Source organism: Sphingomonas sp. GC_Shp_5 (assembly GCF_026540855.1).
GTDB lineage: Bacteria > Pseudomonadota > Alphaproteobacteria > Sphingomonadales > Sphingomonadaceae > Sphingomonas.
Window position 1 is genome coordinate 173014 of the sequence record NZ_JALNUP010000002.1, and the last position, 56240, is coordinate 229253.

General features: G+C 67.8%; 53 protein-coding genes and 1 pseudogene (2 of these 54 only partly in view). 32 read left to right on the forward strand and 22 right to left on the reverse strand.

Annotated features, from left to right (window positions below; all coding sequences use genetic code 11):
• Window positions 1-212, forward strand: partial view of an alanine racemase gene (locus OXR60_RS02850; protein ID WP_267393828.1) — the 3' portion only. Its footprint begins 802 nt before the window's first position; the window shows 212 of its 1014 coding nt (coding positions 803-1014); its start codon lies off the left edge, out of view; it ends in the stop codon at window positions 210-212.
• Window positions 213-361: 149 nt separating this feature from the next.
• Here the strand turns inward: OXR60_RS02850 and OXR60_RS02855 are convergent, their stop codons facing one another.
• Window positions 362-3592, reverse strand: coding sequence for a TonB-dependent receptor (locus OXR60_RS02855; RefSeq protein ID WP_267393830.1), 3231 nt, complete (start codon window positions 3590-3592; stop codon window positions 362-364).
• Window positions 3593-3765: 173 nt separating this feature from the next.
• The gene (locus OXR60_RS02860; RefSeq protein WP_267393832.1) at window positions 3766-4761 is read right to left on the reverse strand and encodes an alpha/beta fold hydrolase; all 996 of its coding nucleotides are present in this window, start codon (window positions 4759-4761) and stop codon (window positions 3766-3768) included.
• A gap of 89 nt (window positions 4762-4850) precedes the next feature.
• Between OXR60_RS02860 and phaR the strand changes: the two genes are divergently transcribed.
• Both phaR and OXR60_RS02870 read left to right on the forward strand, forming a co-directional pair.
• Window positions 4851-5429: a polyhydroxyalkanoate synthesis repressor PhaR gene (phaR, locus tag OXR60_RS02865; protein ID WP_267393834.1), complete on the forward strand. Its 579-nt coding sequence runs from the start codon at window positions 4851-4853 to the stop codon at window positions 5427-5429.
• 1 nt (window position 5430) lies between these two features.
• Complete coding sequence (locus OXR60_RS02870; RefSeq protein ID WP_267393836.1) at window positions 5431-5613, forward strand: hypothetical protein; 183 nt, start codon at window positions 5431-5433, stop codon at window positions 5611-5613.
• Between the two features lie 16 nt (window positions 5614-5629).
• On the opposite strand, the gene OXR60_RS02875 is transcribed toward OXR60_RS02870, so the two are convergent.
• From OXR60_RS02875 to OXR60_RS02885, 3 genes are read right to left on the reverse strand one after another with little or no spacing between them, the layout of a single operon-like run.
• Window positions 5630-6835: a hypothetical protein gene (locus tag OXR60_RS02875; protein WP_267393838.1), complete on the reverse strand. Its 1206-nt coding sequence runs from the start codon at window positions 6833-6835 to the stop codon at window positions 5630-5632.
• A gap of 6 nt (window positions 6836-6841) precedes the next feature.
• Complete coding sequence (locus tag OXR60_RS02880) at window positions 6842-8575, reverse strand: DUF6311 domain-containing protein (protein WP_267393840.1); 1734 nt, start codon at window positions 8573-8575, stop codon at window positions 6842-6844.
• Between the two features lie 25 nt (window positions 8576-8600).
• Window positions 8601-10133 carry a CpaF family protein gene (locus OXR60_RS02885; protein ID WP_267393842.1) on the reverse strand — a complete coding sequence of 511 codons (1533 nt, stop codon included), beginning with the start codon at window positions 10131-10133 and terminating at the stop codon, window positions 8601-8603.
• 168 nt (window positions 10134-10301) lie between these two features.
• Here OXR60_RS02885 and OXR60_RS02890 point away from each other — a divergent pair, with 168 nt between their 5' ends.
• Window positions 10302-11804 carry a serine protease gene (locus OXR60_RS02890; protein ID WP_267393844.1) on the forward strand — a complete coding sequence of 501 codons (1503 nt, stop codon included), beginning with the start codon at window positions 10302-10304 and terminating at the stop codon, window positions 11802-11804.
• 54 nt (window positions 11805-11858) lie between these two features.
• Window positions 11859-13451, forward strand: a complete 1593-nt coding sequence (locus OXR60_RS02895) for a hypothetical protein (protein WP_267393846.1) — start codon at window positions 11859-11861, stop codon at window positions 13449-13451.
• Window positions 13452-13623: 172 nt separating this feature from the next.
• On the opposite strand, the gene ada is transcribed toward OXR60_RS02895, so the two are convergent.
• Window positions 13624-14664, reverse strand: coding sequence for a bifunctional DNA-binding transcriptional regulator/O6-methylguanine-DNA methyltransferase Ada (gene ada, locus OXR60_RS02900; RefSeq protein ID WP_267393848.1), 1041 nt, complete (start codon window positions 14662-14664; stop codon window positions 13624-13626).
• A 69-nt stretch (window positions 14665-14733) separates the two neighbouring features.
• Window positions 14734-15408, reverse strand: a complete 675-nt coding sequence (locus OXR60_RS02905) for a dienelactone hydrolase family protein (protein ID WP_267393850.1) — start codon at window positions 15406-15408, stop codon at window positions 14734-14736.
• A gap of 225 nt (window positions 15409-15633) precedes the next feature.
• Here OXR60_RS02905 and OXR60_RS02910 point away from each other — a divergent pair, with 225 nt between their 5' ends.
• The 5 genes from OXR60_RS02910 (at window position 15634) to OXR60_RS02930 (ending at window position 20604) form a co-directional block, all read left to right on the forward strand.
• Entirely contained in the window at window positions 15634-16188 is a 555-nt protein-coding gene (locus OXR60_RS02910; RefSeq protein WP_267393852.1) for a F0F1 ATP synthase subunit delta, read from the forward strand.
• 3 nt (window positions 16189-16191) lie between these two features.
• Entirely contained in the window at window positions 16192-17721 is a 1530-nt protein-coding gene (gene atpA / locus OXR60_RS02915) for a F0F1 ATP synthase subunit alpha (RefSeq protein ID WP_267393853.1), read from the forward strand.
• Between the two features lie 101 nt (window positions 17722-17822).
• A complete protein-coding gene (locus OXR60_RS02920) occupies window positions 17823-18710 on the forward strand; it encodes a F0F1 ATP synthase subunit gamma (protein ID WP_267393855.1) in 888 nt (295 codons plus the stop codon).
• A gap of 24 nt (window positions 18711-18734) precedes the next feature.
• On the forward strand, window positions 18735-20213 hold the full coding sequence (atpD, locus tag OXR60_RS02925) for a F0F1 ATP synthase subunit beta (RefSeq protein WP_267393856.1): 1479 nt from the start codon (window positions 18735-18737) through the stop codon (window positions 20211-20213).
• A gap of 139 nt (window positions 20214-20352) precedes the next feature.
• Window positions 20353-20604, forward strand: a complete 252-nt coding sequence (locus tag OXR60_RS02930) for an ATP synthase F1 subunit epsilon (RefSeq protein ID WP_267393857.1) — start codon at window positions 20353-20355, stop codon at window positions 20602-20604.
• Between the two features lie 391 nt (window positions 20605-20995).
• On the opposite strand, the gene OXR60_RS02935 is transcribed toward OXR60_RS02930, so the two are convergent.
• Both OXR60_RS02935 and OXR60_RS02940 read right to left on the reverse strand, forming a co-directional pair.
• Window positions 20996-23167, reverse strand: a complete 2172-nt coding sequence (locus OXR60_RS02935) for a primosomal protein N' (protein WP_267393859.1) — start codon at window positions 23165-23167, stop codon at window positions 20996-20998.
• Between the two features lie 61 nt (window positions 23168-23228).
• On the reverse strand, window positions 23229-24656 hold the full coding sequence (locus OXR60_RS02940) for a GGDEF domain-containing protein (protein WP_267393861.1): 1428 nt from the start codon (window positions 24654-24656) through the stop codon (window positions 23229-23231).
• 101 nt (window positions 24657-24757) lie between these two features.
• Between OXR60_RS02940 and OXR60_RS02945 the strand changes: the two genes are divergently transcribed.
• On the forward strand, window positions 24758-25657 hold the full coding sequence (locus tag OXR60_RS02945; protein WP_267393862.1) for a tyrosine recombinase XerC: 900 nt from the start codon (window positions 24758-24760) through the stop codon (window positions 25655-25657).
• A 12-nt stretch (window positions 25658-25669) separates the two neighbouring features.
• Here the strand turns inward: OXR60_RS02945 and gshB are convergent, their stop codons facing one another.
• The 3 genes from gshB to rsmI form a co-directional block, all read right to left on the reverse strand.
• The gene (gene gshB / locus OXR60_RS02950) at window positions 25670-26629 is read right to left on the reverse strand and encodes a glutathione synthase (protein WP_267393863.1); all 960 of its coding nucleotides are present in this window, start codon (window positions 26627-26629) and stop codon (window positions 25670-25672) included.
• Between the two features lie 69 nt (window positions 26630-26698).
• Window positions 26699-27052, reverse strand: a complete 354-nt coding sequence (locus OXR60_RS02955; RefSeq protein WP_267393865.1) for a YraN family protein — start codon at window positions 27050-27052, stop codon at window positions 26699-26701.
• The gene (rsmI, locus tag OXR60_RS02960; protein ID WP_267393867.1) at window positions 27049-27933 is read right to left on the reverse strand and encodes a 16S rRNA (cytidine(1402)-2'-O)-methyltransferase; all 885 of its coding nucleotides are present in this window, start codon (window positions 27931-27933) and stop codon (window positions 27049-27051) included. Before rsmI ends, OXR60_RS02955 begins: the two co-directional genes overlap by 4 nt.
• A gap of 67 nt (window positions 27934-28000) precedes the next feature.
• On the opposite strand from rsmI, the gene OXR60_RS02965 reads away from it, so the two are divergent.
• Window positions 28001-29173 carry a penicillin-binding protein activator gene (locus tag OXR60_RS02965; RefSeq protein ID WP_267394082.1) on the forward strand — a complete coding sequence of 391 codons (1173 nt, stop codon included), beginning with the start codon at window positions 28001-28003 and terminating at the stop codon, window positions 29171-29173.
• Here OXR60_RS02965 and hemW read toward each other — a convergent pair.
• Window positions 29163-30326 (reverse strand): radical SAM family heme chaperone HemW, encoded by a 1164-nt coding sequence (hemW, locus tag OXR60_RS02970; protein WP_267394084.1) that lies wholly within the window; start codon window positions 30324-30326, stop codon window positions 29163-29165. The genes OXR60_RS02965 and hemW overlap by 11 nt on opposite strands.
• Window positions 30327-30350: 24 nt before the next feature.
• On the opposite strand from hemW, the gene OXR60_RS02975 reads away from it, so the two are divergent.
• A complete protein-coding gene (locus OXR60_RS02975) occupies window positions 30351-30902 on the forward strand; it encodes a CAP domain-containing protein (protein ID WP_267393869.1) in 552 nt (183 codons plus the stop codon).
• 21 nt (window positions 30903-30923) lie between these two features.
• Here OXR60_RS02975 and rdgB read toward each other — a convergent pair whose 3' ends face one another.
• Both rdgB and rph read right to left on the reverse strand, forming a co-directional pair.
• Window positions 30924-31562 (reverse strand): RdgB/HAM1 family non-canonical purine NTP pyrophosphatase, encoded by a 639-nt coding sequence (gene rdgB / locus OXR60_RS02980; protein ID WP_267393870.1) that lies wholly within the window; start codon window positions 31560-31562, stop codon window positions 30924-30926.
• Window positions 31559-32272 (reverse strand): ribonuclease PH, encoded by a 714-nt coding sequence (gene rph, locus OXR60_RS02985; protein WP_267393872.1) that lies wholly within the window; start codon window positions 32270-32272, stop codon window positions 31559-31561. Before rph ends, rdgB begins: the two co-directional genes overlap by 4 nt.
• An 84-nt stretch (window positions 32273-32356) precedes the next feature.
• On the opposite strand from rph, the gene OXR60_RS02990 reads away from it, so the two are divergent.
• From OXR60_RS02990 to grpE, 3 genes are read left to right on the forward strand one after another with little or no spacing between them, the layout of a single operon-like run.
• Window positions 32357-32872, forward strand: coding sequence for a DUF6438 domain-containing protein (locus OXR60_RS02990; protein ID WP_267393874.1), 516 nt, complete (start codon window positions 32357-32359; stop codon window positions 32870-32872).
• A gap of 39 nt (window positions 32873-32911) precedes the next feature.
• Entirely contained in the window at window positions 32912-33955 is a 1044-nt protein-coding gene (gene hrcA, locus OXR60_RS02995) for a heat-inducible transcriptional repressor HrcA (protein ID WP_267393876.1), read from the forward strand.
• Between the two features lie 12 nt (window positions 33956-33967).
• The gene (gene grpE, locus OXR60_RS03000; RefSeq protein WP_267393878.1) at window positions 33968-34522 is read left to right on the forward strand and encodes a nucleotide exchange factor GrpE; all 555 of its coding nucleotides are present in this window, start codon (window positions 33968-33970) and stop codon (window positions 34520-34522) included.
• Between the two features lie 81 nt (window positions 34523-34603).
• Here the strand turns inward: grpE and OXR60_RS03005 are convergent, their stop codons facing one another.
• Together OXR60_RS03005 and OXR60_RS03010 are read right to left on the reverse strand one after the other, a co-directional pair.
• Window positions 34604-34852: a BrnA antitoxin family protein gene (locus tag OXR60_RS03005; RefSeq protein ID WP_267393880.1), complete on the reverse strand. Its 249-nt coding sequence runs from the start codon at window positions 34850-34852 to the stop codon at window positions 34604-34606.
• The gene (locus tag OXR60_RS03010; protein WP_267393882.1) at window positions 34806-35090 is read right to left on the reverse strand and encodes a BrnT family toxin; all 285 of its coding nucleotides are present in this window, start codon (window positions 35088-35090) and stop codon (window positions 34806-34808) included. Before OXR60_RS03010 ends, OXR60_RS03005 begins: the two co-directional genes overlap by 47 nt.
• 71 nt (window positions 35091-35161) lie before the next feature.
• On the opposite strand from OXR60_RS03010, the gene OXR60_RS03015 reads away from it, so the two are divergent.
• Window positions 35162-36385, forward strand: coding sequence for a threonine synthase (locus OXR60_RS03015; protein WP_267393884.1), 1224 nt, complete (start codon window positions 35162-35164; stop codon window positions 36383-36385).
• A gap of 171 nt (window positions 36386-36556) precedes the next feature.
• On the opposite strand, the gene OXR60_RS03020 is transcribed toward OXR60_RS03015, so the two are convergent.
• The 3 genes from OXR60_RS03020 to OXR60_RS03030 form a co-directional block, all read right to left on the reverse strand.
• Entirely contained in the window at window positions 36557-36958 is a 402-nt protein-coding gene (locus OXR60_RS03020; protein WP_267393885.1) for a thioesterase family protein, read from the reverse strand.
• Between the two features lie 95 nt (window positions 36959-37053).
• Window positions 37054-37530 (reverse strand): vgr related protein, encoded by a 477-nt coding sequence (locus OXR60_RS03025; protein WP_267393886.1) that lies wholly within the window; start codon window positions 37528-37530, stop codon window positions 37054-37056.
• A gap of 5 nt (window positions 37531-37535) precedes the next feature.
• Window positions 37536-37979 carry a copper chaperone PCu(A)C gene (locus tag OXR60_RS03030; protein ID WP_267393888.1) on the reverse strand — a complete coding sequence of 148 codons (444 nt, stop codon included), beginning with the start codon at window positions 37977-37979 and terminating at the stop codon, window positions 37536-37538.
• A gap of 178 nt (window positions 37980-38157) precedes the next feature.
• Between OXR60_RS03030 and dnaK the strand changes: the two genes are divergently transcribed.
• The 3 genes from dnaK (at window position 38158) to OXR60_RS03045 (ending at window position 41801) form a co-directional block, all read left to right on the forward strand.
• A complete protein-coding gene (gene dnaK / locus OXR60_RS03035; RefSeq protein WP_267393890.1) occupies window positions 38158-40059 on the forward strand; it encodes a molecular chaperone DnaK in 1902 nt (633 codons plus the stop codon).
• A 121-nt stretch (window positions 40060-40180) separates the two neighbouring features.
• Entirely contained in the window at window positions 40181-41311 is a 1131-nt protein-coding gene (gene dnaJ, locus OXR60_RS03040; RefSeq protein ID WP_267393891.1) for a molecular chaperone DnaJ, read from the forward strand.
• A 34-nt stretch (window positions 41312-41345) separates the two neighbouring features.
• On the forward strand, window positions 41346-41801 hold the full coding sequence (locus tag OXR60_RS03045) for a hypothetical protein (protein ID WP_267393893.1): 456 nt from the start codon (window positions 41346-41348) through the stop codon (window positions 41799-41801).
• 285 nt (window positions 41802-42086) lie between these two features.
• Here the strand turns inward: OXR60_RS03045 and purB are convergent, their stop codons facing one another.
• The gene (purB, locus tag OXR60_RS03050) at window positions 42087-43400 is read right to left on the reverse strand and encodes an adenylosuccinate lyase (protein ID WP_267393895.1); all 1314 of its coding nucleotides are present in this window, start codon (window positions 43398-43400) and stop codon (window positions 42087-42089) included.
• 111 nt (window positions 43401-43511) lie between these two features.
• Window positions 43512-44193, reverse strand: a pseudogene (gene radC, locus OXR60_RS03055) (DNA repair protein RadC).
• Window positions 44194-44276: 83 nt separating this feature from the next.
• Between radC and OXR60_RS03060 the strand changes: the two are divergent.
• The 12 genes from OXR60_RS03060 to OXR60_RS03115 form a co-directional block, all read left to right on the forward strand.
• Window positions 44277-47444, forward strand: coding sequence for a YdbH domain-containing protein (locus OXR60_RS03060; protein WP_267393897.1), 3168 nt, complete (start codon window positions 44277-44279; stop codon window positions 47442-47444).
• A gap of 23 nt (window positions 47445-47467) precedes the next feature.
• Entirely contained in the window at window positions 47468-47677 is a 210-nt protein-coding gene (locus OXR60_RS03065) for a YnbE family lipoprotein (RefSeq protein ID WP_267393899.1), read from the forward strand.
• Window positions 47677-48054: a YdbL family protein gene (locus OXR60_RS03070; RefSeq protein ID WP_267393901.1), complete on the forward strand. Its 378-nt coding sequence runs from the start codon at window positions 47677-47679 to the stop codon at window positions 48052-48054. The genes OXR60_RS03065 and OXR60_RS03070 overlap by 1 nt, the downstream gene beginning before the upstream one ends.
• A 180-nt stretch (window positions 48055-48234) precedes the next feature.
• The gene (locus tag OXR60_RS03075; protein ID WP_267393902.1) at window positions 48235-48555 is read left to right on the forward strand and encodes an AtpZ/AtpI family protein; all 321 of its coding nucleotides are present in this window, start codon (window positions 48235-48237) and stop codon (window positions 48553-48555) included.
• A 37-nt stretch (window positions 48556-48592) separates the two neighbouring features.
• Window positions 48593-49384: a F0F1 ATP synthase subunit A gene (locus OXR60_RS03080; protein ID WP_267393904.1), complete on the forward strand. Its 792-nt coding sequence runs from the start codon at window positions 48593-48595 to the stop codon at window positions 49382-49384.
• Between the two features lie 46 nt (window positions 49385-49430).
• A complete protein-coding gene (locus tag OXR60_RS03085; protein WP_038662560.1) occupies window positions 49431-49658 on the forward strand; it encodes a F0F1 ATP synthase subunit C in 228 nt (75 codons plus the stop codon).
• Window positions 49659-49706: 48 nt separating this feature from the next.
• Entirely contained in the window at window positions 49707-50201 is a 495-nt protein-coding gene (locus tag OXR60_RS03090; RefSeq protein ID WP_267393921.1) for an ATPase, read from the forward strand.
• The gene (locus tag OXR60_RS03095) at window positions 50194-50832 is read left to right on the forward strand and encodes a hypothetical protein (RefSeq protein ID WP_267393923.1); all 639 of its coding nucleotides are present in this window, start codon (window positions 50194-50196) and stop codon (window positions 50830-50832) included. Before OXR60_RS03090 ends, OXR60_RS03095 begins: the two co-directional genes overlap by 8 nt.
• Before the next feature lie 121 nt (window positions 50833-50953).
• Window positions 50954-51274 (forward strand): multidrug efflux SMR transporter, encoded by a 321-nt coding sequence (locus OXR60_RS03100; protein ID WP_267393924.1) that lies wholly within the window; start codon window positions 50954-50956, stop codon window positions 51272-51274.
• Window positions 51275-51351: 77 nt separating this feature from the next.
• Window positions 51352-51789: a hypothetical protein gene (locus OXR60_RS03105; protein WP_267393925.1), complete on the forward strand. Its 438-nt coding sequence runs from the start codon at window positions 51352-51354 to the stop codon at window positions 51787-51789.
• A gap of 50 nt (window positions 51790-51839) precedes the next feature.
• Entirely contained in the window at window positions 51840-53762 is a 1923-nt protein-coding gene (uvrC, locus tag OXR60_RS03110) for an excinuclease ABC subunit UvrC (RefSeq protein ID WP_267393927.1), read from the forward strand.
• Window positions 53763-53923: 161 nt separating this feature from the next.
• Window positions 53924-56240 carry the 5' portion of a DUF3857 domain-containing protein gene (locus tag OXR60_RS03115; protein ID WP_267393929.1) on the forward strand. It continues 398 nt past the right edge of the window, so only the first 2317 of its 2715 coding nucleotides appear in the window; its start codon is at window positions 53924-53926; the stop codon falls past the right edge of the window.

Here is a 56240-nt window from a genome sequence, read left to right on the forward strand (position 1 = left end):
TTTCCGACCGCGGCGCCGCCGGCGACCTGCCGGTGATCGGCCGCGTGTCGATGGACCTCACCGCGATCGACGTCTCGGCACAACCCGAGCTGGCCGAAGGCGACTGGGTCGCGCTCGATTTCGCGCTGCCACAGGCGGCGGCGCAATCGGGCATGTCGCAATATGAGCTGCTCACCAGCCTTGGCGCTCGGTTCGACCGGATGTGGATGTAGAGCATCTGTGCCCTCCGTCCGCTGGTCGTCCGTTAACGAGACCACCAGCGCAGATCGACGGGGATGTCGTTCCTCCAACTTCTTGAGCAGTTGAAAAAAAGGGGCCGGTGGAAACCACCGACCCCTTTCTGGCAGTTGATCAGAGTAGATCAGAACCTCGCCTGGATACCTGCGTAGAACTTGCGGCCGATCGGCTCGAAGATCGCGCTGCCGGCGCCGATGCCCGTGGCGCCGAGCGGCGGGAGGCGGTCGGTGACGTTGTCGATGCCGAAGTAGAAGTTCGACGACTTGTCGATGTTCACCCCGAACTTCAGATCCATGTAGAACACGTCCGGATAGAAGGGGATGTCGTAATCGTCGAGGTTCTGGGCTTCACGACCCTGGAACGCCTCGTGGTTCTCGATGGCGCCGACCGCCTGCTTGGTGATGTAGCGGGTCTGGATGTTGGCGAAGAAGTTGCCGAAGTCGGCGCCGAGATTCCAGTTAATCTGGTCCTTCGGCGACCCGACTTCACCCACCACCGTGTCGGCGAAGCCGGGCTGCGTCGGATCGGTGAACGAATCGTTCTGGAAGGTGTGCGTGTAGATCACGTGGCTGCTCAGGTTCACGTTGCCGAAGCGATGCTGGTAGCCCAGATCGACGTCGATGCCGCGGACCTGCAGCTTGGCGTAGTTCAGCAGGGTCTGCTGAAGGCTGCCCTCGACAACGCGGAAAGGTTCCTCACCGTTCGGGCCAGTCGCACCAGCGGCCACACGGGTGAACAGCGAACAGAATTGGTTGTTCGTCGTTGGCGAGTCATAGCAGCTGTTGATGATGCCCTGCGCGGTTGGCGCCGTGATGACATTGTTCACCTTGATGTTGTAATAGTCGACCGACACGCTCAGGCCCGGCGTCCAGCGAGGCTGGATAACGACGCCATAGGTGTAGGAGTCCGACTTCTCGACATCGAGATTCGGGTTGCCGCCGCTGACGATTTCCAGCGTCTGTGCATAAACATAGTCATAGGAGGCAGGGATGCCTGCTGCAGCGCAGTTGGCCGCCCGATACTGGGTGCCGCCGGCGAGGTTCCGTGCCGAGCAAGGATCAGCGACGGTCGCGAAGTTCTGCGACTGCGGCGAGTACAGATCAGACAGGTTAGGCGCGCGAACCGAACGCGAATAGTTGCCGCGGAAGCGGATGTCCTGCACCGGTGCCCAGGTCACGTTACCGCTGTAGGCGTATACCGTGCCGGCCGAGCCCTTATAGTCGGATACGCGGGCGCCGCCGCTGACGGTCAGTTCCTTGATGAGCGGAAGATCCTTGAGCAGCGGGATGTTGATCTCGCCATAGGCCTCCTTCACCTCAAATGCGGTCGGATTGAATTCTGCAATCGCGTTGTAGAAGGTGTATCCCGCCGATACGAGCGGGTCCTGCTTGTAGAACGCCGTCTCGCGACGGTACTCGCCGCCGAACGAGAAGCCGATATCGCCACCCGGCAAGGTGAACAGCTGGCTTAGATCGCCCGACACATAAGCGGTGATGTCAAGCTGGGTGATCTTACCCTGCGATACGGTGTCCTGAAGGACATAATTCTTGGCGGCATCGGAGACGCTGCCAACGCCGAACGGATTGAGCGGCTGGCAGGCGGCGATGTCGGAAGCGAGCGTCGCAGCATTTCCGCCGAAGTCGTCATAGGCGCGCGAAGCATCAAGCTGTGCACCGCAGACGATCTGGCCGGACGGGCTCCTGACTGCGTCGAGCGCCAGGAGCGCGCGCTGGACGTTCAGGTTGCCCCGAACCTTGGTGCGCTCGTCGAACTCACCGTAGTTCGCCGACACTTCATAACGCCAGTCGTCGTTGAAGGTACCGCGTACGCCGCCGACAATACGATAGGTTTCACGACGAGCCTCCTCGGTGCGGACGCCGAGGTCGGTCAGGTTCTTACGCAGGATGAACCGGAACGAACCATTGTTGATAGCCGCGATGTTGGCGGCAGTCAGCGGCGCACTGGTGTTCGGGTTAATCCCGCTGGCCAGGATCGCATTGGCAAGCTGGGCGCGGCTGGTCGCGTCGAGATAGGGATTGTCGAGGCGCGGACGCTCATAGAGCCCATCAAGCGTACTGCCCGTGAAGAACGCCGGGCCCGAGCTGCCCTGGCCAACCGAGTCGGTGCGCGAGTACTTCGCTTCGATGAAGGGGACGAACGCGTCTGACACGTCGAAATGGCCGATCAGATTGGCCGAGTAGCGGTCGAGTTGCGGCAGGATCTGCAGCAGCTGGCCTTCGCGACGGGTGTCGCCGTTGCCACCCAGATACGACCCGGTCGGCGTAGCGCTGGCACCGCCCGTGGCGGTTGCTGTGCCGAGACCGACACGCTGCCCGTTTTCGAGAACAATGCCACCACCCGGCTGGAACAAATAGTTGCAGCTGTACGGTCGACCACCCGGGAAAGCGGCCGTGGGCGTGTTATCACGGCCGCATGCGCCGCTGGGGCTCGCGATAGACACGAGACCGCCGGCAGAGAAGGTGGCGACGCGGATGTCACGGAAGAACTCCGCATCAGGAATGCCATCATAATTGATGAACTTCTGGCCCGCTGCACGACCGGCCGTGTCAGAATCCACTGTCACGAAGCTGTTGTTTTGGCGCAGATAGTCGCGATCCGAGGCATACAGATCATTCTGCCGCGAATATTCCAAGTCGACGGTGATGTTGCCGCGGCCATCGGCGAAGTTTTTGCCGGCCAGCACGCTGGCGAAGTAGGACCCTGCGTCCTTGCGGGAGCTGATGCCACCCTGAGCGCGCATCTGCACGCCGTCGTAATGGTCCTTGAGCTTGAAGTTGACCACGCCCGCCAGCGCATCCGAACCGTATACAGCCGAGTTACCACCCGTGACGATATCGACGCTCTCGATCAGATCGGTCGGGATCGTGTTCGTATCGACAGAGACGGCATTGTTAAGAATGTCGGAGCCGACGTGGCGGCGACCGTTGACCAGCACGAGCGTGCGCTGCGTGCCGAGGCCGCGAAGGTCGAGCAGGTTGAGGCCAGCGGTGCCCAGGAAGCGAGTCGAGTTCGCTTGGCTGAACGTGCTCTGCAGCTGCGGCAGATCGTTGAGTACGTCGCCGATCGAGGTCCGCGCCGTGACCCCCAGCTCAGCCGCGGTGACCGTGCTGATCGGGATCGGCGAGTCATCGTTCGGGCGCGCGATACGCGATCCCGTGATCAGGATTTCGGCGCGACCATCTTCATTGGTGCTCTTGTTGGTCGCCGCATCGGTATTGCTCTGCTCAGTCGAGACGATATCGCCACTGCTAGGCGAGGTCTGTGCGAACGCCGATGACGAGATCGCCAGCGAGCCGGCGAGCGCGGTTGCGCCCAATAAGACCGTAAGTTTCATGGAGTCCCCTTTTTCCAGCCTTTTTGGCTGCCAGGGACCATAATGAGCTCATTTTCGTGTCACGCCGCAACAGGTAAATTACGCCATATTGCGTATGTTGCCATTTTCCAGAAGTTCTGTTGCATGAATGTTACATGAAGATTGGTGGGGATACGGCATTGAAATCACATGGATTAGGCGAGCGCGGCATTGGCCGTGCGTCGGACCCATTCCGCTAGCGGGCTCCACAACCTCGCGGGTGCGGCGCCTCCGACGATCATTCCGACATGGCCGAGCGGCAGCTCATGCCGTAGCTTGAATCGGGCAGCGGTGGCTGGGGGAACAATACGGTCGGTGGTGGAGACGAACTCAAGCGTCGGCATGCTCAGGCGTGACAGGCTGACCTCTTGGCCCGCTACGTGCCACTGCTCATTGCCTGGAAGATCGGCACCAACAAATGCCCCAAAGAGGTCATGACCTACACCATAGGTAAGTGGAGCGCCGGTGTTGGCCCAATCCTCAAGGCGCACGAAATCGCTTGCCGCGGCGCTGCCGGGGTCAAGCCGGCCGAATGCACCGTATTTCGCCACGGTGGCGGCCGGGTCGAGCTGCCAGAAGCCCGCCTGCAGTATCTCCATCGGTACCAGGCCAAGCCGTTCGCACCAGGGCTGGGCGCCTTGCCACATCTCAAGCATCGACGCCCGCGCATCGCCATAGCCGGCGAACCGCCACGGCGCGGCGAGGGTCGCCAGCCCGGCCACCGGCGTGCGCGCCGCCGCGGCGATCGCCAGCGTGCCGCCGAGGCAATAGCCGACGAGCACCGGCGGCTGCTCCAGGCGCTGGATCAGCGGGATCAGCAGGCGCTCGACATGATCCGCGAGCCCTAGCGTGCGATCGGCAGGCCCCGGTGTGCCCCAGTCGACCAGCCACACGTGCAATCCCTGGGATGCCATCCAGCGCAGCAGCGATCGCTCGCCGAGGTCGAGGATCCCCGGCGGGTTGATCAGCGACGGCACGAACACAACCGGCGGACCGACGCCACCATAGTCACGCAGGCATACCCGGCCTTCAAAAAAACGCGGAGGCATCGGCACGGGCGCGGGCGGCCGTGGTGCCTGCTGATAGGCGGCAAGGCCACGCAGCGCGGCGGCGCGGGCGTCGGGTATGCCTGCGGTTTCGCTGCGCAGCATGGCGAGAAACAGAGGGAGAGGACGCGGCCCGTGTTGCGGTGCGGCAAGCATCGGCGTATCGTCCGCCTCAATCACGGATGGAGAGCCGGATGAAAAAACAGAACGCGGGGGACGGCACGGTCATTATCAAGAAGTACGCCAACCGGCGTCTCTATAATACCGAAACCTCTTCCTACATCACATTGGACCACCTCGCGACAATGACCCGCGAGGGTCGCGACTTCAAGGTGATCGACGCCAAGACCGAGGAGGACATCACCCACAGCGTCCTCACCCAGATCATCATGGACGAGGAAAACCGCGGCCAGGCGATGCTGCCGGTCGGCTTCCTGCGCCAGCTGATCGCGATGTACGGCGATTCGATGCAGGCACTGGTGCCGGGTTACCTCGATGCGTCGATGGAGAATTTTCGCCGCAACCAGGCGCAGTTCAAGTCCGCCGTCGAGGGCGCGTTCGCGCATTCCCCGTTTGCCGAGATCGCCAAGCGCAACATGGCGATGTTCGAGGCGGCGGCCGAGGCGTTCAAGCCGGTGATGCCGGCGGCGGCCGCTGCCGCGGCGGCTAACGGGACGCATGGCGCTGGCCCGGGCGCCACCAAGGACGACGAGATCGCCGCGTTGCGCGCCGAACTGTCGCGGTTGCAGGAAAAGGTCGAGAAGCTCGGTTGAGATGATGTGGGGCGTGGGGGCTGGCGCCGCGGTGCTGCTCGCGATCGCGGCCGGGATGGGCGATCGACGCCGGTGGCTGCGGCGGGATCTCGACCGGGTCGGTGTGGTCGACTGGCGCGCGGTGCAGATGGCGGCGCTGCTCGCGGCGATGATCATGGCCGGGCTCGGCTTCCACGCCGCCTGATGCGGCTGCCGCGGCCTCAATAGAAGCTTTTCAGCGTCAGCGACCGGACCTCGCCGGTGCACAGGCCGAGCGTCACCACAGTGCCCGGCGCGCCGATCGACCAGGTGGCGATTGGGTCGCCGGCGTAATCCGCGGGGATCGGTGCGCCGTTGATCCGGCAGATGCGATCGCCGTCGCGCCAGCCGGCCGCTTCCGCCGGGCCGCCGCGCATCACATGGAACACGCGCAGCCGGTCCGGCTCGATCCCCACCAGCAGCCCGCTGGTGGAGCGCAGCGGCGGCTGGTCGGCGGTCGGGCCGGGCTGCAGCACCATCCGCCCCGCCGCCGGGTCGAGCAGCACGCGATAGCGCTGCAGGAACCCCGAGCCGATCCGTCCGGCGACGCCGATCGTCTGCGAAAAGCCGCCGGCGGGCTCCACCCGCACCTCCACCTGCCGCGCCATCTGGGTGCCGAGCGCCACCGCCGGGGCGATCGCCAGCGTGCTCACTGCGGGGCCGGCGAGGCCGAACGAAATTGTGGTGGTGTTGGGCAGGCTGGCGAGCCCCGCGCGCTGCCAGGCCGCCGCCGACAGGGTGATCGCCGAGCCGTCGCCGGTGTCGACCACCATCGGCGCGAGGCGGCGGCCGGCAACGGTGAGCGCGCTCTCATACACCCGCCGCGCGGCGGAAATGGCGAGCGGCGCGGTCGCGCCGGTGAACGGCAGGCGGCCGGTGGGGATCAGGCGGAAGCGGCGATGTTCATAGTCGATGTCGAGTGCCTGGCCGCCGGTGATGTCGCGGCCGACCAGCATGTCGACCGGCGTCGCACCGCCAGTGGCGAGCGCCGGCAGGTCGGCGACCGAGACGCCGCCGCCGCGCCGGGTCAGGCCGCCGATGGTGATGGTGCCGGTCGGCAGCCAGCCGGTGGCGACCGCGCCACCGATCGCGGTTGCCTGTCCGCCGCTCGTCAACCGCGCTGGATCCACCACGGCCGACGCGCGCGCCAGCACCGAGAACGACACCCCAGTGTCGAGCACCGCGGTGATCGGCCGCGAGTCGAGATGCATCGCAAAGCGGATCTGGTTGCCCGGGGTGAGATCGAACGGCACCCATTGCGCCTCGGCATCGGCGGCCAGCGTGGTGACGCCATCCTCCGGGCCCGCTGGTGGGGCAGGGGCGGCGGCGAGCAGCAGCGCGACGAATGTGAGCTGAAGAATGATTGGAAACTGGAGGCGGCGCATCATCGCTGCTTATAGGGGCGACGCCCTCGGCGGATCGATAGCCTTTATGGTAACAGCAGCGATAGGTCGATCGACCACCGCGACAACCGCGATACCATCGAGCTGCAGTTGGTAGGGGGCGGCCGCTGCAGGTAGGGGCGTCCCCGGAGCCGTCACGTACAACCGGCCCGGGACGAGCTCGCCCCGATCGAACGCCGCTCGTTCCGCACGGAGGCGTTGGATCGTCGCCCGACCCGTTCGTGCGGCATAGACGTTGCTCGTCGGACGCCCGGCATTGACGGCGCGCCAAGCGACTTCCTGAAACACCGCCAGGTTGCGGGTCACATCTGCTGGCATGAAAGCAACAGATCGCGATTGCCCGATCAGCTTGTCCCAGCGCGGGTCGAGCGTTTGGATAAAGAGTTGGTGCTTGTCCGCCTGCTCGCTTTGCGCGCGGATGTCCCCGGCCATCCCCGTAAGATCGATGGTCTGAACTGCTATCATCCCGATCAATGCGAGCGCAGCGCGGCTGGCGGACAGGCGAAAGACGGCGAGTACCGCACCCAAGATCAGTACATAGCCCACCGGCCAGAACATCCGGCCCGATGCCCGCACCGGATCGAGCAAGATTCGCACGGTTTGCGGAAGATGCGTCGGCAGGATCGCCAGAATGCCGAGCACGATCAGCGCCGGCGCTAACTGGCGAAGCCGATGTCGCGCGTCTTGTTCGGCGGCGGTGGCGGGAAGACGGCAGGCGATGACGATCGCCGTTGCGACCAGCAACAAACCACCGGCTCCAAGATATTGGAACCCTTCGAAGTCGTGGTTGGGCACGGTTTCATGCGCAGGCAGGAGGTTGGTGAAATGGCCGAGCGCAGGGTTCCACAAGGCGTCCAGCGGCATCGAGAACGCGCCGATATTCCCGGCAGCCTCCTGATCGCTCACCCCGAGCCACCACGCCAGCAAGGCAACCATCCCAACGACGATCAGTCCCTCCAAGACGATCATCGGCCGCGCGCGGCCTCGGCAGCGCGTAAAGCGCGCCATCATCGTTGACGCCCAGATGGCGCCCACCATGATCAGCAGATAGCTATGGATAAGGGCGGTGATCGCAATGAGCGGCGCCCACCATCGCAACCGCTCGCCACGTCGCTCGTCGAGGAACAGGCATAAGGCGGCAAGAATGGTCCAGTGCGCCATCAGATTGACGTGGACAAAGCGGTTCGCGAGTGTCGGAGGGAAGGCGAGCATCATCACGCCGCCCCACAGTGCAACCCGACCAGGCGCGTAACGGCGGAGCAGCAGCCAGGCGAACAGGGCTTGCAGGATCAGGCTCAGCAGGATGAATACGCCGACAAACTGCGCATCGTTCGGCAGCAGACCGGCGAACGGCTTGACGATGAGGGTCAGCAGGGGATTGCTGTCCGTGTATAGCACCGACACGCCATCGGGCGCGTTGAGCAAGCCGGTCTTGAGCGAAGCCCCGGCAGCCGGATCATGCCAATAGGCATGAGCGCCCAATGCATTCTCGCCATTGTCGGTGCCGCGGATGAGCCAGCCGGCATTGTCGATCAGTAGCGTCGCGGGATGGAAGAAGGCACAGAACAGGCTCAGCGGCAGCAGCAGCAGCAGTGCGGCCGTGATCAAGCGATGGCGCATCTCAACCGTGCCGCGGCGACGCAGCTGAGAAGGGACAGGCCGCGCGCCCGTGTCGAAACGGCTGCGATCTATGTCGGCGGCGGGAGTCATGATCAAGCGTTCCATTCAGGCGCCGCGAGGTGGTCGTTCGCTACAGGCACGCCTCGAGGAATGCCTGGTCGAAGCCGAACTGCTTGGCCTTGTCTAGCGTGTAGGGCCTGAGACCCATCGAGCGATATTCGCCGATGATCTTGCCGTCGGCGCTCTCGTCGAGATACTCGAACTTGAACAATTCCTGGGTCACGATCACCGGGCCTTCCATGCCGATCACCTCGGTGACGTTGGTCACCCGGCGGGAACCGTCGCGCAGGCGCTTCACCTGGATGATCAGCTCCACCGAATCGGCAATCTGGCGGCTGATCGCTTCCTTGGGCACCTTGATGTCGCTCATCATCACCATGTTCTCCATGCGGGCGAGCGCCTCGCGCGGGGAGTTGGCGTGGAGGGTACACATCGAGCCGTCGTGGCCGGTGTTCATCGCCGCGAGCATGTCGAAACACTCGCTGCCGCGAATTTCGCCGAGGATGATGCGGTCCGGGCGCATACGCAGCGCGTTCTTGACGAGATCGCGGATGCTGATCTCGCCCTGGCCCTCGAGGTTGGCGGGGCGGGTTTCGAGCGGCAGCCAGTGCGGCTGCTGCAGCCGGAGCTCGGCCGCGTCCTCGATGGTCAGCACGCGCTCGCCCGGGTCGATCATCTTGGAGAGCGCATTGAGCATGGTCGTCTTGCCCGAGCCGGTACCGCCCGAGATCACCACGTTGAACCGGCTCGCGCCCGCGATCTTGAGCGCGGTCGCCATCTTGCTGCTCATCGAGCCGCCGTTCGCCATCATGTCGAGCGTGATCGGCTTGGCGGAAAATTTACGGATCGAGATCGCGGTGCCGCGCAAGCTCAGCGGCGGCACGATGACGTTGACGCGGCTGCCGTCCTTGAGGCGGGCGTCGGCCAGCGGCGTGGTCTGATCGACACGGCGGCCGACCGAGTTGCAGATCCGCTGCGCGATCTGGAACAGATGCTCCTCGTCGCGGAACTGGATCTGGGCGAGCACTAGCTTGCCCTTCTGCTCGATGTAGGTCTGCTCGGGGCCGTTGACCATGATGTCGGTGATCGTCGGATCCGCGAGCAGCTCCTCGAGCGGCCCGAGCCCGAGCAGCTCGTCGACCAGCACCTTTTCGAGCGCGAACTGCTCGCGGCGATTGAGGGTGAGCTTCAGCTCGGCGAGCACCTCGCCGATGATCGGGCGAAATTCCTCGGCGAGCTCGTCCTTGCCGAGCGTCGCGGCCGCCTCGGGATCGACGCGCTCGAGCAGGCGCGGCAGCACCTGTTCCTTGATCTTGTGGATCGACGCCTCGAAGCCTTCGCCGCGGCTGTTGCCGGCATCGCCGCTCGCATTCTGGCGATCGGTGAGGCGCTGCATCGCATCGCTCATCTGGTCCGGCAGGACGCCATAGCCGTCCTCGCCGGGTAGCGGCAGCGTGTCGATCGGTGGGAATTGGCTGCCGCCGCCGAGCGCTTCCTGCTCGGGCCGCGGCGTGCCGCCGCCCTGCATCGGTCGCGCCACCCCGAATGCAGGCCGTGACGGCTGCCCGCCGCCCATTCCGCTCCGCCGTCCGAACGCACTCATTGCCATACCCTCATGCTCTGGCGTGATCGGTAGGCGCCAAGGTTTGAGATATTCCTAACCAAATTAGATCGCTGCCCGCAGCATCGGCCGGATTGCCGCCGGTGAGTGCCGGAAGCAGGCGGGGAGCGGCGCTTGACAGCGGCGCCCCGGTGCCGTTCCAGAGGCGCCGTGATCCGCTGGCTCCTGCTTCTTCTCGCCGCGCTCGGCTGGGCCGTGCCCGCCGCCGCCGACGACATTGCCGCCACCGGGCGTGGGGTGGTGCGCGTCGTCACCATCGCGGTGGTCGATGGCCAGGTGGTCGGCTTCGGCCATGGCAGCGGCGTCGCGATCGCGCCCAACCGCATCGTCACCAACGCCCATGTCATGGAGCTCGCCGACCGCTACCCCGACAATGTCGTGATCGGCATCGTCCCCTCCGAAGGCGACAAATCATACCAGGGCAAGGTGATCGCCTATGATTCCAAGCGCGATCTGGCGCTGATCGAGTTCACCGGTGCCTCGCTGCCGCCAGCCGCGCTGTATACCGGCCCAGTCACCGAGGGCGATCCGGTGGTGGCGCTGGGCTACCCCGGCAATGTCGATCTCGCCACCGCGCAATCGGCCGCCGATTATATCCGGCCGACCTCGCCGGTGCGCTCGGAAGGGGTGTTCTCCGGTCGACGCAGTCTGACGGGGATCGAGGTGCTGCTCCACACCGCCAGCATCGCCCGCGGCAATTCCGGCGGTCCGCTGCTCGATCGTTGCGGCCGGCTGATCGGCGTCAATTCGGCGATCACCCGCGGCGAGGAGGGGGATTCCTCGTTCGGCTTTGCGATCGCCGACACCGAGCTGGCAAGCTTCCTCCACGATGCGGATCAGCCCTTCGCCACGGTCGGCACGCCCTGCACCTCGATGGAGGAGCGGCTGCGCCAGGACGCCGAGGCGGAGGCCCATGCCCAGGCCGAGGCAGCGACCGCGCGACGCGAGGCCAGCACCCAGGCCGAGATGAACCGCGAGGAAGCGCTCGCCACCGCGCGCAATGCCGCCGAGCGCCACCGCGAAAATGTCATGGCGATCGCCGGGCTGCTGCTGGTGGCGGGAGCGCTGATGATCGGCGGGGCCGGGCTGCTCGAGATCCGCGACCAGCGGCGCCACGCGATCTGGGCCGCCGTCGCCGGCGCGCTTGCCATGCTCACCGCGGTGACCGTGTTCGTGCTGCGGCCGTCCGCCGATATCGAGCTGCCCGCGCCGGCCGCGCTCACCGTCGCCAGCAGCCGCAACGCGCCGCTCGGTAAGCTGGTCTGCACCATCCAGCCCGAGCGCAGCCGGGTGACGATGGCGTCGACCGCGGACGTGGCGCTCGACTGGGGGCGCAACGGCTGCATGAACGGCCACACCCAATATGTCGCAAGCGCCAGCCGGTGGGAGCGGGTGCTGGTGCCGGATGCCGAACAGACGCTGTCGGTGCTCGGCTTCGATCCGGCGACACGCACCTATACCAACACCCGCTACTTCCTCTCCGCCACCGCCATGGCGGCAGCGCGCAAGCTGCGCGTGCAGACCAGCCCCAAATCCTGCACCATCGAACCCGCGGCGACCGAGGCGCTGGTCCAGCAGCAGGCCGCGATCCGCGCCGCGCTGCCGCCGCTGCCCAACGAAAAGCTGGTCTATGCCTGCAAAACCGCGGGCTGACAGGGTGATCCGCCGGCGATAGGATCACCCGACAAGGGGCAGGGGGATGCGACGATGACGGGTGTTGGTTGGCGCTGGCGGATGGCGGCGGCGGCGTTGGCGATGGCTGGGGTGCAACAGCCCGCCCGCGCCGAATGGCTGGAAGCGACGTCGTCGCACTTCATCGTCTATGCCGACAACAACGCCGCCGAGATCAAGCGCCAGGCCGAACAGCTTGAACGCTTCGACCAGGTCCTGCGCTATTTTCACCACGTCCCCTCCAACCCGGAGGATGAGGCCAACAAGGTCACTGTCTATGTCGTCGCCGATGACGATGCGGTGAAGCGGCTGTGCGGCGCCGGCAACGGATGCCGCAACGTCGCCGGCTTCTACGAACCACGGGTGACCGGCTCGGTGGCGTTCACGCCCAAGGGCGGATTCGACACCGGCAACGCGCTCGATCTGCAGCCGCGAATCGTGCTGTTCCACGAATATGCCCACCACTTCCTGCTCGGCAATTATGCCGCCGCTTATCCGGCGTGGTTTTCGGAAGGCTATGCCGAGTTCGCGTCGACCGCGCAGGTAACCGAGGATTATGTCCAGATCGGCGGCGCCGCCAATCATCGGGCGTACAGCCTGTTCATGGGCAAGTCGCTGTCGGTCGAGCAGTTGTTCACGCCGCGCACCAAGCCGATGAACGACGAAGAGACCGAGTCGCTCTACGCGCGCGGCTGGTTGCTGACCCACTACATCATGTTCAACACCGATCGGCGCAAGCAGTTCGCCGCCTATCTCGATGCGCTCAACAAGGGGACGCCGAGCCTTGACGCGGCGCGGCAAGCGTTCGGCGACCTCAAGGCGATGAACCGCGCAATCAATGCCTATCTGGCGGCGGCAACCCTCCCGGCAACGCGGATCCCGATCGACAAGCTGCCCGCGGTAACCGTGTCGGTGCGCCCGCTGGCGCCGGGCGAGAAGGCGATGATCGGCTTGCGCATGCAATCCGACCGCGGCGTCAACCGGACGACCGCGCAGCCACTGTTCGCGCGCGCGACCGTCATCGCGGCGAACTATCCGCGCGATCCGGTGGTGCAGGGCTGGCTCGCCGAGATGGCCTTTGATGCCGGTCGTGACGATCTCGCCGATGCTGCCGCCGATCGCGCGCTGGCGGCCGATCCAAAGTCCGAACAGGCGCTGGTCTATAAGGCGCAGATCGCACTGCGCCGCGCACATGACGCCAAGGCAAAGGATGCCGCGGTGTGGCGGGCGGCGCGGAGCTGGATCGTCAAGGCCAACCACCTCGATCCGAATGACGCGCAGGCGCTGCTGCTGTTCTACGAAAGCTTCGAGCTTGCCGATCAGCCGCCCACCGCCAGCGCAATCCAGGCGCTGGATCGCGCGCTCGAACTGGTGCCGCAGGATCCCGGCCTCCGCTTCGCCGTCGCCCGCCAGGCGATCGTCGATGGCAAGATCGACGATGCGCGCCACACGCTGCAGCCGCTGGCGTACGATGCCCATGCCGGCCCCAACAACCCGGCCGCGCAGCTCGTCGCGCTGCTCGACGCCGGCCTCAAGGGCAAGGCCGCGCTCGAAGCGGCCGACAAGGCCGACGGCGAGAAGGCCGCCACCGCCACGGCATCGGGCAGCGCTGGAGGCAGCGCGCCGTAATCTCTGACGAGGCGAGCTGCCTCTCGCACTCCGTTCGCCCTGAGCTTGTCCAAGGGCAGTGAAACCCATGGGCCTCGACAGGCTCAGCACGAATGGGATCAGACTGATCCTCCACCAGCACCCCGTCCGGGAGCAGGATCGTCCGGGACGCCGGCCGCCGTGTCGGCAGCGGCTAACCTCGCTCGCGGTCCAGCAGCGCCCGTTTGCGTTCCATCCCATAGGCATAGCCGCCGGCGCTGCCGTCGCCCCGCAGCACGCGATGGCAGGGCACCACCACCGCCAGCGGGTTGGCACCGCACGCGCTGCCCGCCGCCCGTGTCGCGCCGGGGGCGCCGGCCGCGGCGGCCAGCTGTGCGTAGCTGCGGGTTTCGCCAGCCGGAATGGTCTGGAGGACCTGCCACACCGCCTCCTGAAAGGCGGTGCCGCGCACGTCGAGCGGCAGGTCGTGGTCGCGCTCGGGCGATTCCACCTGTGCCACCACCCGTGCCGCCAGATCGGCGAGCGCGTCGTCGCCGGCGATCACCGTTGCCCGCGGGAAGCGCGCAACCAGCGCCACATCATCCTCGTCGAACGCGATCCGGCAAAGCCCCTTGTCGGTGGCGGCGATCAGCAGCGGGCCGAGGCTGGTGGCGGCGATCGTCCAGCGGATCGTCGCGCTGGCGCCCCCGCGCGCCCAGGCGCTCGGCGCCATCCCCAGCCGCGGTGCCGCCTCGTCATAGAAACGGCTCGGCGCCGAATAGCCCGCCTCGTAGATCGCATCCGTCACCCGATCCTCGTCGCGCAGCGCGTCGGCGGCCCGGCCGGCGCGCAGGCCGCGGGCATAGGCCGAGGGCGTCACCCCGGTCGCGCGCTTGAACAGCCTGTGAAAATGGTGCGGCGCATAGCCGACCGCGGCGGCGAGCGGGCCGAGCGTGATCGGCGCCTCGGCGGTTTCGATCAGCCGTACCGCCTCGGCGACCGCGACCCGGTCGCGCCCGACCGCGTCGGGCAGGCAGCGCCGGCAGGCGCGGAAACCGGCGGCCTGCGCGGCAGCCGGATCAGCATGGAAGGAGACGTTCTCGCGCCGCGGGTGGCGCGCCGGGCAACTCGGCTTGCAATAGATGCCGGTGGTCTTCACCCCGATCACGAACCACCCGTCGTGGCTCCGGTCGCGGGCGGCGAAGGCGGCCCAGGCGGCCTCCTGATCGATTGCGGGGTCGATGATCGTGCTCATGATCCCGTATGTAGCGTGGCGGCGGGACGTCTCCATCCCGCCGCTTGCGCCCAAACACGGGTTTGGGCGTCAGCCGCCGTTGGCGTGGAACAGGTCGAGCGTGCGCTGCTTGGCGAGCGTCGCCGAAGCCTCGTCATATTGCGCGCGGCGATCCGAGTTGAAGCCATGATCGGCGTCATAGGTGTAGACGGTGGCGTTGGGCCAATCCTTGGCGGCGATGGTCTCGACATCCGCCATCGAGATATGCGCGTCGAGCTTGCCGAAGTGGAGGATCACCGGCACCTTGGGCTCCTCGTCGGCGGCCGCGGCGATCATGCCGCCGTAATAGCCGCTCGCCGCCGTCACATGGTGCATCCGCGTCGCCGCGAACCAGGCGACCGAACCGCCATAGCAATAGCCGACCACGAACACCGGGCCCTTGGCCGCCAGCGCATCGATGCAGGTCTGGGTGTCGGCGAGGGTGAGATCGAACGGATGGAGTTCGCGGGCGAGCTTCACGCCGTCGTCAAACCGGGTGTAGTCGATCTCGAAGCCCGGCGCCTCGCGATCGAACACCGCCGGGGCGAGCACCTCATAGCCGAGCGCGGCATAATCGTCGCACAGCGAGCGGATATGCTCGGTGACTCCGAAGATTTCCTGGATCAGCACCAGCCCGCCACGCCGCGCGCCGCTCGGCTGGGCATGATAGACGCCGATCTCGGCGCCGTCGCTCATCGTCATCCGTTCCATCGTGCCTGCGCTCATCGTCTCGATCCTATCTGCCCGAAAGGGGCCCGGCGGTGCCTTTGCGCCGCGACCCCGCGGTTGCGCAACACCCTGACAAAAACCGTTCACGCAACTGTCATGCAGCCGCCCAGCTTGCTTGCATCATCGCCACCCTCATGCTAGCCGCCCGGCATCCCATGGCAGGCGCGGTTTCGCGCCCATATCCTTATGGGTCTAACCGTTGATAACGAGGATTTCGATCGCGTGGAGACATCCGGCGGTATTCAGGCAAGCTTAGGTGGTCGCTATGCGATCGCGCTGTTCGAGCTCGCGCGTGATTCCAAGACGATCGACACCGTCGAGCAGAGCCTCGCGACCATTCGCGACGCGCTCGCCCAGTCGGCCGATTTCAAGGCGCTTACCCTCAGCCCGCTGGTCGCCCGCGGCGCCGCGGTGAAGGCGGTGCTCGCTACCGCCGACACGCTCGGGCTCGACGCGACCACCAAGAACTTCCTCGGCGTGCTCGCCGAGAACCGCCGGCTCGCCAAGCTGCCCGCGATCACCCGCGCGTTTCGCGAGCTCGCCGCCCGCCGCCGCGGCGAGGTCAGCGCCGAGGTCGCCAGCGCCTATCCGCTCACCGAAGAGCAGGTCGTCGAACTCAAGCAGCAGCTGCGGGCCCGCGTCGGCCGCGAGGTCGCGGTCGACCTGTCGGTCGATCCGGCGCTGCTCGGCGGGCTCGTCGTCCGCATTGGCTCACAGATGATCGATTCGTCGATCCGCACCCGTTTGAACACGCTCGCGCACGCGATGAAAGGCTAAGTGATGGATATCCGCGCCGCAGAAATCTCCAAGGTCATCAAGGACCAGATCGCCAATTTCGGTGCCGAGGCCGAGGTCTCGGAGACCGGCCAGGTGCTCAGCGTCGGTGACGGCATCGCGCGCATCTACGGGCTCGACAACGTCCAGGCGGGCGAGATGGTCGAATTCTCGAACGGCGTGCAGGGCATGGCGCTCAACCTCGAGGCCGACAATGTCGGCGTCGTGATCTTCGGCTCGGATGCCCAGATCAAGGAAGGTGACGTCGTCAAGCGCACCGGCACGATCGTCGACGTGCCCGTCGGCAAGGGCCTGCTCGGCCGCGTTGTCGATGGCCTCGGCAACCCGATCGACGGCAAGGGCCCGATCGTCTCCGACCAGCGCAGCCGCGTCGAGGTCAAGGCGCCAGGCATCATCCCGCGCCAGTCGGTCAGCGAGCCGATGCAGTCGGGCCTCAAGGCGATTGACGCGCTGGTGCCGGTCGGCCGCGGCCAGCGCGAGCTGATCATCGGCGATCGTCAGACCGGCAAGTCCGCCGTCGCGATCGACGCCTTCATCAACCAGAAGACGGCGAACGCCGGCACCGACGAGAAGAAGAAGCTTTACTGCGTCTATGTCGCGGTCGGGCAGAAGCGCTCCACCGTGGCGCAGCTGGTCAAGACGCTCGAAGAGAATGGCGCGATGGATTATTCCATCGTCGTCGCCGCAACTGCATCGGACCCTGCGCCGATGCAGTTCCTCGCGCCCTATACCGGCACCGCGATGGGCGAGTATTTCCGCGACAACGCCATGCACGCGCTGATCGTGTTCGACGATCTCTCCAAGCAGGCCGTCGCCTACCGCCAGATGTCGCTGCTGCTGCGCCGCCCGCCGGGCCGCGAAGCCTATCCCGGCGACGTCTTCTATCTCCACAGCCGCCTGCTCGAGCGCGCCGCCAAGATGAGCGACGCCAACGGCGGCGGCTCGCTCACCGCGCTGCCGATCATCGAGACCCAGGCCGGTGACGTCTCGGCGTACATCCCGACCAACGTGATCTCGATCACCGACGGCCAGATCTTCCTTGAGACCGATCTGTTCTTCGCGGGCATCCGCCCGGCGATCAACGTCGGCCTGTCGGTCAGCCGCGTCGGCTCCGCCGCGCAGACCAAGGCGATGAAGAAGGTGTCGGGCTCGATCAAGCTCGAGCTCGCCCAGTATCGCGAGATGGCGGCGTTCGCGCAGTTCGGCTCGGACCTTGACGCCTCGACGCAGAAGCTGCTCGCCCGCGGCGCCCGACTCACCGAGCTGCTCAAGCAGAAGCAGTTCGCGCCGATGCCGTTCGAGGAGCAGACCGCGTCGATCTTCGCCGGCACCAACGGCTATGTCGACAAGGTCGCGGTGAACGACGTCGTCCGCTACGAGGCGGCGATGCTCCAGGACCTGCGCGCCAACCATGCGGACGTGCTCGCCAAGATCCGCGACACCCGCGATCTCGGCGACGAGGCCAAGGCAGGGCTCAAGGCCGCGCTCGATCAGTTCGCGAAGACCTTCGCATAAGCACAGTCGTCACCCCAGCGCAGGCTGGGGTCTCACACCGCGTGCGAGCGGCGTGAGACACGAGATCCCGGCGATCGCCGGGACGACGGGGTAAGGAAAGAATGGCGTCACTCAAGGCCCTCAAGATCCGCATCGGCTCGGTGAAGTCGACGCAGAAGATCACCAAGGCGATGAAGATGGTCGCCGCCGCCAAGCTGCGCCGCGCGCAGGAGGCGGCGATGGCCGGCCGTCCCTATGCCGAGCGGCTCGAGGGCGTGGTCGCGAGCCTGGCCGGCCGTATCGGCGGCGGCATCGGCGTCTCGCCGCTGCTCGCGGGCACCGGCAAGGACCAGGTCCAGCTGATCGTGATCGCCACCTCCGAGCGCGGCCTCGCCGGCGCGTTCAACAGCAACATCGTCCGCGCGGCACGCCGCAAGGCCGAGGAGCTGGAGAAGGCGGGCAAGACCGTACGCTTCTACATCGCCGGCAAGAAGGGGCGGGTGATCCGCCGCTTCTATCCCGACCAGATCCTTGCCGATCACGATCTCGCCGGGATCAAGAACGTCGCCTTCGCCGATGCCAAGGGGATCGCCGACGATCTCATCGCGCGCTACGCCAAGGGCGAGTTCGACGTCGCTCATCTGTTCTACGCCAAGTTCGTCTCGGCGCTGGTGCAGGAGCCGACCGGCCAGCAGATCATCCCGGTGTCGGTACCGGCTCCGGCCGCCGCCAAGGGTACGGTCGCCGCGGCCGAGGCGGTGACGGAGTATGAGCCGGACGAGGAGACCATCCTTGCCGATCTGCTGCCGCGCAACGTCGCGATCCAGCTGTTCCGCGCGCTGCTGGAAAATGCCGCCTCGGAACAGGGCAGCCGCATGAACGCGATGGAAAACGCGACCAAGAACGCAGGCGACATGATCAATCGCCTGTCGATCGAATATAACCGCACCCGTCAGGCCGCGATCACCACCGAGCTGGTGGAAATCATCTCGGGCGCCGAAGCGCTCTAAAGTTTCGCAGTAGGAAGCAGACCCATGGCAACCCTCGCCGAAGACATCCGCCCCAACCATCAGGGCCAGACCAACAACGTGGGCACCATCGCCCAGGTGATCGGCGCCGTCGTCGACGTGCACTTCCCCGAGAACCTGCCGTCGATCCTGTCCGCGCTGGAGACCGACAACAACGGCAACCGCCTGGTGCTCGAGGTCGCCCAGCATCTTGGCGAGAACACCGTGCGCACGATCGCCATGGACTCCACCGAGGGCCTGACCCGCGGCCAGAACGTCCGCGACACCGGCAGCCAGATTTCGGTGCCGGTCGGCCCGGCGACGCTCGGCCGCATCCTCAACGTGATCGGCGAGCCGATCGACGAGCGTGGCCCGGTGCAGACCGATCTGCGCAGCCCGATCCATGCCGAGGCGCCGCTGTTCGTCGACCAGTCGACCGAGAATGCGATCCTCGTCACCGGCATCAAGGTGATCGATCTGCTCGCGCCTTATGCCAAGGGCGGCAAGATCGGCCTGTTCGGCGGCGCCGGCGTCGGCAAGACCGTGCTGATCCAGGAGCTGATCAACAACATCGCCAAGGGTCATGGCGGCACCTCGGTGTTCGCCGGCGTCGGCGAGCGCACCCGCGAGGGCAACGACCTGTATCACGAGTTCCTCGACGCCGGCGTCATCGCCAAGGATGCCGAGGGCAATCCGATCAGCGAGGGCTCGAAGGTCGCGCTGGTGTTCGGCCAGATGAACGAGCCGCCGGGCGCGCGTGCCCGCGTCGCGCTGTCGGGCTTGACCATCGCCGAATATTTCCGCGACGTCGAAGGCCAGGACGTGCTGTTCTTCGTCGACAACATCTTCCGCTTCACCCAGGCGGGCGCCGAAGTGTCGGCACTGCTCGGCCGCATCCCGTCGGCGGTGGGCTATCAGCCTACCCTGTCGACCGACATGGGCGCGCTGCAGGAGCGCATCACCTCGACCAACAAGGGGTCGATCACCTCGGTGCAGGCCGTCTACGTCCCCGCCGACGATTTGACCGATCCGGCGCCGGCCACCTCCTTCGCCCATTTGGACGCGACCACGGTGCTCAACCGCGCGATCTCGGAGCTCGGTATCTATCCGGCGGTCGATCCGCTGGATTCGACCAGCCGCGTGCTCGAGCCGCGCGTCGTCGGCCAGGAGCATTACGACACCGCGCGTGCGGTCCAGTCGCTGCTCCAGCGCTACAAGTCGCTGCAGGACATCATCGCCATCCTCGGCATGGACGAGCTGTCCGAAGAGGATAAGCTCACGGTGACCCGCGCGCGCAAGATCCAGCGCTTCCTCAGCCAGCCGTTCCACGTCGCCGAGGTGTTCACCGGCATCTCGGGCAAGTTCGTGCAGATCGAGGACACGATCCGCTCGTTCAAGGCCGTGGTCGACGGCGAATATGATCACCTGCCGGAAGCTGCCTTCTACATGGTCGGCGGCATCGACGAGGTCGTCGCCAAGGCCGAGAAGATGGCCAAGGAGGCGTAAGCTTCCGCCCCTCCCGATCGCGGGAGGGTCTGTAGTGCCCCTCCCGTGATCGGGAGGGGCTGGGGGAGGGTTTTGTTGACGCCCTGTCCCACCATGGCCTCCCCCGACCCCTCCCGCATGGGAGGGGGGAGAAGAACAGATGCTGCACTTCGAACTCGTCACGCCTGAGAAGCTGGTCCGTTCCGAGGACGTCTACATGGTGGTCGTGCCCGGCACCGAGGGCGACTTCGGCGTGCTCGAAGGCCATGCGCCGCTGATGTCCACCGTCCGCGACGGCGCGCTGTCGGTTTACCGCACCCAGGGCGGCACCGCCGAGACCATCGCGATCCAGGGCGGATTCGCCGAGGTCAACGCCAAGGGTCTCACCGTGCTCGCCGAGCGCGCGGGCTGAGCTAGCCCGCGCGGCGGTTCCCTTTTCCTGGTGGTTGGGGCGCAGCCAAGGCACACTGGCGCCCGGCTGTCCTACACGATCCGATTATGCCAGCGTCGAAAGCCGGAGTCGTTTTGGCTCCCCGCTCTTTCTGACGTCGATCAAAACGACTGCCACGCCTATCCCCGCGTGAAGCGCGGAGAGGCACAAGCGGTCACCCCACCACCACTGGCATCGTGAACTTGTTTCAGGATCCGTGGCCCGGAAGTGGCCGGCGGACAGCGCCGGCCGTGAGTGCTGAAACGAGTTCAGCATGACGAATAAGGTGGACGTGAGCCACCTGGCAGCCGCCACCAGGTGAGACTTTCGTGAGACTTTCGGCGGAATTCCGCCATTTCCCACATCGTGGCGCTTACAGGAAACTGTACGGATCCACATCCACCGTCACCCGCGCCTTGGCCGGCCAGTCGAGCGCGCCGAGCCAATCGCGGATCACGTCCTGCACGTCGAGCGCGCGGCGGGCGTGGACCAGCAGGCGGTAGCGGTGTCGCCCGCGCAGCATCGCCAGCGGGGCAGGGGCGGGGCCGTAGACTGCCATGCCCTCGACCTGCGGCGCCGAGCGCCCGACCAGCAGCGCCGTCTCATGGGCACAGGCGCGATCCTCCGAGGAGACCACGATCGCCGCATAGCGCCCGAACGGCGGTGCGCCGGCATCGCGCCGTGCCTCGGTCTCGGCCTCGTAGAACGCCTCGGCATCGCCGGTGACCAGCGCCTGCATCACCTGCGCCTTGGGGCTGTGGGTCTGGATGAACACATGCCCGGGCTTTTCGCCGCGGCCGGCACGGCCCGACACCTGGCGGATCTGCTGGAAGGTCCGCTCCGCCGCGCGCAGGTCGCCGCCCTCGAGGCCGAGGTCGGCATCGACCACGCCGACCAGGGTCAGGTTGGGGAAATGATAGCCCTTGGTGACGAGCTGGGTGCCGACGACGATGTCGATGTCGCCTGCCTCCATTCGGCCGACAAACTCCGCCGCCTTGGCGGGCGACCAGATCGTGTCGGAGGTCACCACCGCTGTTTTTGCCTCGGGGAACAGCGCAGTCACCTCGTCGGCGATCCGCTCCACCCCCGGCCCGCAGGCGACCAGCGTGTCCTCTTCCTTGCACTCGGGGCACAGCCGCGGGATCGGCTCGACATGGCCGCAATGGTGGCAGGCGAGCCGGCGGGTGAGGCGATGTTCCACCATCCAGGCGGTGCAATTGGGGCATTGGAAGCGGTGCCCGCAGGTCCGGCACAAGGTGAGCGGCGCATAGCCGCGGCGATTGAGGAACAACAGCGACTGCTCGCCCTTGGCCAGCGTGTCCGCCATCGCCGAAACGAGCTGCGGCGCCAGCCAGCGGCCGCGCTCGGGCGGGTGCTCGATGAGGTCGATCGGCTCGATTGTCGGCATCTCGGCGGGGCCGTAGCGACCGGGCAGCTTGAGCTCGGCATAGCGGCCGATCTCCACCTGCTGGCGGGTCTCGATCGCCGGCGTCGCCGAGGCGAGGATCACCGGGCAGCCCTCGAACTTGCCGCGCATCACCGCGACGTCGCGGGCGTGGTAATGCACGCCCTCTTCCTGCTTGAAGCTGCTTTCATGCGCCTCGTCGACGATGATCAGCCCGAGGTTGCGATAGGGCAGGAACAGCGCCGAGCGTGCGCCGACGGTGACCAGCGCCTCGCCGCTGGCGATCGCCCGCCAGGCGCGGCGCCGCTGGGTGGAGCGCAGGCCCGAATGCCAGGGCACGGGCTCGCAGCCGAAACGGTCGTGGAAGCGCTTGAGGAACGGTTCGGTGAGCGCGATCTCGGGGAGCAGCACCAGCGTCTGCCGGCCGAGCCGGATCGCCTCGGCGACTGCTTCGAAATAGACCTCGGTCTTGCCCGATCCGGTGACGCCGTCGAGCAGCGTGGGGCGGAAGTCATGGTCGCGCACGCCCGCCGTCAGCACCTCGGCGGCGGCGCGCTGCTGGTCGGAGAGCACGGGCGGGCCGAAACCGGGATCGGGCACCGGATACGGGCTATCAATGCTGACCTCGACCGCCTCCAACGCGCCGCATTTGACGAGGCCGCGGATCACCGCGTCCGAGACCTCGGCGAGCGTGGCGAGCTCGCGGATCAGCCCCTGGCGGTCACCGATTCGCTCGAGCGCCTGCTCGCGCTGCGGGGTGAGCCGCGGCGGCACCTCGCCGGTGGCGCGATATTCGGTTGCGGTGCGCGCACCTTCCAGTGCCGAGGTGGAGGCGAGCGCCATCCGCACCACCGCGGCGGGCGGCGCAAGGTAATAAGCGGCGGTCCATTCGATCAGCCGGCGCAGCGGCGCGCGCAGCGCCGGCGCATCGACCACGCCGAGCAGATTGCGCAGGCGGTTGTCGCCGACCTCGGCGTCCGATGGCAGTCGTTCGGGCTCCCAGGCGACGCCGAGCAGCTGGCGTGGCCCGAGCGGCGCGATCACGATCGATCCGGGCTCCACGGCCATGCCGGCGGGCACCCGATAATCGAGTGGGCCGAGGGCGGAGTTGAGGACGAGGACACGGGCACGGGACGACATCGGCCCTCATATGGGGCCTCGGCGGGGTGGCGTGAAGCGGGTCGTTCGGCGGCGGCCCGGCTCAGCCGGCGGCGCGGTAGCGATCCATCCGCCGGCGCTCGCCGGTGCGGCTGCGCTTGGCGGCATAAAGGATGGTGTCGGCGCGGTGGGTAAAGTCGCGAGCGCTGTGGCAATCCTCGCCGAGCGCGGCGACGCCCACGGTGCCGGCGCTGACCAGGATGATGCCCTTGGCGGCGACCTGCCATTGCAGTGCCTCTTCCAGCCGCCTCGCCAGCTGGTCGGGTGCGTGGACCAGCAGCGAATCCTCGACGATCAGCGCGAACTCGTCGCCGCCGATCCGGGCCGGGGTGCAGCCGGCGAGCCATGGCGCGGTCAGCACCTGGCCCACCCGGCGCAGCACGTCGTCGCCGGCGCTGTGGCCGAGCGTGTCGTTGATCGCCTTGAAGCCGTCGAGGTCGATCAGCGCGAGCAGCAGCGGGCGCTCCTCGCTGCAGGCCCGCTCCATGGCACGGGCCAGCTGCCGGTCGAACGCGGCGCGATTGGCGATGCCGGTCAGCGCGTCGGTATCGGCCGAGTGGCGCAGCGCCAATTCGAGCGCATGGCGTTCGGTGATATCCTGGAACACGCCAACCATCGCCACGGTGCGGCCCTCGACCACATCGGCTTCGGCCATGCTGCGCACCTTGCGCGGCTGGCCGGGCCGGGCGCAGAAATCCACCTCGATGTCGAACGAGCTGCCAGTGGCGATCGCCCGCTCGAACTCGGCCTGGACCACCTCGCGAGCCTCCGGCGGAAACGGCGCCATCGCCTCCTCCAGCGACGGCGTCGCGCCGATCGGCCGTTCGTAGATGGCGAACACGCCATCCGACCAGTCGAGCCGGGCGTCGTTGATCGAGTAGCGCCACGAGCCGATCCGCGCCATCCGCTCGGCCTGGCGGAAGATCCGATCGTGCCGCACGAGATCGGTGGAAAGCTGCTGGCTGGCGGTGGCGAGCCGCACCGCCTCCAGCGCGGTCTGCCGCGCCGCGATCAGCGCCTCGGCAAGGGAAGCAAGGTGCAGCAGCGCGGCGCGGCCGGCGGCGTTCAGCGACCGGGGCGCGGTGTCGGTGACGCACAGCGCCCCGATCGGCTGCCGCTGCCCGTCGCCGTCGATCGCATGGATCGGCATGCCGGCATAGAAGCGGACGGTGTCGGAACGGGTCAGCGGATTGGCGGCGAAGCGCGCGTCTGCAGCGGCGTCGTCGATCACCATCGGCGTCGATCCACGGATGGTGTGGTCGCAGAACGCCATGTCGCGGGGCAGGTTCTGGATATCGTTGGGCGTGCCGGCCTTGATCCACTGGCGGTCGCGATCGATCAGCGTGAGCAGTGCCATCGGGCAGCCGAGCATCTGCGCCGCCAGCGCCACCAGCGCGTCGAACTCCTGTTCCGGCGCGGTGTCGAGCAGGTCGAGCGAGTGGAGGGTGGCCAGGCGCTGCTCGTCTTGCACGGGCGAGATCGGAGGGACGGCAGCGGACATCGTAGCTTGCTCTGCCACGAACCGAGTTAATATTGTTTGCAGTAGAAACCTCATGGGGCTCATGCAGCGCCATGGTTGAGGATATTCCTGTCTCGCTGACGCTGGCCTGGAGCGAGCATCTCGGTCGCGACCGCCGTCGCTCGGTGCACACCGTGCGGGCGTACGAGGCGACTGCGGTGCGGCTGGTCGCCTTCCTCAGCGAGCATTGGGGCGGCGAAATGAGCCGTGAGCGGCTGACGCAGCTCGAGGCGGCGGACCTGCGGGCCTTCCTGGCGCAGCGGCGCGCGGAGGGGCTGGGCAATGCATCGGCGGCGCGCGAGCTGTCGGCGGTGCGGGGCTTCCTCGCCTGGGCCAACCCCGATGCCGCGGCGCCGCGCCTCAAGGGGCCGCGGGTCAAGAAGGGATTGCCGCGCCCGATCTCGCCCGCCGAGGCGATCGCACTTGCCGAGGAGGTCGCCGACGATGCCGCCGAGCCGTGGATGGGCTTTCGCGACTGGGCGGTGCTGATGCTGCTCTACGGCGCGGGCCTTCGCATCGGCGAAGCGATCGGCTTGCCGGCCGGGGTGATGCCGCTCGGTGCCACCCTCAGCGTCACCGGCAAGCGGGACAAGACGCGGCTGGTGCCGCTGCTGCCCCAGGTCCGCGAGGCGGTGGAGCGCTATGCGGCGGCGGTGCCTTGGCCGCTGGTGCGGACCGAACCGCTGTTCCGCGGCGCCAAGGGCGGCCCGTTGTCACCGGCGGTGGTGCGCCGAGCAGTTCGCGGCGCGCGGGCGCGGTTGGGCTTGAGCGAACGGACCACGCCGCACGCGCTACGCCACAGCTTCGCCACCCATCTGCTCGGCCGTGGCGCGGATCTGCGGGCGCTGCAGGAGCTGCTCGGCCACGCCAGCCTAAGCTCGACGCAGATCTACACTCAGGTGGATGCGGCGCATCTGCTCGACGTCTACCGCAACGCCCATCCGCGGGCGTAGCCGCCGAGCGGCCTAAGCCGCTCGCGCGGCGACCTTGCGTTCGATCGCATCCCAGATCAGCCCGGCGACATCGGTGCCGTCGAACCGCTCGATCGCGACGATGCCGGTCGGCGAGGTGACGTTGATCTCGGTCAGCCACTCGCCGCCGATCACGTCGATGCCGACGAACAGCAGTCCGCGACCCTTGAGCTCCGGCCCGAGCACCGCGCAGATCTCGCGCTCCTTGTCCGTCAGCTCGGTCTTCACCGCGGAGCCGCCGACCGCGAGGTTGGAGCGGATCTCGCCTTCGCCCGGCAGGCGGTTGATCGCGCCGGCAACCTCGCCATCGACCAGCACGATGCGCTTGTCGCCCTTGGCGACCGCGGGAAGGAACGCCTGCACCATGTGCGGCTCGCGCCAGGTTTGGTTGAACACCTCGATCAGCGCCGACAGGTTGGCGCCGTCGCTGCCGACCTTGAAGATCGCCTTGCCGCCGTTGCCGTGGAGCGGCTTGATCACGATCTCGCCATGCTCGGCGAGGAACGCGCGGGCCTCGTCGAGGCTGCGGGTGATCAGCGTCGGCGGCATGAACTGCGCGTAATCGAGCACGAACACCTTCTCGGGCGCGTTGCGGACGCTGACGGGATCGTTGACCACCAGGGTGCGGCCGGCGATCCGCTCGAGCAGATGGGTGGCGGTGATATAGCCGAGGTCGAACGGCGGATCCTGGCGCATCAGCACGACATCGGCCTCGGCCCCAAGATCGAGGCTCACCGGATCGCCTGCCGCAAAATGATCGCCGACCACGCGCTGTACCTTCACCGGCCGCGCTGCTGCCCACACCCGGCCGGCCGCATAATTGAGATCCTCAGCGGCATAATGAAACAGCCGGTGCCCGCGCGCCTGCGCCGACAGCATCAGCGCGAAGCTCGAATCGCCCGCGATGTTGATGCTTTCCAGCGGATCCATCTGGACGGCGACGGTAAGGCTCATGCGGCAACTCCTGCAGGGACGTGCGGGCATGTAGGCGCGGGATGCAGCGAAGTCACCGGGCTGTGGCGCTCACCCGATCCAGGCGTTCTCGATGTGTCGGGGCCGTGCCCCCGGCGCGAGCAGGATCACGTCGACACGGATGTCGTCGCCGGCGCGGGCGTAGCGCGCCATCAGCACCTCGGCCGCCGCGGCGACCCGGGCCAGCCGGCGCTCGTCGATGGCATGATCGAGCTCGGCGACCGACTTGCGGGTCTTGACCTCGACGAACGCCACCAGATTGCCGCGCCGCGCGACCAGATCCACCTCGCCGGCAGGCGTCCTCACCCGGCGGTCCAGGATCTGCCAGCCCTTTAGGCGCAGCCACCAGCCCGCCAGCCGCTCGCCGCGCCGACCGGCAGCCTCGGCGACGCGGCGGTCCCTCATTGCGGCGCCGTGTCCTTCATCGCCAGCGCTCGGGCGTAGAGCTTCTTGCGGTCCAGCCCCAGCCGCTTGGCGACCTCGCCCGCTGCCTTGGCGATCGGCAGCCTCGTCAACGCCTCGGCAAGCGCAGCGTCGGCGTCTTGCTCGGTCGCCGGCGGTGCGTCGCCCGGCGGCGCCACCACCACCACGATCTCGCCCCTCGGCGGGGCGTCGGCGTAGCGCACGGCGAGGCTGGCGAGGGTGCCGGTGACTGCCTCCTCGAATCGTTTGGTGATCTCGCGCGTCACCGCCGCCTCGCGATCGCCGAGTACGGCGGCGAGCGTCGCCAGGCAGGCGCCGAGGCGGGGCCCCGACTCGTAGAGCACCAGCGTCGCGCGGACGCCGGCCACCTCGGCAATCGCATCGGCGCGCGCCTTCTCCTTGGGCGGCAGGAAACCAAGGAAGAGGAAGCGGTCGGTCGGCAAGCCGGCGAGCGTCAGCGCCGCCACCGCCGCGCACGGGCCGGGGATGGTGACGACGAGGTGTCCGGCAGCGCGCGCGTCGCGCACCAATTTGTAGCCCGGATCGGAAATCAGCGGCGTACCGGCATCGGAAACGAGCGCTACCGCCTCGCGCGCCATTCGCGCGATCAGCCCGGGGCGGACGCCCTCGGCGTTGTGGTCGTGATAGGGCATCATCGGCCGCTTGACGCCAATGTGGCGCAGCAGCCCGGCGGTCACGCGGCTGTCCTCCACCGCGACCACGTCGGCGCGGGCGAGGATGTCGGCCGCGCGCGGCGATAGGTCACCGAGATTGCCGATCGGGGTTGCAACGATGTAGAGCCCGGGATCGAGAGCCGTTGGTTCGGGCGGGTTCGTCTTCAAAGCAGTCACAAGGATCGTCATGGCAGAGGCAGCTACACTTGCACAGCCACGTGCAGCGTTACCGGCGGGGCCGCTGAGCGTGGAGGCCATGTGGCGGCCGGCGCGCTGGCTGGCGATTGCCGCCGCGGGCCTGCTCGGCGCCTGCTCGACGGTGGTGCCGCGCGGCCCGGTCGAGGCGCCGCAGCAGCGCCCGGCCAATCGGCCGGCGGCGACCCGCCCCGACACCGTGGAGCAGGGCCTGCCGCGCGACGCCCAGCGTAACCGGGTGGCACTGCTGGTGCCGCTGTCGGGTAGCAACGCCGGGGTCGGCCGCTCGATCGCCAACGCCACCATGCTCGCGGTGCTCGACACCGGCACCGACAAGGTGCGCATCACCAATTACGACACCGCCGGTGGCGCCGCCGCCGCGGCACGACGTGCCATCGCCGAGGGCGCGCAGCTGATCCTCGGGCCATTGCTGTCGGACGACGTTCGCGCGGTCGCGCCGATCGCCCATGCCGCGGGCGTGCCGGTGCTTGGCTTCTCCAACGATGCCAGCGTCGCCGGCGCCGGCACCTATCTGATGGGCTATGCACCTGCCCAGTCGATCGACCGGGTGGTCGGTTATGCGCGCAGCCGGGGTGTCACCAGCTTTGCCGGGCTGGTGCCCAACGGCCTGTATGGCGAGCGCGCCTCGACGGCCTTCCTGCGCACCGTTGAAGCCGCGGGCGGCCAGGTCGTGTCGCTGCAGACCTATACCCGCGCGCCCGGCGGGATCAGCGCCGCGGTCACCCGCCTCAACACCAAGGCGCCGTTCGGCGCGGTGCTGGTCGCCGACGGCGCGACCTCGGCTGCGGCGGCGGCGCCGCTGGTCAAGCGTGGCAGCGGTGCCTCCACACGCATCCTCGGCACCGAATTGTGGAATTCGGAAAACGGGCTCGGCGCCAAGCCAGGGCTCGCCGGCGCCTGGTTCGCGAGCGTCGCCGATGGGCTCTACCGCCAATATGCTGCCAAATACCGCGCCCGCTACGGTGCCGCGCCGTACCGCCTGTCGAGCCTCGGCTATGACGCGGTGCTGCTGACGGTGAAGATCGCGCGCGACTGGCCGGTCGGGCGGCCGTTCCCCGAGAACAAGCTCAGCGACAGCGGCGGCTTTGCCGGCATCGATGGCGCGTTCCGCTTCGGCCGTGACGGCGTCGCCGAGCGCGCGCTCGAGGTGCAGGAGATCCAGAACGGCACCACAGTGACGGTGTCACCGGCGCCGGGCGGCTTCAGCCGCTGACGCGATCGAGAACCAGCGCGGGCAGGATCGCGTCGAGCAGTAGCGCGCCTGCCTCCGTGACGGCGAGGCGATCGCCGTCACGGCTGATCAGACCCTGATCGCTCATCCGTGCGGCCGCGGCGTCGTCGATCGGCGCGCGGCCGCCGGCAAGCGCGGCGACGCGGGCGAGATCGACGCCTTCGCGCAGCCGCAGGCCCATCACCAGGACCTCGGTGGCGCGGTCATGGGGATCGAGCAGCTCCTCCAGCTCCATGCCATGGCCGTTGCGCGCCACCGCTGCCAGCCAGTTCTCGGGCTTCTTGCGCCTCGCGGTCGCAAGGCCGCCGCGTCGGCCATGCGCGCCGGGGCCGACCCCGGCGTAATCGCCGTAACGCCAATAAGTGAGATTGTGCCGGCTCTCCGCGCCTAGCCGGGCATGGTTGGAGGTCTCATAGGCGGGCAGGCCGGCCGCGGCGGTCATCGCCCTCGTCGCCTCGAACAGATCGGCGGCGCTGTCGCCATCGGGGATGGTCAGCCGGCCCTGCGCCGCCTCGGTGGCGAACCGGGTGCCGGGCTCGATGGTGAGTTGATAGAGCGAGAGATGCTCGGTGCCGAACGACAGCGCCCGGGTGAGCTCGGCCTGCCAGGCCGCCATGCCCTGCCCGGGCAGCGCGTAGATCAGGTCGAAGCTGACCCGTGGAAACACCGCCTGCGCCACGTCGAGCGCTGCCAGCCCTTCGTCGACGCCATGCGCGCGGCCCAGGAAGCGCAGCGCCTCGTCGTCGAGCGATTGCAGCCCTAGCGAGGCGCGGTTGACGCCGGCGGCGGCGAGATCGGCGAAGCGCGAGGCTTCCACCGAAGATGGGTTTGCCTCCAGCGTGATCTCGATCCCCGGCGCGAATCCCCAGGCGCGCTCGGCGGCATCGAGGATCGCGGCGACGGTGGCCGGCGGCATCAGCGAAGGCGTGCCGCCGCCAAAGAAGATCGAGCCCAGCTGCCGCCCCGGCAGTTCGGCGACCTCATGAGCAAGGTCGGCGAGCAAGGCGGTGCGCCACGCGTCCTGGTCGACCGCATCGCGGACATGGCTGTTGAAATCGCAATAAGGACATTTGGAGACGCAGAACGGCCAATGGACGTAGAGGGCGAGCGGCGCTTGTGTCTTGTCGGGGTTCATCTTGGCGCCGATATGGACCTCGCCATGCTCAAACGCCACCTTCTCGCCGCGATGCTGCTGCTCACCGCCTGCGCACAGGTGCCCGGACGCGTCGTCGAGCCGCGCACCAGCGATCAGCCGGCGCCGCGTGGGGCGGGGTTGCTCCGCCAGGCGATGCTGGCCGGGCAGAATGCCGCGCGCGCCGAGGTGGGCGTGCCGCCGCTGGTGTGGGACGAGCGGCTGGCGGATTCGGCACGAGCCTATGCGCAGACGATGGCACGAACCGGCAAGTTCGAGCACGCCAAGCAGCCGATCGACATGAGCCGGCAGGGCGAGAACCTATGGACCGGCACGCGCTACGCTTATGGCTATGACGAAATGGTCGGCCACTGGGTGGCCGAGAAGAAGGATTTCGTGAACCTGCCGACGCCCAACTTCAGCCGCAGCGGGCGCTGGGAGGATGTCGCCCATTACACTCAGATCGTCTGGCGCGGCTCGACCGCGATGGGCTGCGCGATGGCGAGCAGCCCGACCGATGATTATCTGGTCTGTCGCTACTCGCCGCCGGGCAATGTCTGGGGCCACGCGGCGTTCTGAAGCCGCCGTGCGTGCGCCGGTTCAGAAGATTGCTGCGACCATCTGCTTGAACGCCGCGGCGCGGTGGCTGATCGCCTGCTTCTCCTCGGGTGCCAGTTCGGCGAACGTCCGCGTCTCGCCGTGCGGCACGAACACCGGGTCGTAGCCGAAGCCGACGGTGCCGCGCGGCGGCCAGGTCAGCGCGCCCTCGGCGCGGCCCTCGAACCATTCGACATGGCCGTCGGGCCAGGCAAGCGCGAGCACCGAGACAAAATGCGCGTCGCGACCGGCATCCGGCCCCTTGGCGGCGAGCGCGTCTTCCACCTTGCGCATTGCCAGGTTCCAGTCGCGCCCGCTCGGCGTCTCCGCCCAATTGGCGGTGTACACCCCCGGGTCACCGTTCAGCGCATCGACGCACAGCCCGCTGTCGTCCGCCAGCGCCGGCAAACCCGACAGATCGGCGGCGCTGCGGGCTTTTAGTTCGGCGTTGGCGAAGAAGGTGGTGCCGGTCTCCTCGGGCTCGGGAAGATCGAGCGCCGCTGCCAACACCGTTTCGATGCCATAAGGCCGCAACAGCGCCTCGATCTCCCGGACCTTGCCGGCATTGTGGCTGGCGATCACCAGCTTGCCCGGCTGGAGCTTGCGGATGGCCTGGCGACCGGTGTCGGCGGCGTTGGTCATGCGGTTGCCCGTTCCTGCGCGGCGAAGATGTCGGTGCAGCCGATCCGCGCCAGCCGCAGCAGGCGCAGCAGCGCCTCCTCGTCATAGGTCGCATGCTCGGCCGTGGCCTGCGCCTCGGCGATATGGCCGTTCTCGAGCAGCACGAAATTGGCGTCGGCGTCGGCGTTCGAATCCTCGTCATAGTCGAGGTCGAGCACCGGCGTGCCCTGGTAGATGCCGCAGGAGACGGCGGCGACCTTCTGCTTGATCGGATCGGCCGACAGCTTGCCCTCGACGAGCAGCTTGTTGACCGCGAGCCGCATCGCAACCCAGGCGCCGGAGATCGACGCGGTGCGCGTGCCGCCATCGGCCTGGATCACGTCGCAATCGAGCACGATCTGGCGCTCGCCGAGCAGCTTCATGTCCATCACCGAGCGCAGGCTGCGGCCGATCAGCCGCTGGATCTCCTGGGTACGGCCTGATTGCTTGCCCTTGGCCGCCTCGCGGTTGGAGCGGGTGTGGGTGGCGCGCGGCAGCATGCCATATTCCGCCGTCACCCAGCCTTCGCCCTTGCCGCGCATGAACGGCGGCACCCGCTCCTCGATCGAGGCGGTGACGAGCACGCGCGTGTCGCCGAAGCCGATCAGCACCGACCCTTCCGCATGGCGGGTGAAATGGGGCTGGATGGTGATGGCACGCATCTGGTCTGGCGTGCGGCCGCTGGGGCGCATGAAATGAGTCTCCTGTCGTTCAGGTGCGGAGCCCTAGACGGCGGTGGGCTGCGGCGCCAGTAGCCGCGCTTCCGGGAGAGACAGATGATCAAGACCATGACCGCGGGCCTGTGCGCGCCGATCGCCCTCTTGGCGCTGGCGGGGTGCGCGACGCCAGGCCAGGTGCCGGTCACCACCGCGGCGCCAGCTGGGGGGATCGAAACGATCCGCTATGCCACCACCGCCTGCCATGGCTTCTGCCCGGTCTATACGGTGACGGTATCGTCGGACGGCGTCGGCGTGTTCGAGGGCGAGCAGCACGTCGCCGCGACCGGTGCGCACCGCTTCACGGTGACGCCCGCCCAGTTCCTCGGCTTCAAGCAGCGGCTCGCGCCGTTCCGGCCCGCCGGCGAGGCCGTCTACCAGCCCGACCAGCCGCTGTGCGGCCCGGCCGTGACCGATCTGCCGGGGGTCGACATCCGCTGGCAGCAGCCGGGGACGGCATCGAGCCATCTCGATTTCTACTACGGCTGCGGCGGCGAACCGGCGCGGACGATGCGCGACGGCCTGCGCGCCGCGCCCGAGGCGCTGCCGATCGCCGATCTGATCGGCAAGCGTTGAGTCGTTGAGCGTGGGGCGAAGCCCGCCTACATGTCGCTGATGGTCGCACCCCCCGTGTCCGAACTGACCGATCGCGCCCGCGACATCTTTCGCGCGGTGGTGGACGGCTATGTCGACAGCGGCATGCCGATGGGATCGAAGAGCATCGCGCTCGCCTCCGGGCTCAACCTGTCGCCGGCGTCGATCCGCAACGTCATGCAGGAGCTGGAGGAACTGGGGCTGCTCGCCAGCCCGCACACCAGCGCCGGGCGGATCCCCACCGAGCGCGGTCTGCGATTGTTTGTCGACGGCATGATGCAGGCGCTTGAGCCGAGCGCGGAAGAACGCGCCGCGATCGAGGCGCGGGCCGGGGTGGGTGGTCCGGTGGAGGAGGCGCTGGCGGCGACCACCGCGGCGCTCTCCGGCCTGTCGGCCTGCGCGGGGCTGGTGATGGTCCCCAAGCGCGAGCTGGCGCTGCGATCGATCGGTTTCGTCGCGCTGTCGCCGACGCAGGGCATGGCGGTGCTGGTCAGCGAGGATGGCTCGGTGGAGAACCGAGTGATCCAGCTGCCGGCGGGGATGACCTCCTCGGCGCTGGCCGAGGCGGGCAATTACATGACGGCGACGCTGTCCGGGCTGACGCTGGCCGAAGCGCGTAGCCGGGTAGAGCGCGAACTGGCGGAAGGGCAGGCGGCGCTCGACGGCGCCGCGCGCTCGCTGGTCGAGCAGGGCCTCGCGGTGTGGAGCGAGGACGGTAACCGCCGCCCGGTGCTGATCGTGCGCGGGCAGGGACGGCTGATCGACACCGCCGCGGCCGCCGACCTCGAACGGGTCCGCGACCTGCTCGACGATCTCGAGGGCAAGCAGGAGATCGCCCATCTGCTGGACAGCGCCCGTGCCGGCGATTCCACCCGCATCTTCATCGGCGCGGAGAACAAATTGTTCGCGCTGTCGGGCTCGTCGGTGATCGCGCGGCCGTTCCGTGGCCCCGGCGGGCGGGTGGTCGGCGTGGTGGGCGTGATCGGGCCGACGCGGTTGAACTATGCCCGCGTCGTGCCCATGGTGGATTTCACAGCGGCGACCATCGCCCGATTGATGGCCTGAACAGGGAATAGAATGACCGACAACACCACCACCGACACCGACAATCTGCGCCAGGAAACCGCCGAAGCCGCGCCCGAAGTTGCCGAGCACGACCAGGGCCAGGCGCGGATCGCGGAGCTGGAGGATCAGCTCGCCGAGGCCAAGCAGCAGGTGCTTTATGCCCAGGCCGAGATCCAGAACGTCCGTCGCCGCGCCGAAAAGGAAGCGCAGGACGCCCGCAATTATGCCTCGACCAATTTCGCGCGCGACATCCTCTCGGTCGCGGACAATCTGTCTCGCGCGCTCACCGCGATCCCGGGCGACCTGCGCAATGACGAGAAGATGAAGAGCCTCGTGGTCGGCCTGGAAGCGACCGGCCGCGAGCTCGACAGCGTGTTCAGCCGCAACGGCATCACCAAGGTGGAGGCGATGGGCGCCGCGCTCGATCCCAACAAGCACCAGGCGATGATGGAAGTGCCGAGCGACGCAGAGCCCGGCACGATCGTCCAGGAAATGCAGGCGGGTTACATGATCAAGGACCGGCTGCTGCGCCCGGCGCTGGTCGGCGTCGCCCGCAAGCCGGACTGAGCCTGGCGCCAGCCCAACCGGTCATCCCTTGTCGTCCCGGTGCACCCGAGGTGGCATGAGAATGACCGGTAACTAGCGGCGCTAGACTTGGGCAGCTTTGAGCGCCGCGTTGATCCGCGCCTGCCAGCCGCGGCCGGTAGCGCGGAACTTCGCCAATACCTCGGGATCGAGACGCAGCGTCACCTGTTGCTTGGTCGGCGCTCGCTGCACGCCGCGCATCCGAACCTGTCGTTCGACCAGCGCCTGCTGCAACGCTGCTTCGCTGACGCTGAAATCGTCAGGATCATCCGGATCCGCCGGGATGGCGATGGTATCCTCGGGCCTCGGCATCGTTGCTCTTCCTCACTGAAATAAAGCGGACGGTTTCTTCCCGGCGCACATAGACGGCGGTCCACAGCCGGTCCTCGACCATGCCGATCACCTTGAAGCGATCCTCCCCATCCTCAGGCCGCGCCGCGCTGATGACGAGGGCAGCAGCATCGGTGAAAAGCTGCTCGCCAAACTCCAGCGAGACACCGTGTTTGGCGAGGTTGATCGCGTCCTTGGCGGGGTCGAATGCGATCCGCATGTCTTATTGTAACTACAATCAGACTCGTTATCAAGTGGACTTCGTCGCCACCGAGCCGCTACACCAATATCATGAACGCCAATCTCACCGCCGATCGCGCCACCTTCGTCACCCACCTCGAATGCTCGCTGACCGGCGAGCGCTATGAGGCGGACCAGCTTCACGGCCTGTCCGCGGCGGGCAAGCCGCTGCTGGTGCGCTACGACCTCGACGCGGTGAAGGCCAACCTGCCGCGGCCGCTGCTCGAGGCGCGGCCGACCGACTTGTGGCGCTGGCGCGAATTGCTGCCCGTGCGCCACACCGCCGACATCGTCAGCCTTGGCGAAATCGAGACGCCGCTGGTGCCGATCGGCAAGTCCGGCGGCCCCAACGTGCTGGTCAAGGACGAGGGGCGGCTGCCCACCGGTTCGTTCAAGGCGCGCGGGCTGGTGATGGCGGTGGCGATGGCCAAGGAACTCGGTGTCACCAGGATCGCGATGCCGACCAACGGCAATGCCGGCGCCGCGCTTGCGGCTTATGCCAGCCGCTGCGGGATCGAGACGATCGTGTTCTGCCCCGAGGACACGCCCGAGGTGAACGTCCGCGAGATCGCGATGCAGGGCGCGCGGGTGTGGCGGGTCAACGGGTTGATCGACGATTGCGGTGCGATCGTCGGCAAGGGCGCCGCAGAGGGGCGCTGGTTCGATTTCTCGACGCTGAAAGAGCCCTATCGGATCGAGGGCAAGAAGACGATGGGGCTGGAGCTCGCCGCGCAGCTCGGCTGGAAGCTGCCGGATGCGATCTTCTACCCCACCGGTGGCGGCACCGGTCTGATCGGCATGTGGAAGGCGTTCGACGAGCTGGAAAAGCTCGGCTGGATCGGGCCCGAGCGCCCGCGGATGTATGCGGTCCAGGCCTCGGGCTGCGCGCCGATCGTGCGCGCGTTCGAGGAAGGCGTGGAACATGCCGAGCGCTGGGAGGATGCCTCCACCGTGGCGATGGGCATCCGCGTGCCGAAGGCGATCGGCGATTTCCTGATCCTGCGCGCGGTGCGCGAGAGCGGCGGCAAGGCGCTCGGCGTCGGCGATCCCGCGATCCTCAAGGCGGTGGACGATTGCGCGCGCCGCGACGGCCTGCTGCTCTGCCCCGAAGGCGGCGCGACGCTGGCGGCGTATAAGGAGGCGCTGCGCTCCGGCGAGGTGGACGAGGACGAGCAGGTGGTGCTGTTCAATTGCGCGACCGGGCTGAAATATCCGATGCCCGAGGCACCGCAGGCGCTGGATCGCCACCAGCCGATAGATTTCGATGCGCTGTAGGAAGTTGGCCGCCGGTACGCTTTTCGCCGGCCGCCAGCATTGCTGCCTTCTTCGTCATCCTGAACGTGGTTCAGGGCCCATCACCGGCGGCGTCCATGAGCGGAGCGGCCTGGCCATGGATGCTAAAACGAGTTCAGCATGACGGCGGGGAACTAGGGGCGAGCTGCCCGCTCAATCCTTCGGGAAGAAGCGCTCGATCACATTGGCCGCGAGCCGCGCCGGCCGGTGCGTCGTCGCATCCAGGCAGCACCAGCTCGATTTGACCTCGGCGAGCACTTCCTCGCCGCGCTTGATCACCGTCTCGTAGAATGCCCGCGCACCCTGAACCTTCTCCAGCAGCACGGTGGCGATCACCTCGTCGTCGAGGAAGGTCGGCTTGCGATAGGTGATCTCATGCTTGAGCGCGACCCACAGGTGCGTCGCGACCGCATCGGGCGGCGCGAGACGCTGCCAATGGCTGATCACCGCCTCCTGTACCCACTTGAGATAGCTGGCGTTGTTGACATGACCCATGAAGTCGATGTCGGCCGGATCGATGCCGATCGGATAGCTGTGGGGGATCGCGGTGGACACGATAATTCGTGTACCACCAAAAGCTTACCCAAGCGATGACAGATTGGGCCGCGGCGGCATGTTTATCGCTAATGCCGATTAGCGGATCGAGCGGATCAGCCGCCGCGGAACGGCAGCAGCGTGTCATATTGGCCGAGCGGCGGCGCACCGGGCACGCGGGCGCCGTGGCGGAGCAGAAAGGCGTGGCGGACGATCTCGCCTTGCTGCTCGATGCCATAGCGGTGGAGCGGCTGGCCGGGCTTCAGCGCATAATCGTAGCGGCACCACGGGTGGCGGGCGAGCGGCAGAAAGATGCCGCGCTGGTGCTGCCAGACGTGGACCATCTCATGGATGAACAGGCCCTGGTCGGTAAGCGCGGCGGCGGCGAAATCGTCGCGATAGCCGGTGCCATGGGGGTGAAAATGGATGCAGCCGCGCGGCGCCATCACCGTGTCGCGCGGCTGGAAGAAGGCCCATTTGCGCCGCACGATCCGTACCGGGGCATAATCGATCGCGTCGCCGAACACCGATCCCGCCAGCGCGATCTCGCCGGCCGTCAGCGCGCGCCCCGACATCGTATTGGCGTCGGCCATCGCGATCAGGCGTCGGGCATCGGCTGGCCTGGGCCGACCACGATGGCGGTGGTCACCAGCCGCTGGCCATCGGCGAAGCTCAGCGTGACCACCGGCCGCCGGCCGCCGGGCTTGATCCCGGGATTGACGTCGAACAGCATCACGTGGCGGCCGCCCGGCGCGAAGACGATGTCGGCGCGCGCCGGGACGGCCAGCCGCGCGAGCGGCGCCATCGTCGTCATCCCGCGCTTGGCCATGCTCTCGTGCATCTCGCTGCTCACCGTCACGTCGGTGGTAACGCCGATCAGCGTCACCGGCAGCGGGCCGCCATGGAGGGTAAAATAGAGCGCCGAAGGCCGGCTCGGCACCGCGGCGAGCCGCACCCAGGCCTGCTCCACGGTCGGCGTGTCGGGGCTGGTGCACCCGGTCGTCACCGCCGCGCCGAGCGCCAGCGCCATCACCGTTCGCATGCCGTCCCTCCCGTACCGATCTCCCGGTTCGGGAAATCTCCGATGCGCTCTAGGTTCCGCGCCTTCTTGCGGCAAGCGGGCGCCCCCCTATATCCGGCCTAGCAACGGGAAATTGCGCAGCCGTAACGGGGCGTCGTTTCCCATGGTTTTTTTGTTCGTGAGGGGCTGAAGAGCACACATGGCTAAAGTTATCGGTATCGATCTCGGCACTACCAACAGCTGCGTCGCAGTGATGGAAGCCGGCAAGCCCAAGGTCATCGAGAATGTCGAGGGCGCGCGCACCACGCCGTCGATTGTCGCCTTCGCCAAGGATGGCGAGCGACTGGTCGGCCAGCCGGCCAAGCGCCAGGCGGTCACCAACGGCGACAACACCATCTTCGCGGTGAAGCGCCTGATCGGCCGCCGCTTCGACGACCCGATCACCAAGAAGGACACCGAGCTGGTGCCGTACAAGATCGCGCGCGGCCCGAACGGCGACGCGTGGGTCTCGGCCGGCGGCAAGGATTATTCGCCGTCGCAGATCTCGGCGTTCACGCTGCAGAAGATGAAGGAGACCGCGGAGTCGTATCTCGGCGAGACGGTCACGCAGGCGGTCATCACCGTGCCGGCCTATTTTAACGACGCCCAGCGCCAGGCAACCAAGGATGCCGGCCAGATCGCCGGCCTCGAGGTGCTGCGCATCATCAACGAGCCGACCGCGGCGGCGCTCGCCTACGGCCTCGAGAAGCAGGACGGCAAGACGATCGCGGTTTACGATCTCGGCGGCGGCACGTTCGACGTCTCGATCCTCGAGATCGGCGACGGCGTGTTCGAGGTGAAGGCCACCAACGGCGACACCTTCCTGGGTGGTGAGGATTTCGACAACAAGCTGGTCGAATATCTCGCCGAGGGCTTCAAGAAGGACGAGGGCATCGACCTCGCCAAGGACAAGCTCGCGCTGCAGCGGCTCAAGGAAGCCGCGGAGAAGGCCAAGATCGAGCTGAGCTCGGCGGCGTCGACCGAGGTCAACCTGCCGTTCATCACCGCCGACCAGAACGGCCCCAAGCATCTCGTGCGCACCATCACCCGCACCGATCTCGAAAAGCTGGTCGATGATCTGATCAAGCGCACCATCGAGCCGATGAAGAAGGCGCTCGCCGATGCCGGCGTGAAGACCGACGACATCAGCGAAGTGGTGCTGGTCGGCGGCATGACGCGCATGCCCAAGGTGCGCGAAGCGGTGAAGAACTTCTTCGGCAAGGAGCCGCACACCGGCGTCAACCCGGACGAGGTCGTCGCGATGGGCGCCGCGATCCAGGCCGGCGTGCTGCAGGGCGACGTCAAGGACGTGCTGCTGCTCGACGTGACGCCGTTGTCGCTCGGCATCGAGACGCTGGGTGGCGTCTTCACCCGGATGATCGATCGCAACACGACGATCCCGACCAAGAAGAGCCAGACCTATTCGACCGCGGACGACAACCAGGGCGCGGTGACGATCCGCGTGTTCCAGGGCGAGCGCGAGATGGCCGCGGACAACAAGATCCTCGGCCAGTTCGACCTGGTCGGCATCCCGCCGGCGCCGCGCGGCGTGCCGCAGATCGAGGTCACCTTCGACATCGACGCCAACGGCCTCGTCAACGTCTCGGCCAAGGACAAGGGCACCGGCAAGGAGCAGCAGATCCGCATCCAGGCGTCGGGCGGCCTCAGCGACAACGACATCGAGCAGATGGTGCGCGATGCCGAGCAGTTCGCCGAGGAGGACAAGAAGCGTCGTGCCGGCGCCGAGGCGAAGAATAACGCCGAATCGCTGATCCACACTACCGAGCGCCAGCTCGCGGACAATGGCGACAAGGTCGACGACGCCTTGAAGTCGGAGATCCAGGGCGCGATCGACACCGCCAAGGCGGCGGTCGAAAGCGGCGATGCCGATCGCATGACCGAGACGAGCCAGGCGCTTGCCCAGGTCGCGATGAAGCTCGGCCAGGCGATCTACGAGAAGCAGGCCCAGGCCGATGCGTCGCCGCATGGTGGTGCCGATGAGGCGCCCAAGGACGATGTGGTCGATGCCGAATTCTCGGAAGTCGACGACCACAAGGCGTAAGCGGGATGAATACCCCCCGTCATGCCGGCGAAAGCTGGCATCTCGTGCCGCAGGGGCTTTCCTTAGCGGCGCGAGACCCCAGCCTGCGCTGGGGTGACGGCGGGGAATTCGGGGGCCAAGTATGAGTACCGAGATCGACTATTACGAGCTGCTCGAATGCGAGCGGACCGCGGATGCGGGGACGATCAAGTCGTCCTACCGCAAGCTCGCGATGAAATATCACCCCGACAAGAATGCGGGGTGCAAGGACAGCGAAGCCAAGTTCAAGGCGGTCAGCGAGGCGTATGACGTCCTCAAGGACCCGCAGAAGCGCGCGGCCTATGATCGCTTCGGCCATGCCGCCTTCCAGAACGGCGGCGGCGGCGGCGGCGGTGGTGGCGCGCAGGATTTCAGCGGCTTCTCCGACATCTTCGAATCGGTGTTTGGCGAGTTCATGGGCGGGCGCGGCGGTGGCGGGCGTGCCCAGCCGCGTCGCGGTGCCGATCTGCGCTACGACATGGAGGTCACCCTCGAGGAGGCGTTCCACGGCAAGTCGACCGAGATCACGGTCGACGTCTCGGCGCAGTGCGACACCTGCCACGGCTCGGGCGCCAAGCCCGGCACGCATGCCTCCACCTGCCGCCAGTGCAACGGCCACGGCAAGGTGCGCGCGCAGCAGGGCTTCTTCGTGGTCGAGCGTGCCTGCCCGGTGTGCCAGGGGTCGGGCGAGGTGATCGCCGACCCGTGCCCGGATTGCCGCGGCGACGGCCGGATCGAACAGACCAAGACGCTTGCCGTCAACGTCCCCCCCGGGGTGGACGAAGGCACCCGTATCCGCCTGTCGGGCGAAGGCGAGGCGGGCCCGCGCGGCGCGCCGGCGGGCGATCTGTACATCTTCCTCCACGTCAAGCGGCACACGCTGTTCGAGCGCGAGGGCACGACGCTGTTCGCGCGCGCGCCGATCAGCTTCACCACCGCCTCTCTTGGCGGTTCGCTATCGATCCCAGGGCTCGACGGGCAGACCCATGAGGTCAAGATCCCGGCCGGAATCCAGTCCGGCAAGCAATTGCGCCAGCGCGGCGCCGGCATGCCGGTGCTGCAGGGCAGGGGGCATGGCGACCTGGTGATCCAGATCGACGTCGAGACCCCGACCAAGCTGTCGACGCGCCAGCGCGAATTGCTCGAGCTGTTCCGCGAAACCGAGACGGGCGACGAATGCCCGGCGACGCAGGGCTTCTTCGCCAAACTGAAGGGCGTATTCGCCGGAGAATGAACGGCGCCGTCACGGTGCCGCGAAAGGGGAACCGATGACGGTGATCGTGTTGACGTGGTTGGCATGCTGGCTGGTGATGGCGATCGCGCCGGGCGTGCCGGCCAGCCGGGCGCTGCAACGCTGGCTGGTCGAGGCGCCCGCAGCCCGGCTGCTCGTGCTCAGCCGCGGCGATGTCGCCGTGATGATCATTCTTGGGATGGCAGCGGCGATCATGCTCACCGTCGGTGAGACAGATGGCGTGCGGCTGGTGACCTTCGCGCTGCCCGACCTGGCCATGTGGCTGACCAGCCTCGAGCTGTCCGCCCTGGTCGACGTCGCGGTGGCGTTGGTCACGGCTGTGTCCGCGGTCCGAGGCAGTGGCTTGGCCGGTCGCATCGGGACGGCGAGGCTGCCGCGCGTAGGCCGGCATGGCCGATCGCGCCGTTCGCGGCGTTTGCTGGCGAGCAACGATGATAATGACGAGCGAGCGGTCCGGTCGCTGGTCGCGTGACCGATCCCGCCCGAGCCACGCCCCCTTGCCGGGGGCGGGCGGGCAGATGATCAGAAGGAGGTAACTACCACCCCGACCACCAGCGCCTGGGCCGCGATTGCCAGCATGGTGCTGGTCACGGTTTCGAACATACGCATGGGTTGGTCTCCGATGCCGGAAAAATATCCGGCAAGCGCGAGATGGTGATAGTTGCCGGCGCGCGCAATATAATTACGTGCAATCGTGATTGCGTCCGACGCAATCGCCCGTCACTCCAGCGCAGCTCCGGAGCAACGGGCAGAGCGGTCAGCCGCCAAACACCCGTGCGAAGATCGTGTCGACGTGCTTGAGATGGTAGCCGAGATCGAACTTCTCCTCGAGCTGAGCAGGCGACAGCGCCGTGGTGACCTCCGGATCCGCCTTGAGCAGCTCGAGCAGCGACAGCGCGCCATCCGATTCCCACACCTTCATCGCGTTGCGCTGGACGAGGCGATAGGAATCCTCGCGGCTCACGCCCGCCTGGGTCAGCGCCAGCAGCACCCGCTGCGAATGGACGAGGCCGCCCATCTTGTTGAGGTTCTTCTCCATCCGCTCGGGATAGACGAGCAACTTGTCGACGACGCCGGTGAGGCGGGCGAGGGCAAAATCGAGGGTGATGGTCGCGTCGGGGCCGATGTAGCGCTCCACCGACGAATGGCTGATGTCGCGCTCATGCCACAAGGCGACATTCTCCAGCGCCGGCGTCACATAGCCACGCACCATGCGGGCCAGGCCGGTGAGGTTCTCGGTGAGCACCGGGTTGCGCTTGTGCGGCATCGCCGACGAGCCCTTCTGGCCGGGGGAGAAATATTCCTCGGCCTCCAGCACCTCGGTTCGCTGGAGGTGACGGACCTCGATCGCGAGCCGCTCGATCGAGCTCGCGATCACGCCGAGCGTCGCGAAATACATCGCGTGGCGGTCGCGCGGGATCACCTGGGTGGAGACCGGCTCGGGGGTCAGCCCCATCTTGGCGGCGACATGCTCCTCGACCATCGGATCGATGTTGGCGAAGGTGCCGACGGCGCCCGAGATCGCGCAGGTGGCGATATCGGCTCGGGCGGCGATCAGCCGGGTGCGGCAGCGGTCGAACTCGGCATAGGCCTGGGCGAGCTTGAGGCCGAAGGTGACCGGCTCGGCATGAATGCCATGGCTGCGGCCGATCGTGGGCGTCATCTTGTGCTCGATCGCGCGGCGCTTGAGGACGTCGAGCAGCTTGTCGAGATCGGCGAGCAGCAGGTCGCTGGCCTGGGCGAGTTGGACCGCGAGGCAGGTGTCTAGCACGTCCGACGAGGTCATGCCCTGGTGCATGAACCGCGCCTCGTCGCCGACATTCTCGGCGACCCAGGTGAGGAAGGCGATCACGTCATGCTTGGTGACGGCCTCGATCGCGTCGATCGCGGCGACGTCGATCGCTGGGTTGGTCGCCCACCAGTCCCACAGCGCCTTGGCGGCGGCCTTGGGCACCACGCCGAGCTCGGCCAGCGCATCGGTGGCATGCGCCTCGATCTCGAACCAGATCTTGAAGCGCGCTTCCGGCGTCCAGATCGCGACCATCTCGGGGCGGGAATAACGGGGGATCATGGGCGGTCCTTGTGGCGCTGAGGAAGAGTCGCCCGGGCCCCTAGCAGAGCGGGCCGGCAAGATCAGCCCCGCGGACAGCGGCCAGCGGAACGTCGCCGCCAGAGAGCGACGCTAGATCAGTCCCTGGGCGCGCAGGCTGACATGGCCGTTCAGCCCCATGATCAAGTGATCGGACCGCGATCCCCAGCCGCTTGCCGGCCTCGGCGATCGCGCGGGTGATCTCGATGTCGGCGCGGCTCGGCGACGGATCACCCGAGGGATGGTTGTGGACGAGGATGATCGCTGCTGAGCCGAGATCGATCGCGCGGCGGATCACCTCGCGGACGTGGACCGCGGTCTGGTCGATCGAGCCTTCACTCATCACCTCGTCGCGGATCAGCATGTTGCGGGTGTTGAGGTGGAGCACGCGGAATCGCTCGATCGCGTGGTGGACCATGTCGGCGCGCAGATAATCCATCAGCGCCTGCCAATTGGCGAGCACCGGCCGATCGGCGACCGGCGCCTGGAGCAGGCGCAGCGCGGCGGCCTGGACGATCTTGATCGCCGCCGCCGATCGCTCGCCCATTCCCGACACCCGGGTCAGCGCCTCGGCATCGGCGGTGAGCAGGCCCGCGATGCCGCCGAACTCGCGCAGCAGCGCCTTGGCGAGCGGTTTGGTGTCGATACGCGGGATGGCGAGGGTGAGCAGATATTCGATCAGCTCATGATCGAGCAGCGCCTCGCCGCCGCCGGCGAGCAGCCGCTGGCGCAGGCGATCGCGGTGTCCGGCAGTGTCGCTGGGCGGAGCGGCCATGCCCCAGCCTAGGTCGGCGCAGCGACCCGCGCAATTGCATCCACGGCGGTGCCCCGCTTATGGAAGCAGCGATGGGAGAGGGCGTGGACGATCTGACCGAAGCGCCTGAGCGACGCCCCCGCCGTGCGGCGTTCGGGGCGGTCGGGCCGGTGCTCGGGGTCCTCGGCCTGCTGCTGCTCGCCGCGCTGGTCGCTGTGTGGCTCGAGCGGCGGCCGATCGCGAGCCACTTCATCGATCGCGAATTCGCCAAGCGCGGCGTGCCCGCCCGTTACCGCCTCACCGATCTCGGATTCGGCCGCCAGCGGCTCACCGATGTGGTGATCGGCGACCCGGCGGCGCCGGATCTGGTTGCCGACTGGATCGAGACCGACACCCGGCTGGGCCTGTCCGGCGCGTCGCTCGAGGGCGTGCGGGCAGGGCATGTCCGCGCGCGGGGACGGCTAGTTGACGGGCGAGTGTCGCTCGGCGTGCTCGACCGTCTGATGCCAGCGCCGTCGGGCAAGCCGTTCGCGCTGCCGGCGCTGCGCCTCGACCTCGCGGATGGCCGGCTGCGGCTGGACACCGCGGCGGGCGTGCTCGGGTTGAAGCTCAGCGGCGAGGGGCGGCTCGACGACGGCTTCAGCGGTAGCGTGGCGGCGGCGGGCGAGCGGCTGCAGGCCGGCGCCTGCGTGCTCGATCGCCCCGAGGCGGTGCTGCGGATCGTCACCCGGCGGGGGGCGCCGTCGCTGACCGGGCCGGTGCGGATTGCGCGCTCGACCTGCCCCGGTGTGGAACTCGCCGGCGCCGGGATCGACATCACCGCGACGCTGACTCCCTCGTTTGACCGCTGGCAGGGCAGCGCGCGCATCGCCACCGCCGCGCTGCAGGGCGGCGGCGTCCGCGTCGAGCGCGCTCGCGGGTCGCTCGACTTTGCCGGTGGCGGGTCCGGCACCGCCGGCACGCTCGACGTGGCCGCCGCGGGCGTGGCGGGCACCGCCGGTACCGCCGGCGGGTTGGCGATCAAGGGCCGCTACCGATGGGCCGAGACTGCCGGGTTCGACGGCACGGTCCAGCTCGCCGATGCTGCCGTCGCCCGCCGCTGGCGCGCGCAGCTCGAGGCGCTGGACAGCGCGGGCACCACCCCGCTGGCGCCGATCGCCCGCGCCCTGCGCCGGCATGGCGAGGCTGCGCTGCGCCGCTTCGATGGCAGCCTCGCCGTTGCGACCCAGTTGGCGCCGTGCTCGGCCTCGACGGGCCGCTGCGTATGGGCGCAGCTGCGCCAGGCCACCGTGTCCTCCGCAAGCGGTGCCCGCGTCGGGCTCGCCGGCGGCACCGGGCTGAGCTGGCGGGGAGGGGCCGGATTGCGCGTCGATTCGACCCTGGCCCTCGCCGGGGGCGGCCTGCCGACGATGCGCGTCACGCTCGCCCAGGCGCAGCCCGGCGCCGCGATCCGCGGTCGAGCGCTCGTGAGCCCTTATGTGGCGGATGGCGGACGATTGGCGCTGGCGCCGGTGCTGTTCACCGCGACACCCGGCGGCGCGACCCGGATCGCGACCCGCGTCACCCTGTCGGGCCCGCTCGGCGATGGCCGGGTCGACGAGCTGGCGCTGCCGCTCGATGTGCGTTGGGATGGCCGCGCCCCGCTGGCGATCAATCCCGGCTGCGCGGCGCTGTCGTTCCGCCGGCTTGCCGTGGCGGGCCTCGCACTCAACGCGGCGAGCGTGCCGCTCTGCGCGACCGGCCCCGCCTTGCTGACGATGACGCGCGGCCAGCTGACGGGCGGCGCACGGCTCGGCGCGGTGCGGCTCGGCGGTCGCCTCGGCACCACGCCGCTCGCGCTGGCGGCGGCCGGTGCCGAGCTGCGGCTGGCGGACCGTGGCTTCACGCTGCGCGGGATCGAGGCGCGGCTCGGTCCTGCCGAGCGGCTGACCAGCCTCGCCATCGCCGAGCTCGGCGGCACGCTTACCGGTGCCAACCTCGCCGGCCGCTTCACGGGCGCTGCCGGGCAGATCGCCAACGTGCCGTTGCTGCTCGGCGGCGCGGCGGGCGACTGGCAGGTCCGCGGGGGTGCGCTGGCGCTGACCGGCGCGCTGACGGTGAGCGATGCCGCCGCCGACCGGCGCTTCACGCCGCTTGCCGCGCGCACCGTCAGCCTCGCCCTCGCCGGCGGCAGGATCACCGCGCAGGGCGTGCTCTACGAGCCGACCGCAAACCAAAAGATCGCCGACGTGCGGATCGAGCACGCGCTCGGCGACGGGCGCGGGGGTGCGACGCTGGCGGTGCCGGGGATCACCTTTACCAAGGATTTCCAGCCCGACCGGCTCACCCGGCTGACGCTCGGCGTGATCGCCGAGGTGCGCGGCACGGTGACGGGGGAGGGGCATATCGGCTGGAGCGCCGCTGGGGTCACCTCGGGCGGGCGGTTCGCCACCGCCGGTACCGATCTCGCCGCCGCGTTCGGGCCGGTCAGCGGTATCGCCGGCACGATCGTCTTCACCGATCTGCTCGCGCTCGAAAGCGCGCCGGGGCAGGTCGCCACCGTCAAGTCGATCAATCCCGGTATCGAGGTCACCGACGGCACGATCCGCTATCGCACGCTGGCGGGCAGCCGCATCCAGCTCGACGGCGCGCGCTGGCCGTTCGCGGGCGGCGCGCTGACGCTCGATCCGAGCCTGCTCGACTTTTCGGCGCCGCAGGCGCGGCGACTGACCTTCCACGTCGCCGGTGCCGCCGCCGACCAGTTCCTTCAGCAGTTCGACTTCCAGAACCTCGACGCCACCGGCATCTTCGACGGCGAGCTGCCGATGATCTTCGATGTCGACGGCGGGCGGATCGAGGGCGGAAAGCTCTCGGTGCGCGAGGGTGGCGGCGGCATCGCCTATGTCGGCGCGATCACCCAGAAGGATGTCGGCTTCTGGGGCAATCTCGCCTTCCAGGCGCTGAAATCGCTGCGCTACCGCAACCTCACCATCGCCATGAACGGCCCGCTCGCGGGCGAGATGATCACCGAGGTCCGCTTCGCCGGGGTCAGCCAGGGCAAGGGCGCCAAGTCCAACTTCCTGATCCGCCGGCTGCAGCGGCTGCCGTTCGTGTTCAACGTCCGCATCAAGGCGCCCTTCCGTGGGCTCGTCGATACCGCGCAATCCTTCTACGATCCCAAGCGCCTGATCAGCCGCAACCTGCCGCAACTGCTCGACGAGCAGAACAAGCGCGCCGCGCCGCCCTCCACCCAGCCAGCCATTCAGCCTCCTGCAAGCGAGACCGTGCCATGAGCGTAACAGGATTGACGAAACCGATGCGGATCACGACCTATCAACTGGCACGGACGGCGATGAAAAGCATGATCTTGATCGGCTTGGCCCTGAGCAGCATGGGATGCGTCAACATCTCGGCGCCGGACAAGCCGATCCAGATCAACCTCAACATCTCCGTCACGCAGGAAGTGGTGTATCGGCTGGACGGCGAGGCCAAATCGCTGATCCAGCAAAATCCGGGGATCTTCTGATGAACAGGTACATGGGCATGATGGTCGCCGGGGCGGCAGCGCTGGCCGGCCTGTCGTCCGCCGCGAGCGCGCAGCGCGACCCCGCCTACGCCGCCGCGCGCGAGGCCAAGCAGGTCGGCGAACAGCCCGACGGGTATCTAGGCGTGGTCGGCGCCGGCACGCCGGCGCTGCAGGCGATGGTCCGCGACATCAACATCAAGCGCAAGGCAGCCTATACCGCGAGCGCGCAGGCCAGCGGCGCGACGGTGGAGCAATTCGCCTTCACCAGCGGCTGCAACCTCGTCGCCAAGGTCGGCGCGGGCGAGATGTACAAGACGCCGTCGGGGCAGTGGAAGCAGAACAGCGGCACGCCGGAGCTCGACGGCCGCTGCAAGTAAGCGGGGGCGGCGCGCCGACACCGGCGCTGGCCGGGCGTGCGATATTGCCGGATGGTTGCTCGGGCCCAACCCGGTTGACACAAAACCGCCTCCCACCTAAACGGACCGGGCCTTGGCGGGGTCGCTCGCTGCCTGTGCGCTATCTCCTCCGGTTTGTACGAAATCAGGCGAGGATGGCGCGTGGCGGAAAGCGGACCCGGACAAGACTTCCACGACGCGGAGGATCCGCGGCTCTCCTCGCTCGATGAGCGATTGAAGGAGGCCCGGCATCAGGAAGCGCTGAGGACGGGGAGTGTGGCGCCGACGGCCGATGCGGGATATTCGCTCGGCAATCGCGTGCTCGCCGCCCTGATCGGAAGTCTCGTCGGCAGCGCGCTGATCGGCTGGTGTATCGACCGCTGGTTCAATACCGCGCCCTGGGCACTGATCGTGATGCTGTTCCTTGGAATTGCCGTCGCGTTCAGGCAGATCATCAAGATTGCAGGCGAGCGCCCGGCGTAATCCGGGCGTTTGTCGTATTTGGGAGCGAGCGGGCCACGTGGCGGTAGAATCGGGCAGCAAGATCGATCCGATGCACCAGTTCCTGATCGAACCTCTGTTCGGTCGGCACTGGATGGTGGGCGGCTATGATCTGTCGTTCACCAATTCCGCGTTGTGGATGGTGATCACCCTCGCCAGCCTGTGGCTGTTCATGCTCGGCGGGATGAAGCGCGAGCTCGTCCCCGGCCGCTGGCAGGCCGCGGTGGAAGGCTTCACCGGCTTCGTCTCCCACATGCTGACCTCGAACATTGGCCCCGAAGGCAAGCGCTTCGTGCCCTATGTCTTCTCGCTGTTCATGTTCATCCTGTTCGCCAACATCTGGGGCCTGACCCCGGTCGGCGTGGTGCCGGGCTGGCATCCGTTCACGATCACCAGCCACTTCACCGTTACCGGCGTGCTCGCGATCATCAGCTTCGCCATCGTGCTGATCGTCGGCTTCGGCCGGCACGGCTTCCACTTCTTCGCGCTGTTCGTGCCCAAGGGCACGCCGATGCTGATGATCCCGCTGATCTTCGTCGTCGAGCTGATGAGCTTCCTGGTGCGGCCGTTCAGCCTCGGGCTGCGACTGTTCGTGGCGATGACCGCCGGGCACATCCTCTTGAAGGTGCTTGCGGCGTTCGTGATCAACGGGCTCAACCTCGGCGTCGGCTACGGCCTGCTCGTGTCGCTGCCCAGCTTCGTGCTGATGATCGGCATTACGTTGCTCGAGCTGCTGGTTGCCGCGATCCAGGCCTATGTCTTTGCGCTGCTGACGAGCGTCTATCTGAACGACGCCGTCAACCTGCACTGAGTTTTTTAGTTTAACCACCTAACCTTATTGAACGGGAGTTTTTGAAATGGACGCAGAAGCCGCCAAGATGATCGGTGCGGGCCTCGCCGCGATCGGCATGGGCCTCGCCTCGCTCGGCGTGGGCAACGTGTTCGCCAAGTTCCTCGAGGGCGCGCTGCGCAATCCGGGCGCCGCGGACAGCCAGCAGGGCCGCCTGTTCATCGGTTTCGCGGGCGCCGAGCTGCTTGGCCTGCTCGCCTTCGTGACGATGATCATCCTGCTGTTCGTCGCGTAACAACGACTGTCCCGCCGGGCCCTCGCGCCCGGCAGGCTTGAGAGCGCCATGCCACAGATTTCCCAGATCGCCGCCACTTACGCATCGCAGATCTTCTGGCTGCTCGTCACTTTCGGTCTCCTGTACTTCGGGATCGGGCGTGGCATGCTGCCCAAGGTGATCGCGACCGTCGACGCGCGTGAAGCGCGGATCGCGGCCGATCTGGCGGCGGCCGAGGCAGCACGCCTCGCCGCCGACAAGACCGAAGCAGCATGGCGCGCCAGCATGGATGCGGCGCGGGCCACCGCGCTCGCGGCGACCACCGCCGCCAAGGCGCAGGCGACCAAGACCGCCGAGGTCCAGATCCACGCCACCGATGCGGATCTCGCCGAGCGGCTGGCGCATCACGATCTCGCCGTCGCCAACGCCAAGGTGAGCGCGATGGCCAATATCCAGACCGTTGCGGCCGAGGCCGCGCAGGAGCTGGTCGCCAAGCTGTCGGGGGTCCAGGTCAGCCTGGACGCGGCGGCGGAAGCGGTGCGAAGGAATAGTGCGCATGGCTAAGGACACTGCAGGCGCGACCGTCGCGGCGAACCTCGCCGACGCCGCAACCAACCAGGGCATGACCCATCGCGACGTCCGCGATGCCAGCGCGCTGACCGCGAACGTCTCGGCGCCCGGTGGCGCGGAGCATGTCCAGGAGCCGACCGCGCTCGGTTTGAACACCACCGGCTGGGTCGGCATCGTCGCGCTGGTCGTGGTGATCGGCATGATCTGGCGCAAGGTGCCGGCCATGGTCGCCAAGATGCTCGACCAGCGCATCGCCGCGGTGCGCGATCAGCTCGCCGAGGCGACCAAGCTGCGTGCCGATGCCGAGGCGCTGCGCGCCGATTACGAGGCCAAGGCCAAGGCTGCCGAGGCCGATGCCGAGACCATCCGCGTCCATGCCCAGCATGAAGCCAATGCGATCATCGCCAAGGCCAAGCAGGATGCCGAAGAGCTGATGGAGCGCCGCGCCCGCCGCGCCGAGGACAAGATCGCCGCCGCCGAGCGCGCCGCGATCGCCGAGGTTCGCGCGCTCGCCGCCGACACTGCCGCCAAGGCCGCGGCGACGCTGCTCGCCGAGCATCATGATGCCTCGGCCGACCAGGCGATGATCAACCGCTCGATCGCGGGGCTCGGCCGGCTCAACTGATCCTCCGTCATCCCCGGCGCGGTCGGGGATGACGGGACCTCGATCCCCCACCACCCGCACCGTCTCTTCCCGGTTTTCCGGCGGCGCGCCTTGGACCTGAGCCCGTACAGGAGCATCCTCCATGTCATGGGTCATCCTTGCCGTCGCCGTCGTTACCGAGATCTGCTGGGCGCTCAGCCTCAAATGGGCGGCCACCCATGCCAGCTGGCAGGCGTCCAGCGTCCCGATCGTCCTCTCGTTCGTCAACATGGGCCTGCTCGCGCTGGCGATGCGCGGGCTGCCGGCCGGCACCGCTTATGCGGTGTGGACCGGGCTCGGCGCGGTTGGCGTGATCATCGGCGGGGTGTTCCTGTTCGGTGACCGGGTGAGCACGATCCAGGCCGGCTTCATGGCGCTGACCGTGATCGGCGTGGTCGGCACCAAGCTGTTCGCGCAGGGGTGAACCTGCCGGGCTTGACCCGTCTTCCGCTGCGCCGCCGACCTGTTAGGAAGGCGGCTGGTCAAGTCGAGGTGCCCGTCGTGTCGATCCGCCCGTTGCTGCCGCTGATGCTCCTGCTGCCCACCGCCGCCTGGGCGCAGCAAGCCCCGTCGACCGCCGCCAGCGCCGCCGACAAATTCTCGCTCGACATCCCCGCCGACGACGCCGTGACCGCGCCCGCCGCTGCGGCTCCGGTGACGACGCCAACGGCGGCTCCGGCGGCCTTCTCGCTCGACACGCCGATCGCCGCGCTGATCGCCGATCCCGCCGCCAAGGCGGTGCTCGATCGCAACCTGCCCGATCTCAGCACCGACCCCAACATCGACAAGTTCAAGGCGCTGTCGCTGCGCAAGCTCGCCCCGCTCAGTGGCGGTCAGCTCACCGCCGCGCTGCTCGCCAGCACCGAACGCGATCTCGCCGCCGTGACCCCGTTCCGGCCGGCAAAAGCGCCCCCGCGATCGCTGCCGATCGGTCGCTAAACCCTTATCAACCCTAGTCGCGTGAGCCCGCGACTCCTACATGGCGTGACATGTCCGGCTACGGCCCCCCCGATCGATTCAACGAAGAACGCGCCACCTTCGCGGTGCGCGGCAGCGACACGCCCGACCTTGATGCGGGCGTAGCGGCGATCCGTAACGTCCTGCAAACATTGCCAACCCGCTCCGGCGTCTACCGGATGCAGGATGCCAAGGGCGATGTCCTCTACGTCGGCAAGGCGCGCTCGCTGAAGCAGCGAGTGGCGAATTATACCCAGGTGAAGGGCCTGTCGAAGCGGCTGCAGCGGATGATCGCGCAGACCCGCTCGATGACGATCGTCACCACCAACAACGAGGCCGAGGCGCTGCTGCTCGAGGCGCAGCTGATCAAGCGCTACAGACCCGCCTATAACGTGCTGCTGCGCGACGATAAGTCGTTCCCGTTCATCCTGCTGCGCGGCGATCATGATTTCCCGCGCGTCCAGAAGCACCGCGGCGCCCGCCGCGCGCAAGGCAATTACTACGGCCCGTTCGCCAGCGCCGGCAGCGTCAACAACACGCTCAATGCCCTGCAGAAGCTGTTCCTGCTGCGCTCCTGCACCGATGGCTTCTTCAAGACGCGCGACCGCCCGTGCCTGCTCTACCAGATCAAGCGCTGCTCGGCGCCATGCGTCGGCCGCATCGACAAGCAGGGGTATCAGGAACTGGTCGACGATTGCCGCGACTTCCTCGGCGGCAAGTCCACCAAGGTCCAGGCCAAGCTCGGCGCGCAGATGCAGGCCGCGGCGGAGACCATGGATTTCGAGCTGGCCGCGCTGCTGCGCGACCGGCTGAAGGCGTTGACCTTCGTCCAGGGCACCCAGGCGATCAACGCCGAGGGCGTCGGCGATGCCGATGTGTTCGCGCTCGCCTGCCAGGATGGCGTGATCGGTATCCAGGCCTTCTTCATCCGCGGCGGCCAGAATTGGGGCCATCGCAGCTTCTTCCCCCAGCATACCAACGAGGTGCCGGAGGAAGAGGTGATGACCAGCTTCCTGATGCAATTCTACGAGGAGCTGCCGCCGCCCAAGACGGTGCTGCTCGATCGCGAGCTGAGCGAGGGCGAGCTGCTCGGCGAGGCGCTCGGCGAGCGCGCCGGCTACAAGGTATCACTGTCGGTGCCGCAGCGCGGTGACCGGCGCCGGCTGATGGACCAGGCCAAGCGCAACGCCGTCGAGGCGCTCGAGCGCCGCTTGGCGGAAAGCACCACCCAGGCACGGCTGCTGCGCGAGGTCGCCGACATGTTCGAACTGGAAGGGCCGCCCGACCGGATCGAGGTCTATGACAACAGCCATATCCAGGGCACCAGCGCGGTTGGCGCGATGATCGTCGCGGGCCCCGAGGGCTTCCGCAAGGGCCAGTATCGCAAGTTCAACATCAAGAACAAGGACACGGCGCCGGGCGACGATTTCGGCATGATGCGCGAGGTGCTCACCCGCCGCTTCAGCCGTGCCCAGGCCGAGGATCCCGATCGCGACGGCGGCGAATGGCCGAGCCTGGTGCTGCTCGATGGCGGCCGCGGCCAGCTCAACGCCGCCAAGGCGGTGCTCGAGGATCTCGGCATCGAGGACGTGCCGCTGGTCGGCGTCGCCAAGGGCCCGCATCACGGCCGCGACGGTCGCGAGGTGTTTCACATGATGGATGGCCGCGAGCTGATGCTCCCGGTCAACGCGCCGTTGCTGTTCTACCTCCAGCGGCTGCGCGACGAGGTCCACCGCTTCGCGATCGGCGCTCACCGCGACAAGCGCTCCAAGGCGATCGGCACCAGCCCGCTCGACGAGGTCCCGGGCATCGGCCCGGCGCGCAAGAAGGCGCTGCTGATGCACTTCGGCACCGGCCGCGCGGTGCGCAACGCCAGCCTCGAGGATCTTCAAAAGGCCCCGGGCGTCTCCGCCGGCGTCGCCCAGCAGGTCTACGACTTCTACCACGCGCGCTAAGGACGCGGCGGCGGGCATCTTCACGATCTTTCCCCATTGCTGCGGCGCCGGCCCTGGCTAGACTGGCCGCCGTTTTAGGGGGGACATCAAAGACAATGCGACGGCTGGTCATTCTGGCTCTACTCGGCGCGTCCAGCGCCGGCGCCCAAGCGGCGGACAAGGTGCTTTTTCAGCCGGCGCCCGATTGGGTGAAGCCGGCTCCGGCGATCGACACGGCGGCCGTCACCGATGCCTCGCCGGTGGTGCTGCTGCTCGACAATCAGCAGCGGCTCCAGGGGGGCGAGGTGTGGACCTATGCCGATGTCGCCACCCGCGTCGCCACCAGCGAGATGCTCGGCCAGGCGGGCACCGTCAGCCTGCCGTGGCAGCCTGCGGGCGGCGACCTGATCGTTCATCGCGCCGAGATCATCCGCGGCACCGAGCACATCGATCTGCTCAAGAGCGGCAAGGGCTTTTCGGTCATCCGCCGCGAGCAGCAGCTGGAACAGCGCCAACTCGATGGCATGCTTACCGCGACCATGCCGGTCGAAGGGCTGCGCGTCGGCGACATCGTCCATCTCACCTTCTCGATCACCCGCCGCGATGCCGTGCTGAAGGGGCAGATGCAGGGCTTCACCGGGCTGCAGACGCTGCCGTTGCGGCTCGGCTATGCCCGGGCGCGGCTGTTGTGGCCCAAGGCGGACCAGGTCCATTGGAAGGTCTCCGCCGACGGCGCGGCGCCGGTCGAGGCCGATGTCGGCGGCTATCACGAGCTGACGCTCGCCTTGCCGCTGCCCAAGCTGGCCGAGCTGCCCGCCGATGCGCCGATGCGCTTTCGCAAGCTGTCGCTGCTCGAAGCGTCGAGCTTTCCGGACTGGGCGAGCGTCGCGGCGGTGATGGCGCCGCTCTACGCGACCGACGGCCTGATCGCCCCCGGCAGCCCGCTCGCCGCCGAAGTGACACGGATCAAGACCGCGGAGAGCGATCCGCTCAAGCGAACCGCCCTCGCGCTGCGGCTCGTCCAGGAACAGGTGCGCTACCTGTTCAACGGCATGGATCAGGGCAATTACGTCCCGCAGACCCCGGCGCAGACCTGGTCGCTGCGCTACGGCGATTGCAAGGCGAAGACGGTGCTGCTGCTCGCGCTGCTGCATGCGATGGCGATCGACGCCGAGCCGGTGCTGGCGAGCAGCCAGCTGGGCGATCTGCTGCCGACGCGGTTGCCGGCTCCCGGCGCGTTTGATCACGTCCTGGTCAAGGCGACGGTCGCAGGCGATACCTTGTGGCTCGACGGGACCGACAATGGCGCCCGCCTGGCCGATCTCCACGACACCCCGCCGTTTCGCTACGTGCTGCCGGTGCGCGCCGTCGGCGCGGCGCTGATGCCGATCGCGATGCGGCCCAATGGCCGGCCCGACCTCGACATGGCAATCGAGCTCGACGAGAGCGCCGGGGTCAATCTGCCGGCGCCGATGACCGCGACGGTGACGCTGCGCGGGCGGCTCGCCGAGACGATTCACGCCGCCCAGGCGCAGGCCAGCAAGCAGGACATCGAGGGGCTGGCCGAAAAGCTGGTCGGCTCGTCCAAGATCGTCACCAGCGCGATCAGCTATGACGAGCCCACCGGAACCGCGATCGTCAAGGCAACCGGCATCGCCTATCCCGACTGGAACCGCGTCGACAGCCGCTATCGTACCACCATCGACCGCGCGGTGAGCAATCTCACCTTCGATCCCGATCGCTCGCGCACGACCTGGAAGGCGATACCGGCGGCGACCGGCGCGCCCGGCTATTTCCACGCGACCACCCGGATCAAGCTGCCCGACGGCGGCGCCGGTTACACCGTGGATGGCGACCAGCAGTTCGCAGCGCCGATCGCCGGCACCACCATCACCCGCTCGATCAAGCACGACGGCGGCTGGCTGGTGGTCGACGAGAGCAGCACCGGCAGCGGTGCCGAGGTCGCGCCCGGCGACATTGCCGCGACCCGCGCGGGGCTAGCCGGCGCCAAGAGCCGGTTGCTCAGCCTGGTCGCGCCCTCGTCGCTGCCGTCGCTCTACCAGCGGGTCGCCGCCGGCAAGCGCGCGCATGCCTTCGACAAGACGATCGCGCTGTACGATCAGGCGGCGAAGGACGAACCGGACGAGGCCTATTCCTACACCGGCCGGGCGTGGTTCCAGGAGCGGATCTACGAGCGCGGCAAGGCGATCGCCGATCTTGGCCATGCCATCGCGATCAAGCCTGACGCGGAGACCTATCGGTGGCGCGCGCGGCTGTTCCAGGAGACCGGCAACAAGGACGAGGCGTTGGCGGATCTCGTCGCCGCGCAGAAGCTCGATCCGTCATCGGAAGACACCGTCGATCAACTCGCCCGGCTCGAGATGGACCATGGCGACAAGGATGCCGCGCTGGCGCTGGTGCAAGAGCGCATCGACGCCGGCGGCAAGGGCAAGCCGACGATGCTGGAGCTGAAGGCCGAGCTTCTCGCTCGCGGCGGCG

Excerpts from the sequence above, each read along its gene's own strand:
- OXR60_RS02855 (WP_267393830.1), bottom strand. The coding sequence starts at position 3,592 with ATGAAACTTACGGTCTTATTGGGCGCAACCGCGCTCGCCGGCTCGCTG.
- OXR60_RS02860 (WP_267393832.1), bottom strand. The coding sequence starts at position 4,761 with ATGCTGCGCAGCGAAACCGCAGGCATACCCGACGCCCGCGCCGCCGCG.
- phaR (WP_267393834.1), top strand. The coding sequence starts at position 4,851 with ATGAAAAAACAGAACGCGGGGGACGGCACGGTCATTATCAAGAAGTAC.
- OXR60_RS02870 (WP_267393836.1), top strand. The coding sequence starts at position 5,431 with ATGATGTGGGGCGTGGGGGCTGGCGCCGCGGTGCTGCTCGCGATCGCG.
- OXR60_RS02875 (WP_267393838.1), bottom strand. The coding sequence starts at position 6,835 with ATGATGCGCCGCCTCCAGTTTCCAATCATTCTTCAGCTCACATTCGTC.
- OXR60_RS02880 (WP_267393840.1), bottom strand. The coding sequence starts at position 8,575 with ATGGAACGCTTGATCATGACTCCCGCCGCCGACATAGATCGCAGCCGT.
- OXR60_RS02885 (WP_267393842.1), bottom strand. The coding sequence starts at position 10,133 with ATGAGTGCGTTCGGACGGCGGAGCGGAATGGGCGGCGGGCAGCCGTCA.
- OXR60_RS02895 (WP_267393846.1), top strand. The coding sequence starts at position 11,859 with ATGACGGGTGTTGGTTGGCGCTGGCGGATGGCGGCGGCGGCGTTGGCG.
- ada (WP_267393848.1), bottom strand. The coding sequence starts at position 14,664 with ATGAGCACGATCATCGACCCCGCAATCGATCAGGAGGCCGCCTGGGCC.
- OXR60_RS02905 (WP_267393850.1), bottom strand. The coding sequence starts at position 15,408 with ATGAGCGCAGGCACGATGGAACGGATGACGATGAGCGACGGCGCCGAG.
- atpA (WP_267393853.1), top strand. The coding sequence starts at position 16,192 with ATGGATATCCGCGCCGCAGAAATCTCCAAGGTCATCAAGGACCAGATC.
- OXR60_RS02920 (WP_267393855.1), top strand. The coding sequence starts at position 17,823 with ATGGCGTCACTCAAGGCCCTCAAGATCCGCATCGGCTCGGTGAAGTCG.
- atpD (WP_267393856.1), top strand. The coding sequence starts at position 18,735 with ATGGCAACCCTCGCCGAAGACATCCGCCCCAACCATCAGGGCCAGACC.
- OXR60_RS02930 (WP_267393857.1), top strand. The coding sequence starts at position 20,353 with ATGCTGCACTTCGAACTCGTCACGCCTGAGAAGCTGGTCCGTTCCGAG.
- OXR60_RS02935 (WP_267393859.1), bottom strand. The coding sequence starts at position 23,167 with ATGTCGTCCCGTGCCCGTGTCCTCGTCCTCAACTCCGCCCTCGGCCCA.
- OXR60_RS02945 (WP_267393862.1), top strand. The coding sequence starts at position 24,758 with ATGGTTGAGGATATTCCTGTCTCGCTGACGCTGGCCTGGAGCGAGCAT.
- gshB (WP_267393863.1), bottom strand. The coding sequence starts at position 26,629 with ATGAGCCTTACCGTCGCCGTCCAGATGGATCCGCTGGAAAGCATCAAC.
- OXR60_RS02955 (WP_267393865.1), bottom strand. The coding sequence starts at position 27,052 with ATGAGGGACCGCCGCGTCGCCGAGGCTGCCGGTCGGCGCGGCGAGCGG.
- rsmI (WP_267393867.1), bottom strand. The coding sequence starts at position 27,933 with ATGACGATCCTTGTGACTGCTTTGAAGACGAACCCGCCCGAACCAACG.
- OXR60_RS02965 (WP_267394082.1), top strand. The coding sequence starts at position 28,001 with ATGTGGCGGCCGGCGCGCTGGCTGGCGATTGCCGCCGCGGGCCTGCTC.
- hemW (WP_267394084.1), bottom strand. The coding sequence starts at position 30,326 with ATGAACCCCGACAAGACACAAGCGCCGCTCGCCCTCTACGTCCATTGG.
- OXR60_RS02975 (WP_267393869.1), top strand. The coding sequence starts at position 30,351 with ATGCTCAAACGCCACCTTCTCGCCGCGATGCTGCTGCTCACCGCCTGC.
- rdgB (WP_267393870.1), bottom strand. The coding sequence starts at position 31,562 with ATGACCAACGCCGCCGACACCGGTCGCCAGGCCATCCGCAAGCTCCAG.
- rph (WP_267393872.1), bottom strand. The coding sequence starts at position 32,272 with ATGCGCCCCAGCGGCCGCACGCCAGACCAGATGCGTGCCATCACCATC.
- OXR60_RS02990 (WP_267393874.1), top strand. The coding sequence starts at position 32,357 with ATGATCAAGACCATGACCGCGGGCCTGTGCGCGCCGATCGCCCTCTTG.
- hrcA (WP_267393876.1), top strand. The coding sequence starts at position 32,912 with ATGGTCGCACCCCCCGTGTCCGAACTGACCGATCGCGCCCGCGACATC.
- grpE (WP_267393878.1), top strand. The coding sequence starts at position 33,968 with ATGACCGACAACACCACCACCGACACCGACAATCTGCGCCAGGAAACC.
- OXR60_RS03005 (WP_267393880.1), bottom strand. The coding sequence starts at position 34,852 with ATGCCGAGGCCCGAGGATACCATCGCCATCCCGGCGGATCCGGATGAT.
- OXR60_RS03010 (WP_267393882.1), bottom strand. The coding sequence starts at position 35,090 with ATGCGGATCGCATTCGACCCCGCCAAGGACGCGATCAACCTCGCCAAA.
- OXR60_RS03015 (WP_267393884.1), top strand. The coding sequence starts at position 35,162 with ATGAACGCCAATCTCACCGCCGATCGCGCCACCTTCGTCACCCACCTC.
- OXR60_RS03025 (WP_267393886.1), bottom strand. The coding sequence starts at position 37,530 with ATGGCCGACGCCAATACGATGTCGGGGCGCGCGCTGACGGCCGGCGAG.
- OXR60_RS03030 (WP_267393888.1), bottom strand. The coding sequence starts at position 37,979 with ATGCGAACGGTGATGGCGCTGGCGCTCGGCGCGGCGGTGACGACCGGG.
- dnaK (WP_267393890.1), top strand. The coding sequence starts at position 38,158 with ATGGCTAAAGTTATCGGTATCGATCTCGGCACTACCAACAGCTGCGTC.
- dnaJ (WP_267393891.1), top strand. The coding sequence starts at position 40,181 with ATGAGTACCGAGATCGACTATTACGAGCTGCTCGAATGCGAGCGGACC.
- OXR60_RS03045 (WP_267393893.1), top strand. The coding sequence starts at position 41,346 with ATGACGGTGATCGTGTTGACGTGGTTGGCATGCTGGCTGGTGATGGCG.
- purB (WP_267393895.1), bottom strand. The coding sequence starts at position 43,400 with ATGATCCCCCGTTATTCCCGCCCCGAGATGGTCGCGATCTGGACGCCG.
- OXR60_RS03065 (WP_267393899.1), top strand. The coding sequence starts at position 47,468 with ATGCGGATCACGACCTATCAACTGGCACGGACGGCGATGAAAAGCATG.
- OXR60_RS03070 (WP_267393901.1), top strand. The coding sequence starts at position 47,677 with ATGAACAGGTACATGGGCATGATGGTCGCCGGGGCGGCAGCGCTGGCC.
- OXR60_RS03085 (WP_038662560.1), top strand. The coding sequence starts at position 49,431 with ATGGACGCAGAAGCCGCCAAGATGATCGGTGCGGGCCTCGCCGCGATC.
- OXR60_RS03090 (WP_267393921.1), top strand. The coding sequence starts at position 49,707 with ATGCCACAGATTTCCCAGATCGCCGCCACTTACGCATCGCAGATCTTC.
- OXR60_RS03095 (WP_267393923.1), top strand. The coding sequence starts at position 50,194 with ATGGCTAAGGACACTGCAGGCGCGACCGTCGCGGCGAACCTCGCCGAC.
- OXR60_RS03100 (WP_267393924.1), top strand. The coding sequence starts at position 50,954 with ATGTCATGGGTCATCCTTGCCGTCGCCGTCGTTACCGAGATCTGCTGG.
- uvrC (WP_267393927.1), top strand. The coding sequence starts at position 51,840 with ATGTCCGGCTACGGCCCCCCCGATCGATTCAACGAAGAACGCGCCACC.